49 protein-coding genes, 2 tRNA genes and 1 pseudogene (1 of these 52 running past the window's edge) are annotated in these 57,671 nt (G+C 69.5%); 44 read left to right on the top strand and 8 right to left on the bottom strand.

The window, feature by feature from the left end:
* From ACFHYQ_RS00260 to ACFHYQ_RS00170, 19 genes are all read left to right on the top strand, one after another.
* Nucleotides 1-1,157 carry the 3' portion of a bifunctional folylpolyglutamate synthase/dihydrofolate synthase gene (locus ACFHYQ_RS00260; RefSeq protein ID WP_394298996.1) on the top strand. 163 nt of this gene lie to the left of the window's left edge, so only the last 1,157 of its 1,320 coding nucleotides appear in the window; its start codon lies off the left edge, out of view; the stop codon is at nt 1,155-1,157.
* A gap of 55 nt (nt 1,158-1,212) precedes the next feature.
* The gene (locus tag ACFHYQ_RS00255) at nt 1,213-1,560 is read left to right on the top strand and encodes a DUF4233 domain-containing protein (protein WP_394298995.1); all 348 of its coding nucleotides are present in this window, start codon (nt 1,213-1,215) and stop codon (nt 1,558-1,560) included.
* A gap of 11 nt (nt 1,561-1,571) precedes the next feature.
* On the top strand, nt 1,572-3,221 hold the full coding sequence (locus ACFHYQ_RS00250) for a hypothetical protein (RefSeq protein WP_394298994.1): 1,650 nt from the start codon (nt 1,572-1,574) through the stop codon (nt 3,219-3,221).
* A gap of 163 nt (nt 3,222-3,384) precedes the next feature.
* Nucleotides 3,385-3,795 carry a nucleoside-diphosphate kinase gene (gene ndk, locus ACFHYQ_RS00245; protein ID WP_204015934.1) on the top strand — a complete coding sequence of 137 codons (411 nt, stop codon included), beginning with the start codon at nt 3,385-3,387 and terminating at the stop codon, nt 3,793-3,795.
* A gap of 212 nt (nt 3,796-4,007) precedes the next feature.
* Complete coding sequence (locus ACFHYQ_RS00240) at nt 4,008-5,039, top strand: rod shape-determining protein (protein WP_394298993.1); 1,032 nt, start codon at nt 4,008-4,010, stop codon at nt 5,037-5,039.
* Nucleotides 5,040-5,136: 97 nt separating this feature from the next.
* A complete protein-coding gene (gene mreC, locus ACFHYQ_RS00235) occupies nt 5,137-6,237 on the top strand; it encodes a rod shape-determining protein MreC (RefSeq protein WP_394298992.1) in 1,101 nt (366 codons plus the stop codon).
* A 5-nt stretch (nt 6,238-6,242) separates the two neighbouring features.
* Nucleotides 6,243-6,773, top strand: a complete 531-nt coding sequence (gene mreD, locus ACFHYQ_RS00230; protein ID WP_394298991.1) for a rod shape-determining protein MreD — start codon at nt 6,243-6,245, stop codon at nt 6,771-6,773.
* Nucleotides 6,770-8,830: a penicillin-binding protein 2 gene (gene mrdA, locus ACFHYQ_RS00225; protein WP_394298990.1), complete on the top strand. Its 2,061-nt coding sequence runs from the start codon at nt 6,770-6,772 to the stop codon at nt 8,828-8,830. The genes mreD and mrdA overlap by 4 nt, the downstream gene beginning before the upstream one ends.
* A 6-nt stretch (nt 8,831-8,836) precedes the next feature.
* Nucleotides 8,837-10,006 carry a rod shape-determining protein RodA gene (gene rodA, locus ACFHYQ_RS00220; RefSeq protein ID WP_394298989.1) on the top strand — a complete coding sequence of 390 codons (1,170 nt, stop codon included), beginning with the start codon at nt 8,837-8,839 and terminating at the stop codon, nt 10,004-10,006.
* 37 nt (nt 10,007-10,043) lie between these two features.
* Nucleotides 10,044-11,966, top strand: coding sequence for a TIGR03960 family B12-binding radical SAM protein (locus ACFHYQ_RS00215; RefSeq protein WP_394298988.1), 1,923 nt, complete (start codon nt 10,044-10,046; stop codon nt 11,964-11,966).
* A gap of 127 nt (nt 11,967-12,093) precedes the next feature.
* Nucleotides 12,094-12,825, top strand: a complete 732-nt coding sequence (locus ACFHYQ_RS00210; protein WP_394298998.1) for a TIGR03936 family radical SAM-associated protein — start codon at nt 12,094-12,096, stop codon at nt 12,823-12,825.
* Nucleotides 12,826-12,929: 104 nt separating this feature from the next.
* Nucleotides 12,930-15,842, top strand: a complete 2,913-nt coding sequence (locus tag ACFHYQ_RS00205; protein ID WP_394298987.1) for an Rne/Rng family ribonuclease — start codon at nt 12,930-12,932, stop codon at nt 15,840-15,842.
* Between the two features lie 196 nt (nt 15,843-16,038).
* Complete coding sequence (rplU, locus tag ACFHYQ_RS00200; protein ID WP_204015925.1) at nt 16,039-16,353, top strand: 50S ribosomal protein L21; 315 nt, start codon at nt 16,039-16,041, stop codon at nt 16,351-16,353.
* A 90-nt stretch (nt 16,354-16,443) separates the two neighbouring features.
* A complete protein-coding gene (gene rpmA, locus ACFHYQ_RS00195) occupies nt 16,444-16,701 on the top strand; it encodes a 50S ribosomal protein L27 (protein WP_055481469.1) in 258 nt (85 codons plus the stop codon).
* A gap of 97 nt (nt 16,702-16,798) precedes the next feature.
* Entirely contained in the window at nt 16,799-18,148 is a 1,350-nt protein-coding gene (obgE, locus tag ACFHYQ_RS00190) for a GTPase ObgE (RefSeq protein WP_394298986.1), read from the top strand.
* 49 nt (nt 18,149-18,197) lie between these two features.
* Nucleotides 18,198-19,334, top strand: coding sequence for a glutamate 5-kinase (gene proB / locus ACFHYQ_RS00185; RefSeq protein WP_394298985.1), 1,137 nt, complete (start codon nt 18,198-18,200; stop codon nt 19,332-19,334).
* A gap of 41 nt (nt 19,335-19,375) precedes the next feature.
* Nucleotides 19,376-20,665 carry a glutamate-5-semialdehyde dehydrogenase gene (locus ACFHYQ_RS00180; RefSeq protein WP_394298984.1) on the top strand — a complete coding sequence of 430 codons (1,290 nt, stop codon included), beginning with the start codon at nt 19,376-19,378 and terminating at the stop codon, nt 20,663-20,665.
* A 75-nt stretch (nt 20,666-20,740) separates the two neighbouring features.
* Nucleotides 20,741-22,504, top strand: coding sequence for a serine/threonine protein kinase (locus ACFHYQ_RS00175; protein ID WP_394298983.1), 1,764 nt, complete (start codon nt 20,741-20,743; stop codon nt 22,502-22,504).
* A gap of 641 nt (nt 22,505-23,145) precedes the next feature.
* A complete protein-coding gene (locus tag ACFHYQ_RS00170; protein ID WP_394298982.1) occupies nt 23,146-23,625 on the top strand; it encodes a hypothetical protein in 480 nt (159 codons plus the stop codon).
* Between the two features lie 5 nt (nt 23,626-23,630).
* Here the strand turns inward: ACFHYQ_RS00170 and ACFHYQ_RS00165 are convergent, their stop codons facing one another.
* From ACFHYQ_RS00165 to ACFHYQ_RS00155, 3 genes are all read right to left on the bottom strand, one after another.
* Entirely contained in the window at nt 23,631-25,610 is a 1,980-nt protein-coding gene (locus ACFHYQ_RS00165; RefSeq protein ID WP_394298981.1) for a hypothetical protein, read from the bottom strand.
* A gap of 89 nt (nt 25,611-25,699) precedes the next feature.
* A complete protein-coding gene (locus ACFHYQ_RS00160) occupies nt 25,700-26,005 on the bottom strand; it encodes a hypothetical protein (RefSeq protein ID WP_394298980.1) in 306 nt (101 codons plus the stop codon).
* A gap of 600 nt (nt 26,006-26,605) precedes the next feature.
* Nucleotides 26,606-27,616 (bottom strand): M48 family metallopeptidase, encoded by a 1,011-nt coding sequence (locus ACFHYQ_RS00155; protein ID WP_394298979.1) that lies wholly within the window; start codon nt 27,614-27,616, stop codon nt 26,606-26,608.
* 128 nt (nt 27,617-27,744) lie between these two features.
* On the opposite strand from ACFHYQ_RS00155, the gene nadD reads away from it, so the two are divergent.
* From nadD to ACFHYQ_RS00035, 24 genes and pseudogenes are all read left to right on the top strand, one after another.
* Nucleotides 27,745-28,356, top strand: a complete 612-nt coding sequence (gene nadD, locus ACFHYQ_RS00150; protein ID WP_394298978.1) for a nicotinate-nucleotide adenylyltransferase — start codon at nt 27,745-27,747, stop codon at nt 28,354-28,356.
* Between the two features lie 415 nt (nt 28,357-28,771).
* Complete coding sequence (locus tag ACFHYQ_RS00145) at nt 28,772-29,632, top strand: CDP-diacylglycerol diphosphatase (protein ID WP_394298977.1); 861 nt, start codon at nt 28,772-28,774, stop codon at nt 29,630-29,632.
* A 92-nt stretch (nt 29,633-29,724) separates the two neighbouring features.
* A complete protein-coding gene (locus ACFHYQ_RS00140) occupies nt 29,725-30,747 on the top strand; it encodes a hypothetical protein (protein ID WP_394298976.1) in 1,023 nt (340 codons plus the stop codon).
* A 265-nt stretch (nt 30,748-31,012) separates the two neighbouring features.
* Entirely contained in the window at nt 31,013-31,525 is a 513-nt protein-coding gene (locus tag ACFHYQ_RS00135; RefSeq protein ID WP_394298975.1) for a helix-turn-helix domain-containing protein, read from the top strand.
* A gap of 132 nt (nt 31,526-31,657) precedes the next feature.
* A complete protein-coding gene (gene rsfS, locus ACFHYQ_RS00130) occupies nt 31,658-32,056 on the top strand; it encodes a ribosome silencing factor (RefSeq protein WP_204015915.1) in 399 nt (132 codons plus the stop codon).
* A 40-nt stretch (nt 32,057-32,096) separates the two neighbouring features.
* A complete protein-coding gene (locus ACFHYQ_RS00125) occupies nt 32,097-32,735 on the top strand; it encodes a histidine phosphatase family protein (protein ID WP_394298974.1) in 639 nt (212 codons plus the stop codon).
* A gap of 161 nt (nt 32,736-32,896) precedes the next feature.
* Nucleotides 32,897-33,250, top strand: coding sequence for a hypothetical protein (locus ACFHYQ_RS00120; RefSeq protein WP_394298973.1), 354 nt, complete (start codon nt 32,897-32,899; stop codon nt 33,248-33,250).
* Entirely contained in the window at nt 33,247-33,654 is a 408-nt protein-coding gene (locus tag ACFHYQ_RS00115; protein WP_394298972.1) for a hypothetical protein, read from the top strand. The genes ACFHYQ_RS00120 and ACFHYQ_RS00115 overlap by 4 nt, the downstream gene beginning before the upstream one ends.
* 149 nt (nt 33,655-33,803) lie before the next feature.
* Nucleotides 33,804-34,910: pseudogene (locus ACFHYQ_RS00110) on the top strand (MFS transporter); the annotation flags it as partial.
* Between the two features lie 34 nt (nt 34,911-34,944).
* Entirely contained in the window at nt 34,945-35,796 is an 852-nt protein-coding gene (locus tag ACFHYQ_RS00105; RefSeq protein ID WP_394298997.1) for an SRPBCC family protein, read from the top strand.
* Between the two features lie 387 nt (nt 35,797-36,183).
* Nucleotides 36,184-37,392 carry an MFS transporter gene (locus ACFHYQ_RS00100; protein WP_394298971.1) on the top strand — a complete coding sequence of 403 codons (1,209 nt, stop codon included), beginning with the start codon at nt 36,184-36,186 and terminating at the stop codon, nt 37,390-37,392.
* Nucleotides 37,393-37,452: 60 nt separating this feature from the next.
* The gene (locus ACFHYQ_RS00095) at nt 37,453-41,118 is read left to right on the top strand and encodes a nitrate reductase subunit alpha (RefSeq protein ID WP_394298970.1); all 3,666 of its coding nucleotides are present in this window, start codon (nt 37,453-37,455) and stop codon (nt 41,116-41,118) included.
* Nucleotides 41,118-42,773, top strand: a complete 1,656-nt coding sequence (gene narH / locus ACFHYQ_RS00090) for a nitrate reductase subunit beta (RefSeq protein ID WP_394298969.1) — start codon at nt 41,118-41,120, stop codon at nt 42,771-42,773. The genes ACFHYQ_RS00095 and narH overlap by 1 nt, the downstream gene beginning before the upstream one ends.
* Nucleotides 42,770-43,435, top strand: coding sequence for a nitrate reductase molybdenum cofactor assembly chaperone (gene narJ / locus ACFHYQ_RS00085; protein WP_394298968.1), 666 nt, complete (start codon nt 42,770-42,772; stop codon nt 43,433-43,435). The genes narH and narJ overlap by 4 nt, the downstream gene beginning before the upstream one ends.
* Nucleotides 43,432-44,166, top strand: a complete 735-nt coding sequence (narI, locus tag ACFHYQ_RS00080; RefSeq protein WP_394298967.1) for a respiratory nitrate reductase subunit gamma — start codon at nt 43,432-43,434, stop codon at nt 44,164-44,166. The genes narJ and narI overlap by 4 nt, the downstream gene beginning before the upstream one ends.
* Before the next feature lie 182 nt (nt 44,167-44,348).
* A tRNA-Ala gene (locus ACFHYQ_RS00075) sits at nt 44,349-44,421 on the top strand.
* Nucleotides 44,422-44,788: 367 nt separating this feature from the next.
* Nucleotides 44,789-45,454 (top strand): class I SAM-dependent methyltransferase, encoded by a 666-nt coding sequence (locus ACFHYQ_RS00070; RefSeq protein ID WP_394298966.1) that lies wholly within the window; start codon nt 44,789-44,791, stop codon nt 45,452-45,454.
* 15 nt (nt 45,455-45,469) lie between these two features.
* A complete protein-coding gene (locus ACFHYQ_RS00065; RefSeq protein ID WP_394298965.1) occupies nt 45,470-46,960 on the top strand; it encodes an ATP-binding SpoIIE family protein phosphatase in 1,491 nt (496 codons plus the stop codon).
* Nucleotides 46,961-47,030: 70 nt separating this feature from the next.
* Nucleotides 47,031-47,103 (top strand) — tRNA-Ala (locus ACFHYQ_RS00060).
* A gap of 61 nt (nt 47,104-47,164) precedes the next feature.
* Nucleotides 47,165-47,464, top strand: a complete 300-nt coding sequence (locus ACFHYQ_RS00055; protein WP_394298964.1) for an MFS transporter — start codon at nt 47,165-47,167, stop codon at nt 47,462-47,464.
* A gap of 47 nt (nt 47,465-47,511) precedes the next feature.
* Nucleotides 47,512-48,546, top strand: a complete 1,035-nt coding sequence (locus ACFHYQ_RS00050) for a hypothetical protein (RefSeq protein WP_394298963.1) — start codon at nt 47,512-47,514, stop codon at nt 48,544-48,546.
* Nucleotides 48,547-48,576: 30 nt separating this feature from the next.
* Complete coding sequence (locus ACFHYQ_RS00045; protein ID WP_394298962.1) at nt 48,577-49,164, top strand: Maf family protein; 588 nt, start codon at nt 48,577-48,579, stop codon at nt 49,162-49,164.
* A 10-nt stretch (nt 49,165-49,174) separates the two neighbouring features.
* The gene (locus ACFHYQ_RS00040) at nt 49,175-50,032 is read left to right on the top strand and encodes an EI24 domain-containing protein (RefSeq protein ID WP_394298961.1); all 858 of its coding nucleotides are present in this window, start codon (nt 49,175-49,177) and stop codon (nt 50,030-50,032) included.
* A gap of 95 nt (nt 50,033-50,127) precedes the next feature.
* A complete protein-coding gene (locus ACFHYQ_RS00035; protein ID WP_394298960.1) occupies nt 50,128-51,192 on the top strand; it encodes a DUF4192 domain-containing protein in 1,065 nt (354 codons plus the stop codon).
* A gap of 26 nt (nt 51,193-51,218) precedes the next feature.
* On the opposite strand, the gene ACFHYQ_RS00030 is transcribed toward ACFHYQ_RS00035, so the two are convergent.
* Entirely contained in the window at nt 51,219-51,569 is a 351-nt protein-coding gene (locus ACFHYQ_RS00030) for a hypothetical protein (RefSeq protein ID WP_204015896.1), read from the bottom strand.
* A 169-nt stretch (nt 51,570-51,738) separates the two neighbouring features.
* Between ACFHYQ_RS00030 and ACFHYQ_RS00025 the strand changes: the two genes are divergently transcribed.
* Complete coding sequence (locus ACFHYQ_RS00025; protein WP_394298959.1) at nt 51,739-52,320, top strand: DUF1707 and DUF4870 domain-containing protein; 582 nt, start codon at nt 51,739-51,741, stop codon at nt 52,318-52,320.
* A gap of 20 nt (nt 52,321-52,340) precedes the next feature.
* Here ACFHYQ_RS00025 and ACFHYQ_RS00020 read toward each other — a convergent pair whose 3' ends face one another.
* From ACFHYQ_RS00020 to ACFHYQ_RS00005, 4 genes are all read right to left on the bottom strand, one after another.
* The gene (locus ACFHYQ_RS00020; RefSeq protein ID WP_394298958.1) at nt 52,341-53,867 is read right to left on the bottom strand and encodes an ATP-dependent DNA ligase; all 1,527 of its coding nucleotides are present in this window, start codon (nt 53,865-53,867) and stop codon (nt 52,341-52,343) included.
* A gap of 49 nt (nt 53,868-53,916) precedes the next feature.
* The gene (locus ACFHYQ_RS00015) at nt 53,917-55,383 is read right to left on the bottom strand and encodes a glycosyltransferase family 39 protein (protein WP_394298957.1); all 1,467 of its coding nucleotides are present in this window, start codon (nt 55,381-55,383) and stop codon (nt 53,917-53,919) included.
* A gap of 109 nt (nt 55,384-55,492) precedes the next feature.
* Entirely contained in the window at nt 55,493-55,867 is a 375-nt protein-coding gene (locus ACFHYQ_RS00010; RefSeq protein WP_394298956.1) for an FKBP-type peptidyl-prolyl cis-trans isomerase, read from the bottom strand.
* 211 nt (nt 55,868-56,078) lie between these two features.
* Nucleotides 56,079-57,518, bottom strand: a complete 1,440-nt coding sequence (locus tag ACFHYQ_RS00005; protein WP_394298955.1) for a GuaB1 family IMP dehydrogenase-related protein — start codon at nt 57,516-57,518, stop codon at nt 56,079-56,081.
* Between the last annotated feature and the right edge of the window lie 153 nt (nt 57,519-57,671).

Genomic DNA, 57,671 nt, shown 5'->3' with positions numbered 1-57,671 from the left:
GTACCGCGCGAATGATCGAAGGGCTGCTGAGGGAACGTAACCTGCGTGTCGGCCGTTACACGAGCCCTCATCTCACCTCGGTCCGCGAACGTATCTCAGTGGATGGGGAGCCCCTGTCGGAGGGTCGTTTCACCGAGGTGTACCGGGATGTCGCGCCGTACCTCGAAATGATCGACAGCAAGGTCGGTCGGTTGAGTTTCTTCGAGACTCTCACTGCGATGGCATTTGCGGCGTTCGCGGACGCCCCCGTCGACGTCGCGGTGATCGAGACGGGTATGGGCGGAGTCTGGGACGCCACCAATGTGGCGGACGGCACGATCGCCGTCATCACCCCGATTTCGTTGGATCACACCGACTATCTCGGCCCGGACGTCGCGACGATCTCCAAGGAGAAGGCCGGCATCATCAAACCGGGCGCGACCGCCGTACTCGCGCAGCAACCGCTTCCGGCCGCCGAGGTTCTGATGAGACGGGTGGCGGATGTGGGAGGGGTCGTCGCCAGAGAGGGACTGGAGTTCGGCGTGCTCCATCGAGAGCTCGCGATGGGGGGCCAGATGCTCCAGCTCAAGGGGCTCAAGGGGGTGTATGAGGAGGTCTTCTTGCCGCTGTACGGCGCGCATCAGGCGGGAAACGCCGCGTCGGCGCTGGCCGCGGTCGAGGCGCTGACGGGGGGTGATGATCCTCTGGGTAATGAGGTCGTCCGGCAGGCGTTCGCGCAGGTGACGAGCCCGGGCCGGCTCGAGGTCGTCAGACGAGGACCGACGGTGGTTCTGGACGCCGCGCACAATCCCGGTGGCATGGAAGCCACCGTCGAGGCGCTGACCGAGGCGTTCGGCTTCACGCGGCTCGTCGTCGTGGTGGCCGCCATGGGCGACAAGGATGTCAACTCGATCCTTGAACTACTGGAACCGATAGCGGAGGAGGTCGTGGTCACCAGGAACTCCTCTCCCCGTTCCATGCGGCCAGATGAGCTGGGCCTGCGTGCGCAGAGCATTTTCGGACCGGATCGTGTCCATGTGGCCGAACGGCTCGATGACGCGATCGACGTTGCCGTCACCCTGGCAGATCAGGGCGATGAGCTGGGATCCGGGGTGCTCATCACCGGTTCTGTGGTGACCGTCGGCGAGGCCCGCATTCTGCTCGGGGCCGAGCGGTGAGGTCATCAGGCGGGGCGAGGCCGAAGTCCCAAACGAACGACACGGGAAGAGCGAGATGAACGATCTGTTCGAGGTGACCCCGGGCAAGCGCCGGCTGTGCGCGAGCGTGCTCGGGATGGAGGCGATCGTCGTCGCGCTGTCCACTCCGGTCGCGATCAAGATCAATCATGTTTCCGCGCCGGTCGCGGTGACGGTCGGGATCGGGCTCGCGGTCCTGTGCGTCGTGGTGACGGGCATGCTCAAGCGGTCGTTCGCGTACATCGCGGGCACAGTCCTCCAGATCTTGGCGATTGCGACCGGATTTCTCGTTCCGGTCATGTTCTTCCTCGGAGTGATCTTCGCTCTTCTCTGGATTACGGCCATCTTCGTCGCTCACCGTGTCGAGGGCGCGACGAAGCGCTAAAGTCGGCAAGCATGGCCGTCCCTCCCGTTTCGCAGGCCCGGACCGCCGCGGCGGTTCGCGCCGTGCGCGTTCCCCTGCTTCTGGACGTCGTCGCCGGGCTGCTCATCGTGGTCGCCCTGCCCCTCGCCGTCGTCGCGATCCCGAACACGATCTCGGTCGTCGCAGCGCTGCTGCCTCCCGGCGTCTCGCACGTCGACATGATGCGGGCGCATGGCCTGGCGCTGCCGGCCATGCTGCTGACCGTGCCCCTCGCGGCGCTGGCGGTACGCCGGTTCCGTGCCGCACCGATTCTCGTCGCCGGTCTCGCGCTGCTCGCGGTGGCCGACGCCGCCGGCGGGTACGCGAACTCGACCGCACTGGTCGGCGTGCTGCGTGTGCTCCACGGACTCGGGGCCGGGGCACTCATCCCGGCGACTCTCGTTGTTGTCTGGGAGCGGCCACGCAGGAACGTCCTGCTGCCGCTCTGGGTGGGGATGCTCACTGTCAGTCTGCTGTCGGCCCAGGCGCTCGCGCTCCACCCGCTCGCCGACCTTGCCGGTCCGGACTCCTGGCGGGTTACGCTGCAGCCGTACCCGCTGCCGACCGGGGTCGCCCTCGTGCTGGCCGCCGCCTACCTGGTCCTGTGGCTTATCGAGGGTGCGGGCGACGGTGGCTCGTCGTACGGCGAGACGGGAGTCGCGGAGTCGGCTGGGGTGGGCGCCTCCCCGGTGGGCTCGGTGGGTGCGTCCCCGGCGGAACGCAGGCAGCTCATGCTGGCGGTGGTGCCCGCCGCGGGTGTCGCCACGCTCGGGATCTTCCTCACCTTCGACTGGCCCCCGATCCTGGTCACCGTCGTCGCGGCCGTCGCGGCCGCCGCCGTCCTGGCGATGCTGGGGCTCGGGGCGGTCGGCACGTTCGATGGGCCGGGCGGGCGCACGCTGGCCTTCGTCAACGTGGCGATCGGTCTGGTCGTGCTGCCGACCGCGGCGCAGACCACCTACCTCGAGCTGGGCGGGCTCGGCGGCCCAGGACTGAAGGGACTGTGGCTGCCGTTCCTCATCGCCGCTTTCATCACTCTGGCTGCGGCCGTCATCGTGGGCAGGCTTCCGGAGCGGAAGGTCACGACGTTCCCGGCGGTGGGGATGGTGGCCATGGTGGCCGGTCTCTGCGCCATCTGGTGGATCGTGCCCGAGCCGTCGGGATGGCCGCTCGTGGTGCCGTTCACACTGCTCGCGGCCGGCTCGGCGGTGGCGCTGGTGAGCGCGTTCCGGCTGGCCGGAATCGGATCGGCGCTGCTCGGCCTGTCCATGTGCTTTCCCGCGGTGCTTGCCGGTTTCCTGCTCGGCACCGGCATTCAAGTCCTGATGCTGCACCTGATCAGCCAGTCCGGGCCGGCCACCGGAGAGGCGGTCGCGAACGGCTTCGTCGACGCGCTGCATACGTGGGCGCTGGTCGGTGGTGGCGTGGTCGTCGGAATCATCTTGCTCGCACAGTTCCTGGCTCGTCGTGCCTCCGTGCTTCCCGAGGCCTCTCCGGCCGCCGGTACGGCTTCCGCCGCGACCGCGGACTCCGCCGGTGAGCGGAGATTCGGCGGGCAGGACACCCAGGTGATGATCCCGGCGCCGACTCCGTCACCCGAAGGCGAGAAAGGCACGGCCGGACACGCCGACGGGGACCGGTAAGCTGCCGTTGCGGTTGGAACCCTGGGGGTGATCCGGGTACCGGGACGGTCTCACCCGTCTGCGCGGTCTTCACTGGAACGCGGAGACTTCGGGCGCACGGGGATCCCCGGGTGGAAACCGCCACCGAGCAGCCTCGCTGTCCCATTCGACAAGGAGAGAAACCGTGTCTGAGCGTACGCTTGTCCTGATCAAGCCGGACGGGGTCCGTCGCGGCCTCATTGGCGATGTCATCGGCCGGATCGAGCGCAAGGGCCTGAAGATCGTGGCGATGGACCTGCGCACGCTCGACGCCGAGACCGCCAAGGCCCACTACGCAGAGCACTCCGAGCGCCCGTTCTTCGGCGAGTTGGTCGAGTTCATCACCTCCGCACCACTGGTGGCGCTGGTGGTGGAGGGCCCCCGCGCGATCGAGGCGTTCCGTGCGCTGGCCGGCGCCACCGACCCGGTCAAGTCGCCTCCCGGCACCATCCGAGGCGACCACGCCCTGGAGATCGGCGAGAACGTCGTGCATGGCTCGGACTCGCCCGAGTCCGCCGCCCGTGAAGTCAAGATCTTTTTTCCTGACCGTTTCTGAGGCTCGCTCTGTCGCACCGCAGGCTCCGGGACAAACCCGGGGCCTGCGGTGTTTTCCCAGGTGGTGACCATTATCTGGCCGGGGTGGCGGCGATTTTCCCCGGGCCTGATGGCTCGATGTGCCGCGTAATGGACACATCGCGTTACGATTCGAGTGCGATGCGTTATCCCGCCAACCACCCGCTAACCACCTGAAGGAAGGCTTCCTTCCGCATGGGCAGCAAGCTGACATTCCTGGGCCGTGACATGGCTGTCGACCTTGGCACGGCGAACACGCTGGTTTATGTCCGAGGCCGCGGCGTCGTGCTGAACGAGCCGTCCGTTGTCGCCATCAACGTCACGACAGGAAAGATCGTGGCGGTTGGCATAGAAGCGAAGCGGATGATCGGCCGTACGCCTGGCAACATCGTCGCCATTCGCCCCCTGAGAGACGGGGTGATCGCGGACTTCGAAGTGACCGAGCGTATGTTGCGATATTTCATCCAGAAGGTGCACAAGCGTACGCGCTTCGTGCGCCCCCGCATCATTGTGGCGGTTCCCAGCGGCATCACCGCGGTCGAGCAGCGCGCGGTGAAGGAAGCGGGATACCAGGCCGGCGCCCGGCGCGTGTACATCATCGAGGAGCCGATGGCGGCCGCGATCGGTGCCGGTCTGCCCGTCCACGAACCCACCGGCAACATGGTGGTGGACATAGGGGGTGGCACCACCGAGGTCGCCATCATCTCGATGGGCGGCATAGTGACCAGCCAGTCGATCCGCGTCGCTGGAGACGAACTCGACCAGGCGGTCGTGGCCTTCGCCAAGAAGGAACACTCCCTGATGCTGGGGGATCGGACCGCGGAGGAAGTGAAGATCTCCGTAGGAGCGGCCTGCTCGTCGGGAGAGGAGATCCACGCCGAGGTCCGCGGTCGGGACCTGGTGACCGGCCTGCCCAAGACCGTGGTCATCTCGAGTGAAGAGATCCGCCGGGCGATGAGCGAACAGGTCAATGTGATCGTGGACACGGTCAAGACCACGCTGGACAAGTGCCCGCCGGAGCTCTCGGGTGACCTGATGGACCGAGGCATCGCGGTGACCGGTGGGGGCGGCCTGCTCAAGGGCATGGTCGACCGGTTGCGCGAGGAGACGGGGATGCCCGTACACCTCGCGGACAACGCGCTCGACTCGGTCGCGATGGGATCCGGCAGGTGTGTGGAGGACTTTGAAGCCCTCCAGCAGGTGCTCGTACCCGAGCCTCGCAATTAGGTCGTGCTTCAAGAGTCATGCCCAGCCCGCTTGGCGGGCGGCCCACAACGCCCGCCTGATCTTCCCGGTCCATGGACACACGACTTAAGGAGCGGTCATGAGAGACACCCGCCGCGCCCGTCTCGCGGTCGGACTTCTCCTCGCCGCCGCGCTGGTCCTGATCACCGTGGATCACCGAGTGGGGAGCGGGCCGGTCCTCGGACCGGTGCATGACGTCGCGTCCGGGATCTTCGCGAAGGCGGAGCAGGTGAGCGCGACCGTCACCAAACCGGTCAGGGACTTCGTGGGCATGCTCCGCGCCGCTCCCGAAGCCGAGCGGACCATCGTCACGTTGCGGAAGGAGAACGCCAAGCTGCATACCGAGCTGTCCACGCGGCAGCTCGACAGCACGCGGGCCGCGAAGCTGGACCGGATGCTCGGGCTGGCGGGCCTGGGCCGTTACCGGGTCGTGCCTGCGCAGGTGCTGGCCCGGCGGGCCTTTCCGGGTTTCGAAGACGCGGTTGAGATCGACGCGGGAACCGAGGACGGGGTGCGGCCGGACATGACCGTGCTCACCGGCGGGGGGCTCGTCGGCCGCGTGGTTCAAGCGGCGGCGGACAGCGCGACCGTGTTGCTGCTGACCGATCCCGCCCTCTCGGTGGGGGCCCGCCTCGAAGGCGGCAACCAGATCGGCGTTGTGAGCGGCCTGGGCGAGGCGGGCGGCGGTGACAATCTGATCAAGTTCCGGTTGCTCGACTCGACGGTGCCGCTGCCCCTGGGCGGCCGGATCGTCTCCTTCGGTTCGCAGCGCAGCAAACCGTACGTCCCGGGCGTGCCCATCGGCGTGATCCAGCGGGTGGAGTCGCTGCCGGGAGAGCTGACCAAGATCGCCTATGCCAAGCCGTTCACCGACTTCTCGTCGCTCGACGTCGTCGGGGTCGTGGTACAGGCGCCCAAGCGCGATCCGCGTGACTCGGTGCTTCCGCCGGTCCCGCGGCAGGTCAAGGTCAAGGAGCCGCGCAAGGATGAGGAGAAGCGGGCGGGCCGTGGCGAGGAGGTCGCCGCCGAGAGGCGGGCCGAGGCTGACTCCTGGGCCCAGATCGAGGAGGGAAGAGCCGGGGCCGAGCGGGCGAACGGCCATACGCGCGCGCCGGAGCGGGGCGAGCCGCCGCGTCGCCCGGCGGCCGGGGGAGCCGCGCGTAGCGACGGGAGGAACTGACCCTGATGCTCCGCAATCTGACCGCGGCACTGCTGATCTTCGCTGCCCTGGTGCTGCAGGCGAGCCTGGTGAACCGGTTGCTGGGCGCGTACGCACCGGATTTCGTGCTGCTGATCATTCTGACGCTGGCCGCGCTGCGCGGGCCGCAGGCCGGCGCGGTGATCGGCTTCTCCGGTGGCCTCGCCTACGACCTGCTGCCGCCGGCCAGTCACACGCTCGGGCAGTACGCGCTGCTGCTGTGTGCGCTCGGGTACGCCGCCGGCCGGGTGGGCGGGCAGTCGCCGATGCTCACGGTGGCGGTCTGCGCCGTCGTCGCACCCGGTCTGGCAGCGGGGATCGGCGCGCTGCTGGGCCACCCCGGGGTCACCTGGACCGTCCTGCGCTCGGCCTGGCCACGGGCCGCGCTGTGTGACCTCGTGGCCGTCCCCGCCGTGGTGTGGCTGTTGAGCGACCGGTACCGGCTGCGAAGACGTCGTGGCAGGGCCGGGTCGACGGGGATGGGCTCGACGACGAGTTGGGGACGGGGGACGGCATGACACGGTTGCGTGGGCGACTGTTGGTCCTGCAGGTGCTCGTGATCGCGATGATCGTGGTGCTCGTCGTAAGGCTGTGGCAGGTGCAGGTCATGCAGGGAGAGCGGTTCGGCACGGTCGCGACCGAGACCCGGACCAGGGAGGTGCGCGTGCCGGCCCTGCGCGGCTCGATTCTCGACTCGTCGGGGCACCCGCTGGTCCGCAACCGCACCAGCCTCGTGGTGTCGGTCGACCGGGGCCGGCTCGAGCGTATGCATGACGGAGGCGCCGCGGTGCTGAGGCGGCTGTCGACCGTGCTGGGCGTCCCGTACGACGAGCTCAAGCAGCAGATCCGGGCCTGCGGGCCGGGCGTCTCGCGGCCCTGCTGGCCGGGCTCGCCGTACACGCCGATCCCGGTGGCCGAGCACGTGAAGACCCGGCAGGCGCTGCAGATCCTGGAACGCCAGGAGGACTTCCCCGGTGTGACGGCCGAGATCCAGGCGAGGCGAGACTACCCGCACGGCAAGGAGGCCGCCGCGCTGCTCGGCTACCTCCAGCCGGTCACCGAGCAGGAGTTGGAGCGGCGCGAGGGGCTCAAGGCGAGCTTTTCGGGTGTCGACCTGGTCGGGCAGGGCGGGCTGGAGGCGATCTACGACGCGGCGATGCGCGGCAAACCGGGCCTGCGGCGGGTCCAGGTGGACCGGATGGGCAAGGTCATCAGGGTCGACCAGCAGGCGAACTCGGTGCCGGGCGACATCCTGGTCACCAGCATCGACGAGCGGGTCCAGTCGATCGTGGAGAAGTCGCTCGACCAGGCGATGAAGGAGACGCCGAAGTCGAACGGAGGAGCGGCCGTCGTGCTGGACGTCAAGACGGGGCGGGTCATCGCGATGGCCAGCAGGCCGACCTATGACCCGTCGATCTGGGTGGGCGGTATCAAGGAGAAGGACTACCGGTGGCTGCTGTCGGACAAGTCGGGCAAGCCACTGGTGTCGCGGGCGATCAACGGCACGTTCGCCCCCGGATCCACCTTCAAGATCAGCTCAGCCTCGGCGATGATCGCGGACGGCTCTCCGCTGAACGGCACCTACGAGTGCCCGAGTTCCTACACCGCGGCCGGGCAGACGTACGCCAACGCGGGCGGCATGTCTCTCGGGTCCATCTCCCTGCACACGGCGTTGGTGAAGTCCTGTGACACGGTCTTCTACAAGGCGGGGTTCGAGCAGTGGAAGGCCGATGGCGGCTTGAAGCCCAAGGGCACTCCCAAGGAGCCGATGACCCACATGGCCAAGGCGTACGGCTTCGGCCGGCGCACCGGCATCGACCTGCCGGGTGAGAGCCCGGGCCTGGTCCCGGGCCGGCAGTGGAAGAAGGACCTGTGGGCCTCTATGAAGGACACCATGTGCCGGCGGGCCAAGACCGGCTATCCGGAGATGAAGGACGCGGCCAAGGCCGCGTATGCCAAGCGCCTCGCGCACGAGAACTGCGTGGAGGGCAACATCTGGCACGCCTACGAGGCGATCAACTTCTCCATCGGCCAAGGCGCCTTGCTGGTGACCCCGCTCCAGCTCGCCCGGGCCTACGCCGCGCTCGTCGGCGACGGCAACGTGCGCAGCCCCCGGATCGGCTGGGCCCTGGTCCGGCCGGACGGCACGCTGGTCAAGGAGATCCCGGTGCCGGTGGAGGGCCATCTGCCGATCAGCGACCATGTGCGCGACTACATCCGCAAGGCGCTGGCCGAGGTGCCCGTGGACGGAACGGCGGCGGCCGTCTTCCGAGGGTTCGACTTCAACGTCGTGAAGGTCGGCGGCAAGACCGGCACGGCGGAGGTCTTCGGCAAGGACGACACGTCGTGGTTCGCGTCGTTCGCCCCTGCGGACAACCCGCAGTTCGTGGCCGTGGTGATGGTGGCCCAGGGCGGATTCGGTGCGTCGACCGCGGCGCCGGCCGTACGCCGCATCTGGGAAGGGATCTACGGCGTCGGCAAGAGCGACGACGGCAAGCCGATCAAGCCCGCGCTTCCGGGCGGCAAGCCCCCGGCGCGGCTGCCGGTGATCAGAGACGGGGTGGCGGCCCAGTGATGCGAGATGACTGACGCGCTGCGGGTTCGAAGGCGATCATTCGTACGGCGGGTCGTCGGCCAGGGAGCGCCTCTGCGGCGGATGGACGGCATCCTTCTCGGCGCGGTCGTCGCACTCAGCGTCATCGGCACGCTCCTGGTCTGGTCGTCCACCCGGAACTGGAACTCGGCCGAGCCGACCGCGCTGGCCAAGAAGCATGTGCTCAACCTGTGCATCGGCCTCGCGCTCTACAGCGCCGTCGCAGTGTCCGACTATCGCGTGCTGCGTCGTTACGCGCCCCTGATGTACGGGATCGTGACCGTGGGGCTGCTGCTGGTCCTCACCCCGATGGGCGCGACGATCAACGGCCACCGCTCGTGGATCGCCGTTGGGGGCGGCTTCGCCGTACAACCGGACGAGGTGGCCAAACCGGTCCTGGTGCTGCTGCTGGCGATGTTGCTGGCACGGGCCGGAGACAAGAAGAAGGACCGGCCGCGCTATCTGTATGTGGCGCTGTGCCTCGCCGTCTGGGGGGGAACGGCGGTCCTGGTCATGATGGAGCCCGACCTCGGCACCACGACGGTGTTGACGGCGATCACGGGCGGCATGATCGTGTACGCAGGTGTTCACAAGCGCTTGATCGCAGCCGGAGTGATGCTGGCGGTCGCGGGCGCGGCGGCCGTGTGGTTCCTCGGGCTGCTCAAGCCGTACCAGGTGGCGCGGTTCACCGCGCTGATGGACCCGTCGACCGACCCGCGCGGGATCGGCTACAACAGCAGGCAGGCGCTGATCGCGATCGGCTCGGGGGAGCTGTTCGGCAAGGGTCTGTTCCACGGGGGGCAGACGACCGGCCGTTTCGTGCCGGAGCAGCACACCGACTTCATCTTCACCGTGGCCGGCGAGGAACTGGGCTTCGTCGGGGCGGTGGTGGTGGTGCTGCTGCTCGGGGTGGTGCTGCTGCGATGCCTGCGGATCGCACGGCTGTGCGAGGACCGGTTCGCCGCGCTGGTGGCCGGAGGCATCGTCACCTGGATGGGGTTCCAGACGCTGGTCAACGTCGGCATGACCATCGGGATCATGCCGATCACCGGGGTGCCGCTGCCGTTCGTCTCGTACGGCGGCACCGCGACGTTCTCCAACATGATGGCGGTGGGCGTTCTGCAGGCGATCCACATCAAGGACCGGGTGTTCGGATGACGGCTGGGACCCCCGCCGGAGCCGATACCCTGAACGTATGTCTGTCGAGTCGTTGTTTCCTCGCCTGGAACCGCTGTTGCACAAGGTGCAGAAGCCGATCCAGTACGTCGGGGGTGAGTTGAACTCGACGGTCAAGGACTGGGACGAGGCGACGGTCCGGTGGGCGCTGATGTACCCGGACGCCTACGAGGTCGGCCTGCCCAACCAGGGGGTGCAGATCCTCTATGAGATCCTCAACGAGCTGCCCGAGACGCTGGCCGAGCGGACGTACGCGGTCTGGCCGGACCTCGAGGCGCTCATGCGGGCCGAGAGGGTCCCCCAGTTCACCGTCGACGGCCACCGGCCGGTGCGGGCGTTCGACGTCCTCGGGGTGTCGTTCGCCACGGAGCTCGGATACACCAACATGCTCACCGCGCTGGACCTGGCGGGCATCCCGCTCCGCGCGGCGGAGCGCACCGACGAGGACCCGATCGTTCTGGCCGGAGGCCACGCCGCGTTCAACCCCGAGCCCATCGCGGACTTCCTCGACGCCGCCGTGCTCGGCGACGGAGAGCAGATCGTCATCGCGATCAGCGAGGTGCTTCGCGAGTGGAAGGAAGAGGGCTCGCCCGGGGGCCGTGACGAGGTGCTCATGCGCCTCGCCTCCAGCGGAGGGGTGTACGTCCCGAAGTTCTACGACGTCGAGTATCACCCGGACGGCCGCGTCAAGCGGGTCGTGCCGAACCGCCCCGGCGTTCCTTCACGGGTGTTCAAGCACACGGTCATGGACCTGGACGAGTGGCCGTACCCGAAGAAACCGCTGGTTCCGCTCGCCGAGACCGTCCACGAGCGGTTCAGCGTGGAGATCTTCCGCGGTTGCACCCGCGGCTGCCGATTCTGCCAGGCCGGGATGATCACCCGCCCGGTGCGGGAGCGTTCGATCACCACGATCGGCGACATGGTCGAGGTGGGCATCAAGGAGTCCGGCTTCAGTGAGGTCGGCCTGCTCTCGCTGTCCAGCGCCGACCATTCGGAGATCACCGACGTCACCAAGGGCCTCGCCGACCGCTACGAGGGCAGTCAGATCGGCCTGTCCCTGCCGTCCACGCGGGTGGACGCCTTCAACATCGACCTCGCCAACGAGCTGTCCAGGAACGGGCGTCGTTCGGGGCTCACCTTCGCCCCGGAGGGCGGCTCCGAGCGGATGCGCAAGGTGATCAACAAGATGGTCACCGAGGAGGATCTGATCCGCACCGTCACCACGGCGTACGGCCAGGGCTGGCGGCAGGTGAAGCTCTACTTCATGTGCGGGCTGCCCACCGAGGAGGACGTCGACGTCCTCGCCATCGCCGACCTGGCCAAGCGGGTCATCAAGGCGGGGCGGGAGGCGACCGGGTCCAAGGACATCCGCTGCACGGTCTCCATCGGCGGGTTCGTGCCCAAGCCGCACACGCCGTTCCAGTGGGCCGCCCAGTGCGACCACGAGACGGTCGACCGACGCCTGCGCGAACTCCGCGACGCCATGCGCGCCGACAAGGAGTACGGCAAGGCGATCGGCTACCGCTACCACGACGGGAAACCGTCGATCGTGGAAGGCCTGCTGTCGCGCGGCGACCGCCGTGTCGGCGCGGTCATCCGCACCGTGTGGGAGGACGGCGGCCGGTTCGACGGCTGGAGCGAGCACTTCTCCTACGACCGCTGGATGGCGGCGGCCGAGCGGGCGCTGGCCGGCGAGCCGGTGGACGTCGCCTGGTACACCACCCGGGAGCGGGACGAGCACGAGGTCCTCCCGTGGGACCATCTCGACGCCGGCCTCGACCGCGAGTGGCTCTGGCAGGACTGGCAGGACGCCCTGGGCGACATCGAGGTCGAGGACTGCCGCTGGACGCCCTGCTACGACTGCGGTGTCTGCCCCACGATGGGGACGGAGATCCAGATCGGCCCGACCGGGAAGAAGCTGCTGCCCCTCACCGTCCTGTGATCCTGGGTCGTGATCGTGATGGGCGGGCACTGCTGGGGCGCGGCTATTCTGGAAGACGATTGACCGAAACCGGAAGGATGGCGGAACCCTGAAACCCGTACCCGATGGGCCACCGCCCGAGCCCGTGGTGCAGCGCCTCAGGGTGCGTTACGCCAAACGGGGGCGTCTGCGCTTCACCAGCCATCGTGACATCTCCCGCGCCGTCGAAAGGGCGGTGCGGCGGGCCGGTGTGCCGGTGGCCTACAGCGCGGGATTCAGCCCCCATCCGAAGATCTCCTACGCCGGCGCCGCTCCAACGGGAGTGGCGAGTGAGGCCGAATACCTCGAGATCGGCGTGAGTCGGCCGTGCGACCCGCGGCGGCTCCGCGCCGAACTCGACGCGTCGCTGCCTCCGGGCCTCGATGTCCTGGACGTGGTCGAGGCGCACACCGGGAACCTCGCGGACCGGCTCGAGGGCTCGGTGTGGGAACTGCGGCTTCCCGGTGCCGATCCCGCCGCCGTGGAGCATGCGGTACAGGAGTTCTCGGCGGCCGACCGGGTGGAGGTCGAACGCCTGACCAAGAAGGGGATGCGGCGGTTCGACACCCGCCAGGCGGTGTGCGCGCTGGCCGTCGCGAACGGAACGGGAACAACAGCAGGTCAGGAGACCGTTCAGCCGTGTGTCATACTTCGTATGGTTGTTCGGCACGAAACACCTGCCGTCCGGCCCGACGACGTGCTCATGGGTTTGCGCCTCGTGGCAGGCTTCGCGCCGCCGTCACCTCCTGAGGTGACCAGGCTGGCGCAGGGGCCGCTCGACGCCGCGACCGGTGAGCCCGCCGACCCGTTCGACCTCGACCGGGCAGGCGGAGACCGATAAGACTTGCCGCTGCGGCACCCCTGCGGGAGCGCGGCGGACCACGAGAGACGAGAGCCTCCGTGCGGCGCGGCGACGTGCCCGGAGGCTGACGGGAGAGCGCCCGCATGCTCGATAACGAGCCCACTGACGGGGCTGTGAGCCTTGACGGTGATACAACGACAGGCGATACGACAACTGAAGAAAGGGAGCACGATCCCGGCGTGAGCGATGCTCCGTCGGCGGATGCGGCCGAGCAACCGCGGCGCCGTGCGGCGAGCCGCCCGGCCGGGCCCCCGCCGGAGCCGGAAGACCTGCCACCGGTGGCTCCCGTCGTGATGACGGTGGCCGCCGGCGCCGCCCACGTGGTGGCGGAGCCGGCCGAAACACAGCGTCCGCGGCGGGTCGTCCGTCGCCGTGTCACCCCGGAATCGGAACCGGTCGGCGAGGCCCCGCAGCCCACGGCCGAGAGCGTTTCGGCTCCTGCCGAGGCCGTGACGGCGGAGCCGGACGACGTGGGAGCCGCACCGGAAGCCACAGCGGGAGCCACAGCGGAACCCGCACGGTCCGTACGGCGCAGCCGTACCCGCAAGCGGACCGATGTCCCCGAGGTCGCCGACGTCGCCCAGAGCGACGAGTCCGAGGCCACCGAGGAGGTCGCCGAGGAGGCGCCCGCCAGGAGCAGACGGCGCACCGGCCGGAAGAAGCCCGACGAGGAGACGACGGAGCGAACCGCCACGGAACGAGCCAGGGCGATGAGCGCCGCCGAGGCCGAGGTCGCGGCCGTGCTGCGGCTCGGCATGCCGCCGGCCGAACTCCCCCCGGAGCAGACTGACTCCGGCGAGGAGCCGCCCGCCGAGACGGCTGCCGAGGGAGAGCCGGCTGAGGGCGGGCCGACGGCTGTGCTGACCGACCCGTTCGGGCTGCACGTGCAGCGGCCGGTCGTCCCGTCGGTGTCGTTCCAGGCGACGTCGTCCCTGTTCCAGCCGCTCTTCCAGGCACCGGATCCGTTCGCTGTGCCGGCCCAGCGCCCCGCCGTGCCCGAGGAGCAGGCCGAGGCGGATGAGACCGACGAGGCGACCGGGACCGCCGAGGAGGAGACCGAGGACGAGGGCACGCCGCGCCGGCGCCGCCGGCGCCGCGGCGGTCGCGGACGCGGCGTGCGCGGCCGCGACGGCGAGGAAAGCGAGGACGCCGAGGAGGAGTCCGAGTCCGTCGCGGATTCGGATGCCGAGGCCGAGGACACGCAGGAAGAGCCGGCCGAGGACGAGGGCGGCACTGAGGCGGAGGCCGAGGAGGCCCAGGGCACCTCGCGCCGGCGCCGGCGCCGCCGGCGGCGGGGAAGCGAGGAGGCCGAGCCCACCGCCGACGACCCGCCGAACACGGTGGTCCGCATCCGGGCGCCCCGCGCCACCCGCTCCACGTCCCTCGACGAGGTCCAGGGCGTGCGCGGCTCCACCCGCCTGGAGGCGAAGAAGCAGCGTCGCCGCGAGGGCCGCGAGCTGGGTCGCCGCCGACCGCCGATTATCACAGAGTCGGAGTTCCTGGCCCGCCGCGAGTCGGTCGAGCGCGTCATGATCGTACGTCGTCACGGCGGCCGCACCCAGATCGCGGTTCTGGAGGACGGCGTGCTCGTCGAGCACTACGTCGACCGCGAGTCGAGCCAGTCCTACGTCGGCAACGTGTACCTGGGCAAGGTGCAGAACGTGCTGCCCTCGATGGAGGCGGCGTTCGTCGACATCGGCAAGGGCCGCAACGCCGTGCTGTACGCGGGCGAGGTGAACTTCGACACCGTTGGACTGGAGGGCCAGCCGAAGCGGATCGAGGCGGCGCTGAAGTCGGGCCAGTCCGTGCTCGTCCAGGTCACCAAGGATCCGATCGGGCACAAGGGCGCCCGGCTGACCTCCCAGATCAGCCTGCCCGGCCGCTACCTGGTCTATGTGCCGGACGGCTCCATGACCGGGATCTCGCGCAAGCTGCCCGACAAGGAGCGGGCCCGGCTCAAGCAGATCCTCAAGAAGGTGATGCCGGAGAACGCCGGCGTGATCGTCCGCACCGCGGCGGAGGGCGCCTCGGAGGAGGAGCTCAGCCGCGATGTGGCCCGGTTGTCGGCGCAGTGGGAGAACATCCAGCGCAAGGCCAAGTCGGCCAGTCCGCCCGAGTTGCTGTCCGGCGAGCCCGACCTGACGGTCCGGGTGGTCCGCGACATCTTCAACGAGGACTTCAGCTCGCTGGTGGTCGAGGGCGACGACGCGTGGGTGACGGTGGACGAGTATGTCCGCTACGTCGCGCCGCATCTCGCCGACCGCCTGTCGAGGTGGGAGGAGACGACCGACGTCTTCGCCGTCTACCGGGTGGACGAGCAGATCGCCAAGGCGATGGAGCGCAAGGTGTGGCTGCCCTCCGGCGGCTCGCTCGTGATCGATCGCACGGAGGCGATGACGGTCGTCGACGTCAACACGGGCAAGTTCACCGGTCAGGGCGGCAACCTCGAGGAGACGGTCACCCGCAACAACCTGGAGGCGGCCGAGGAGATCGTCCGCCAGCTCCGGCTGCGGGACATCGGCGGCATCATCGTGATCGATTTCATCGACATGGTGCTGGAGAGCAACCGCGACCTCGTGCTCCGCCGGCTGCTGGAGTGCCTGGCGCGGGACCGGACCAAGCACCAGGTGGCGGAGGTCACCTCGCTCGGCCTGGTCCAGATGACCCGTAAGCGGGTCGGCCAGGGGCTGCTGGAGGCGTTCTCGACGCCGTGCGAGTGCTGCCACGGACGTGGCATCATCGTCTCGACCGAGCCGGTCGAGGGGAAGCCTGAGCCGCGCGGCACGCAGGGCAAGATGGCGATCGAGAAGGCGGTGGCGGAGAAGCTCAACGGCTCCGCCGGCGAGGGCACGGCGGTGGCCGCGTCCGCCACGGTGCGGGATGGCGTCACCGACTCCCTGCCCGCGGTCTCCTCAGCCGCTGTCTCCTCGGATGGGGGCGACGCCTCGGCGCAGCCGCGCACGCGGCGCCGTTCCCGCAGGAAGACCGCAGACTGACGCCCGAGCAGTGCTTGGGCTCCCGGCTTTCCACCCGGTTCGACCTCGGTGCCGATAATCCGGTACTCTAGTCAACCGGCGCGTCTGGTGAGCGCGCCTGGCTTCGCGCGCCTGCCCGGATAGCCGGTCGTGTAATCGACAGCAGCTGGATGCGGGGCGCGGCATCTCAGCACTTAGCCAGAAGAAGGGTTCCGCGGTGTACGCGATCGTTCGTTGCGGCGGCAGGCAGCAGAAGGTCTCCGTCGGGGACGTCCTCGAGGTGGACAGGCTCGCCGGCGAGGTCGGTTCCTCGGTGTCGCTGCCGGCGGTGCTCGTCGTCAACGACGGCGATGTCACTACCGACGCTGCCACGCTTGCTCGGTTCCAGGTGACCGCCGAGATTCTCGGCGAGACCAAGGGCCCCAAGATCCGCATTCTGAAGTACAAGAACAAGACCGGTTACAAGAAGCGCCAGGGGCACCGCCAGCGGTACACCCAGGTCAAGGTCACCGGCATCAACCCCGGTCAGTGATTTCCGGGGGGAGGGGACGTCTCCCGCTACCCCCGAAAGACAGTGATTTCCCGGGGGACGACCCCCGATACCCCCGAAAGGGAGGGAACCATGGCACACAAGAAGGGCGCCTCGTCCACCCGGAACGGCCGTGACTCGAACGCTCAGCGCCTCGGCGTCAAGCGCTTCGGCGGGCAACTGGTGAACGCAGGCGAGATCATCGTCCGCCAGCGCGGCACCCACTTCCACCCCGGCGACAACGTCGGCCGTGGTGGCGACGACACGCTGTTCGCGCTGGCCGCCGGTCACGTTCAGTTCGGCATGAAGCGTGGTCGTCGCGCCGTGAGCATCGTCCCGGTCGCGGAGTAGATCCGCCAGGACAGCAGCACGACCTAGTGAGGCGGATCGATGATTCGGTCCGCCTCATTTGTTTGTTCATCGAGTGTTTCGAAGGGGGGTGCGGCTGATGGCCGAGTTCGTGGACACCGTCATCCTGCACATCAAGGCGGGTGACGGCGGCAACGGCTGCGCCTCCATCCACCGGGAGAAGTTCAAGCCGCTCGGCGGGCCGGACGGTGGCAACGGCGGCCGCGGCGGAGAGGTGATCCTGGAAGTGGATCCCAACACGGCCACGCTGTTGGAGTACCACCACCGTCCGCACCGCCGGGCAGGCAACGGCAAGCAGGGCATGGGCTCGAACCGGGACGGTGCCAACGGTGAGGACATCGTCCTGGCCGTCCCCAACGGCACCGTGGTGAAGGACGCCAGGACGGGTGAGGTGCTGGTCGACCTGGTCGGCGTGGGCACCCGCTACGTCGCGGCCAAGGGCGGCTTCGGCGGCCTCGGCAACGCGGCGCTCGCCAGTACCAAGCGCAAGGCCCCGGGCTTCGCGCTGCTCGGCGAGCCGGGCGACGAGGCCGAGATCATGCTGGAACTGAAGACCGTCGCCGACGTCGCGCTGGTCGGGTTCCCCAACGCCGGAAAGTCGTCCCTGATCGCCGCGCTGTCCGCGGCCCGCCCCAAGATCGCGGACTATCCGTTCACCACACTGATCCCCAACCTCGGCGTGGTCACGGCGGGGGAGACCGTGTTCACGGTCGCCGACGTGCCGGGCCTCATTCCCGGCGCGTCCCAGGGCAGGGGGCTCGGCCACGAGTTCCTGCGCCATGTCGAACGCTGCTCGACGATCGTGCACGTCCTGGACTGCGCCACGCTCGAGCCGGGCCGCGACCCGGTCACTGACTTCGACGTGATCGAGGCGGAACTCGCGGCGTACGGCTCGCTGACCGACCGGCCCCGGCTGGTCGTGCTGAACAAGGTCGACGTCCCCGACGGCCGCGATCTCGCCGACATCGTCCGGCCCATCCTCGAGGAGCGCGGCCTGCGGGTCTTCGAGATCTCCGCCGCCACCCACGAAGGCCTGCGGCCCCTGTCGTACGCCATGGGCGAGATGGTGGCGCAGGCCCGGGCACAGGCTCCGGTCGAGGAGCCGACGCGCCTGGTCATCCGGCCGAAGCAGCTCGGCGAGACCGGGTTCTCGGTGCGGCGCGTCGACGGCAACACCTTCCAGGTGACCGGGGAGAAGCCCGAGCGGTGGATCCGGCAGACCGACTTCGCCAACGACGAGGCCGTGGGCTATCTGGCCGACCGGCTGAACCGGCTCGGCGTCGAGGACGCGCTGATCGGGGCGGGGGCCGAGCCGGGAGCCGAGGTGATCATCGGGCCGATGGAGGGCGGCTACCTCTTCGACTGGCAACCGTCCCAGGGCGCCGAGGCCCACATGGGGCCGCGCGGCAGCGACAGTAGGCTCGGCTGAGATACCGAGCCGGTCAACCTGCCGACATGGGGACGAGTGAGATGGCGTGATGGGCGGAAAACAGGAGGGTCGCAGCCAGATCGGCTCCGGTCGGAGGTTGGTCGTCAAGGTGGGCTCGTCCTCCCTGACGACGCCGAACGGCATGATCGACGTGGATCGTGTGGACGCGCTCGTCGACGTGCTCGCCGCGCGAAGGCAGGCCGGCACTCAGCTCGTGCTCGTCTCGTCGGGCGCGATCGCGGCCGGGCTCGGCCCGCTCGGGCTCAGGGCGCGACCCAAGGACCTGGCCACCCAGCAGGCGGCGGCCTCGGTCGGCCAGGGCGTGCTCGTCGCCCGCTACACCTCCTCGTTCGCCAGGTACGGCCTGCGCGTCGGCCAGGTGCTGCTCACCGCCGACGACATGATGCGCAGGTCGCATCACCGCAACGCCCAGCGCACGCTGACCAAGCTGCTCGAGCTCGGCATCGTCCCGGTCGTCAACGAGAACGACACGGTGGCCACCGACGAGATCCGCTTCGGTGACAACGACCGGCTCGCCGCGCTGGTAGCCCACCTGACCCACGCCGACGGGATGGTGCTGCTGTCGGATGTGGACGCCCTCTACGACGGCGATCCGCGCCGGGCAGGTGCCACCCGGATCGCTGAGGTACGCGGGCCGGAGGACCTGGAGGGCGTCGAACTGGGCACCTCCGGCCGGGTCGGCACCGGCGGAATGATCACCAAGGTGCAGGCGGCCCGCATCGCCACCGGCGCCGGCGTGCCGGTCGTGCTGACGGCGGCCGCGCACGCGGCGCAGGCCCTCGCCGGCGCCGACGTCGGCACCTACTTCCCTCCCGGTGGCCGCCACCCCGGCACCCGGCTGCTCTGGCTCGCCCACGCCACCACCGGGCGGGGCAGGCTGCATCTGGACGAGGGCGCCGTCGAGGCCGTCGTGGCGCGGCGCATGTCGCTGCTGCCGGCCGGCGTGGTGAAGGTCGAGGGCGACTTCGCCGAGGGCGACCCGGTCGACCTGTGCGGCCCGGAGGGGGTTCCCGTCGCGCGGGGTCTCGTCAACTACGATGCCGCCGAGATCCCGGAACTGCTCGGCAGGTCGACCCGGGAGCTGGCCAGCACGCTCGGTCCAGAATATGAGCGTGAGCTGATCCACCGAGACGACATCGTCATACTGGAACCGGCCCGCGCCTGACGGGCTTGCGGCCGATCACGATCACATGGAGCGCGAGGCGAATGTCTGAGGCAGAGGACTTCCTGAAGGTGGCGCACGCGGCCCGGGAGGCCGCGACGATGCTGGCGCCGATGCCCCGCGCACCGAAGGACGCGGCGCTGCGCGTCGTCGCCGACGCCCTCGTCGCGGCCACGGACGAGATCGTCGCAGCCAACGCCGTCGACGTGGACAGGGCCAGGGAGGGCGGCACCGCCGAGGCCATGATCGACCGGCTCCGCCTCGACGCCGCCCGGATCGAGAAGATCGCCGAGGCCGTACGGCAGGTGGCCGACCTGCCCGATCCCGTCGGTGAGGTCGTGCGAGGGAGCACGCTGCCGAACGGTCTGGAGCTACGCCAGGTCCGGGTGCCGCTGGGCGTCATCGGGATCATCTACGAGGGCCGCCCGAACGTGACCGTCGACGCCGCCGCCCTGTGCCTCAAGAGCGGCAACGCCGTACTGCTGCGCGGGTCGTCCAGCGCGTACTCGTCCAATATCGCGCTCGTGAAGATCATGCAGGAGGCGCTGGCCCGGACCGATGTGCCTGCCGGGGCCGTACAGCTCGTGCCTGGCCTGACCCGCGAGTCGGTCAAGCACCTCATGCGCGCCCGCGGGCTGGTCGACGTGCTGATCCCGCGCGGCGGCGCCTCACTGATCAACAGCGTGGTGGAGGAGTCGACGGTCCCGGTGATCGAGACCGGAACCGGAAACTGCCATGTGTACGTCGACGCCGACGCCGACATCGAGACCGCCCTGGAGATCCTGGTGAACGCCAAGGCGCAGCGGCCCTCGGTATGCAACGCGGCTGAGACGTTCCTCGTGCACGCCGCCATCGCCGGCGAGTTCCTCCCGAGGGCGCTCGCCGCGCTCAAGGACGCGGGCGTGACCGTGCACGGCGACGAACGGGTGTGCGGCCACGGCGCCGACGTGGTGCCCGCCACCGAGGAGGACTTCGCCACGGAGTATCTCTCGCTCGACATCGCGGCGGCCGTCGTCGACTCGCTGGACGACGCGGTCGCGCACATCAGGCGGTACGGCTCGGCCCACACCGACGCGATCGTGACCCGTTCGCAGGGGGCGGCCAGGAGGTTCACGGCGACCGTGGACTCGGCGGCCGTCGCCGTGAACGCCTCGACGCGGTTCACCGACGGCGGGGAGTTCGGGTTCGGCGCGGAGATCGGCATCTCCACGCAGAAGTTGCACGCACGTGGTCCCATGGGCCTGCCCGAACTCACCTCCACCAAGTGGATCTACATCGGTGAGGGGCACGTCCGTGACAGTCCCCGCACGGTGACGGACTGCGCGGGCAGATAACGGATCGGGGTTTTCGGGGACGGGCGGCGCGCCTCCGGGAATTCACCACCATAGGCCGCTATGGTTGGCGCTCCTATGGCTGGACGTCTTGGGCGGGTCGGCCCGTACGCGCTCCTGGAGCGCCTGGGCCGGGGCGGTATGGGTGAGGTGTATCTCGCCGCCAACCGCAGGGGGGAACACGTCGCCCTGAAGATGCTCCGTGACCCCATCGAGAACGATCCCGACGCCCGATTACGCCTCGAACGCGAGGTCCGGGCGCTGCGGCGGGTGGAGAGCCCCTACGTCGCCCGGGTGCTCGACGCGGACCTGTCCGGTGACCGGCCATATCTGGTGATGGAGTACATCGAGGGAGACACTCTGCTCGATGCCGTACGGCGCGGGCCGCTGCCCGAGGCCGAGCTCATCCCGGTGGCCCAGGGGCTCGCCACGGCCCTCGCGATCATCCATGCGGGCGGAGTGGTGCACCGCGACGTCAAACCGGCCAACGTGCTGATCGGCGAGGACGGGCCGGTGCTGATCGACTTCGGCATCGCCCAGGTGCTCGACGCGACCAGGGTGACCATGACCGGGACCTTCCTGGGTACCCCCGGCTACAGCGCACCCGAGCTCTTCGCCGACGAGACGGTGGGTGAGCCCGCCGATATCCACGCCTGGGCGGCCACCGTCGCATTCGCCGCCACGGGACGCCCCACGTTCGGGCGGGGCACGGTCGAGTCCCAGATGTACGCCATCCTCAACGGCAAGGCCGACCTCGCGGGGGTGCCGGCCGCCCTGCTGCCGCTCGTCCGCGCGGCGCTCCACCGTGATCCCGCCCGCCGTCCCACGGCCGCGCTGCTCGCCGACCGGCTCACCCGCCTCGCCCGGGCCACCATGGAAGCGCCGAGCCGTACGGCGACGCCGACGCCGGCTCGGCGTACCAGGCCGGAGACGAGCGGCAGGCCCGCGCCGAAGGCCGACAAGCCCACGCCGAAGGCCGCTGCCAAGTCGGGGGCGAGCATGGTGAAGGGCACCGTCACCGAGGATGAGCAGCGGCCTGCGGAGGCACTGGCGGCTGAGCGGCCCGAAAAGCGCGGGAAAACAGAAAAGCCCGGGAAGGCAGACCGGCTCGAGAAGCCGGAGAAGGCCGACCAGCAGGCGGTGAAGGCCGGCAAGGCCGACGGGGACCCGGCGACGGCGCCCGTCACCAAGCCGGTCCGGAGGCGAGGCGGACCGTCAGCCGGTCGGGGTCGCCGGGCCGACCGCCGATCAGGTGAGGGGCGTACCCGATCGGCCCTGGCGGTCGAGACGCCGCCGAAGCCGGCCGATCCAGAGCCGTCGCTCGGCATCCCCACCGGCAACGTCGCGCTGGCCGCGCTGGCGGTGCTCGCCGTGCCATGCGTGGTGGCCGCGGTGATCTACCCGCTCGCCACGTTCGCGATCACGGCGACGTTCGTCGTCGTGACGCGAGCGGGCTGGATGGGCCACTGGGTCGTACGCAACCGTAAGTCGCCGCGGATGCGGGGGATGCTGCGCGTGCTGAGTTTCCCGCTGACGCTGCTCGGCGCACTCATCACGGCGGCGGCCTGGCCGGGGCTGCCGGCCGCCACCGCCGGCTTCGTCGCCCTGTGGCTCACGGCCGGGACGCACCTCGAGCCGCAATGGTGGACGATGACGATGCCCGTCACGATCGCGGGTGTGGTCTTCGGCGTCATCTGCGGCGGGATCATCGGCCGGGAGATCGAACGTGCCGCTGTCAAGATGCCGGGACTGCGCAGCGAGGGCCTGCGGGCGCTGGCCGTGCTGGGCGGCTTCGTCGCCCTGTGCGCGGCCGCCGTCCACGCCGTGGCCCTGTTCTTCTGACCACGACGCTCTCGTCCGGCCGCCGCGAGGCCACCCCTTACCAGGCGGCCTCTTCCGCAAGGTCGAATCCTACGGTTCCGCAGGCCCTCCACGAGGGCGGGCAACGATACCAAGCCGACCCGCAGCGAGCGACAGTAACCAGGAGCTCCGACAACTCCGGAGCCGCACGAGGAGATCCTGCGGGTCGCTGAGTCACGTGGTGGGCGTGATCGTCCAGATACCCCGGCCACTCGACTTGCGCGGTCGCGGTGGATGCCGGACACGGGCCGTACGACGTACGCGCGGGTGGTGGAGCACACCTGCGACGACCGCGTGCCCGTCTCATACGAGCTGTGCGCGGCCGGCGTCGCCATCGGCGACCTGTACCGCGTCCGCCTGCCGGAAGCGCCCGTGACGGCAGGCGGGCCGAGACCCATCCAGGACCGGCCCCGAGGTCTGACGGCGCGCACCTCGGGGCCTACCGCCAGGATCACGGTCAATGGCCTTGTAGTTAAAAGGATACGGAAGCAAATTCGGCGCAGAAAGTCATATAACGGTCGAATTGGAGCGGACGGTATCGCTTCCTTATGGAAGGGATGACGGAACATGAGGCTTTGGGTCAAGATTGCTATGTCTGTCAGTCGGGTGGTGGAGGTAGGGGCGTGCGCGGTGCGCGGATGGCGATGGCGGTTCTCGTGGTCGGCGGGTTGATTTCCGGCTGTGGGCCCGGCCCGACCCTGCAGGCGGCCACCGCGGAACTGCAGAAAGACATGCAACGCCTGGAGACCGATGACGTCTTCAAGAACCCGCTCAAGAAGCTGAAGATCGTGGAGCGCCCGGACAAGGACCTACCTTGTGACAAGGGCAAGTTCGAGCGGGTACTACGCGCCACGGCCGACCTTGAGCGCAAGGGCCCGAGCTTGGACAATCATCTTGATCACGCGCAGCGGTTGATGGAGATCACGTTATCTGAGGTCCTCCATTACAAGATGACCTACGACCTGACCCAGATGGACTGGGAGGACGCCCGGTTGATCGATGGGAGGAAGGACACCCCCGGTATCACGGTCAAGGTGATCGTGGTGCCGGAGTCGCCCACCTGGCGGCTGGTCGCGAAGACCGACTGTCTGCCTCGGTCGTAGACCTGTCAGTCCCAGACGCGGATGAGCTCCTTGGCCTGATCGTTGGTTATGAAGCGCGAGGCATCCTCGACTTTGTCGTCGAAGGCCTTGTTTCCGTCCATCCATCGCTCGTAGGGGGTCAGCTTCGCCCGGAGGATCTCTTCCCAGCTCTTTCCGGTGCGGGTCGCCTCCTGCTTGGCCTCGGCCATCAGCTCGTCGAAGCTCCTGATACGGCCTGTTTTAGGACTGATCAGCTCGGCCGGTGGCTTGCTCGCCGGGTAACCGGCGTTGTGTAGCAACTCTGCCACGTCGTACTTCTGACGCAGGGTGAAGTTCGCCCGGGCCTCGGTGAGTGCCTGGACGCGGGTTTCGATGCTGTCAGCCCCCATGTCGAGGAGCGCGCTCCCGCCGTAGGCGTTCGCGAGCGTCCAGCCCATGCTCACAGCGGTGTTCGCTATGGGGATCTCGCCGAGGCCCAGGGCCATGGTGTTCTTCGTGAGGTCCCGGATCAGCTTGTCCGTGGCGTCCTTCGCGCCGCGTACCTCCAACGCAGCCTTGAACTCCAGCCCGCCGAGGTCGCCGAACATTCTCGTTGCATCACGGAAGTGGCCGTCGTCTTTTTGGGCGTCGAGGCGGGCGGCGGTGGTCAGGGTGTCGTAGCGGAATTGGGCTGCGGTCTTGTCGAAGTCGTCGGTGAGGCGTTCCTCTCCCGTGAACGTCTGCAGGAAGCGGTAGGTGTCGCCGGGGCTCAGGTAGAAGCCGGGGGTGACACCCGGGATCGGCACCCACTCATCGGGCACCGCCATGCCCGATGTCCGATAGGCGGCTTTGTCGAAGCGGGCGCCGGAGGCGAGTTCGTGGATGTAGGACTTGGCGAGCACGGACATCGAGTCCCTGGCCCGGCTGGGCAGGTCCTTGCCGAAGGAGCCGGCCGCCAACATCGCGTCCATGGTGAACGCCGCGGCCTGCGGTGAGTGCTTGCCCGGCTTCTCGGTCGTCGCCTCACTGCCGGCCTCCATCACGCGGCCGAAGGCGTCGGCGACGTCGTCGCCCGTGCCCGATCGTTTGGCGTAGTCCAGGAACAGCTTCATCTTGTCGACCTGGCTGAGCTTGACCTCCTCGCCGCCCAGCTGCGCGAACGCCGCCCGCGCGGCCTCGCCGTCCCCGGCCAGCACCTCAAGCGCGAGGGCGACCACATCGGAGGAGTAGCCGTACGTCTTCGTCTCGTGCGGACCCGCGCCGCGCCAGTCCCGCTTGGGGTTCTTGACGAACTCATCCAGCGCGAGTGCGCGGGCCGCGGCCACGCGGTAGGCCGTGGGCGCTTTCGCCCCCGCCAGCAGCGCGAGCCGGTCCCACGCCCGGGCCGGACTGGCGGGCTTGTTCAGCAGGTCGGCTTTCACCTTCTCCCATGCGGGAATGCGGCCGGGTGCGCGCAGCGCCGCGCCCAGCACCGCGCTGAACGCGGCCAGGTCCTCCTTGGCGGTCGGGCTGCCGGTGTTCATGAGGAGGTTGGGCAACGCGTCGCGCACCGACGTGGGCAGCGTGGCGAAGAACGCCGCGGCGGCCGCGGGATCCTTGGCCAGCCCGGCGAGCTCCTTGATGTGCTGGTGGACCAACTCACCCTTGGACTCCGCGCTGATGTCGTTGTTGGCCAGGATGCCCCCGCCCCCGAGCTTCACGTCTCCGCCGTACATCAGGGCCAGGCCGCGGCCGGTTCCGAAGCTGTCCAGCGCGTCGGGCAGGCGGGCGAAGGTGTGGTCGTCGGTACCGTTCAGCGCTTTGATCAGCTCGGCCCGCTCGGCGAGCATCGGGGCCTGACCTCTGCCCCAGTCGGCGATGGAAGCGATCTGCGCCAGCGGCGTGGTGCTTATCTCGTTGACCCGGAACAGCGCCTCGAAGTCGGAGCAGAAGGTGGTGAGCTGCTTGGCCGCCTGATGTAGATCGTCCGCCATCGCGTGCATCGCGGCCGGGTCGATGCCACAGAAATCACCGGTGGGGGATGTCATCACGGGTCCTCTTCTCCGGGGGATCTGGGGTGGGGATCTCGGGTTGGAGGGATCGGCACAGGTCCTCGCTGGGCGTCCGGGGCCTCTGGTCAGCTGCCTCTGATCTGCCGTTTGATGAGCTCGGCCTGGGAGCGGGTCACCGATGGCGGATGCCGGTGCAGCTCGCCTTCGATCGCGTGCACCATCTGCTGCACGATCCGGCCCAGGCGGTTGTGCTGGTCGCCGACCTCGTTCGTCCACTTCCCGGCGGTCGGCCCCGTCCAGACCTTGCCCGACTGCATCGAGCCGTAGACGCGCTGATAGGCCTGCCTGACCTCTTGCGATCTGTTGTGCACCTCTTTCAGGAGGTACTTCAGTTGCTCATGGCGAGGGTTGGGCACCATCTCCTCTGCCATGCCGTCCCCCGCTCCCGCTCTCCTCGTACGCGTCCCCAGTCACATTTGCTGTCAAAGGTAGACAATGCCTGGTAGCGGCGGCAACCCCGAAATATCAGGACATTTTGGCGATGGGGGCTTCCGGAATGCCTGGCGGGTTCTCGACATCGGAGGTGAAAAGTTTCTACCCAGGCATGAACTTATCCACGCCACAAGCATGCCGCCAGGTGGACAGCCAATTAATTGGAGCAGCAACCAGCGCTGGCGTAGGGCCCTTGCCGGACCGCTCTCGAAGGGATGGGGAGTAGCGGACTTTATGTCCTTTTACTCCCAGACCACCTTCAGGTCGCCCGCGCCCCGGGTCCACAGGGCCGATTGTCAGTGGCAATGCGACAGTCAATGCCGAGCAAGATCCAAGTGGGACCCCATCAACCCGGTCGCCGAATGCAACGGGTCAGGAGGACAGGGGAGCGGGCGATGTTGGGCACGTGTCGATCCGTGGCCGGGCAGCACCGGCCCGAGACGCTGACAGCAGCATGAGATGGCGAGTGCCGCCGCCGCGATTCGCTGTAGTGATCTGTTGCGATGGTGACCGGGGGTGGGGCCCCCGGATCACCGAAGTCAGTTCTCCCTACGGGCGAACCTGTTGAAGATGCGCTCGCCGGCGTTGACGGCGCCCTCGGCGACGTCGCGCAGGACGCCGATGAAGGGGTCCTGAGACTGGGCCCACGACTCGCGGTAGGAGTTGGCCGCCGCCTTGACCTCCTCGGAGATGCTGGCGTTGGCGTCGTCCTCCCTGCGGGGGTAGTCGCCTCCGATGATGCGGTCGTAGTCGCCGCCGCGGCGCCAGCGGTCCAGCTCGGCGACCCGGGTCACCGCGAAGGGGTGGGTGGTGCCGAGCATGTTGAGGACCTTCAGCAGGCCGTCGCGGACGTCGCCCGCCGTGTCGTACTCCCTGGCCTGGTCGAGGAAGGCCTCGATGTTCATCTCGTGGAGGCGCGAGCCGCCCGCCAGCTTCATGAGCGCGCGCAACGCGGCGTCGGGGTCCTGACCGGCCAGCAGGCCGCCCCGGTCGGCCGACATCTCCGCCTTGCGCTGCCACTCCTCAAGGGCGGCGACGATGACCCGCAGGCCGATGTAGCCCAGCGGAATCCACGCCACGCGGGTGGCGAGCCGGGTGAGGATGGCCAGCATCGTGCCGTACACGGCGTGGCCGGACAGGATGTGGGCGGTCTCGTGGCCGACCACGAAGCGCAGTTCCTCCTCGTCCATCAGGTCGAGCAGACCTGTCGAGACGACGATGAACGGCTCGTCGAAGCCGATCGCCATGGCGTACGCCTGCGGATCCTGCTGGACGTACACCTCGGGGATGCGGGGCATGTCCAGGATGTAGGCGCTGTCGCGGCCCATGTCGTGCAGCGCGCGGAACTGGGTGTCGGTGCAGCGCACGGCCGACGCCAGGAACATCAGACGCAGGCGGCGCTCGCTGAACAGCCCCGACATCCGCTTCAGGACCGAGTCGAAGCCGGTGAGGGAACGCATCGCCACCAGCGCGGAGCGATCAGCGGGGTGTTCGTAGGCTCGGGAGCTGATGCCCGGGAGTTGCACGCGGTTGCGGTCGGGAGTGGTCATGTTCCGCATGCTATGTCTCCCGGGAGGGGTGCGCGCAGGCGAAGACGGCGAGGTCGAGACGAGGCGAAACCTTGACCGAAAAGACCCGGTTTTCACCGGAACCTGGTATGCAGGTTATGGTCCGTTCCATGAAAAACGGGGCCCCGACCAGGCGACTGGGCATCATGGGCGGCACCTTCGACCCGATTCACCACGGTCACCTGGTGGCGGCGAGCGAGGTCGCCCACCACTTCGACCTGGATGAGGTGGTGTTCGTCCCGACCGGGCAGCCCTGGCAGAAGGCCGACAAGACGGTGTCCTCGAGCGAGGACCGTTACCTGATGACCGTGATCGCGACGGCGTCGAATCCCCGCTTCTCGGTCAGCCGGGTGGACATCGATCGTCCGGGTCCCACCTACACGATCGACACGCTGCGCGACATCTCCGCTGTCTACGGCTCCGAGGCCGACCTGTACTTCATCACCGGGGCCGACGCGCTGGCGCAGATCCTGAGCTGGCGCGATGTGGACGAGTTGTTCGCCATCTCCCATTTCGTCGGCTGCACCCGGCCCGGCCACACCCTGCAGGACCCCGGTTTACCGCCGGGCAAGGTCAGTCTGATCGAGATCCCGGCACTCGCCATCTCGTCGTCCGAATGCCGCCACCGCGTCGCCGCCGGCGAGCCGATCTGGTACCTGGTCCCAGACGGCATTGTCCAGTACATCAACAAGCGCGGCCTCTATCACGATCTGGAGCCGTGACCTTCCTGCCAGACGACGATATTTCTGCTTTTTCCGGGCTCGCTGCCGAATAATCGGTCATATTGGCGGAACAGCCTTGATGTCGTATGCCCTCGACGTGGCGCCACGATAAATTATTTCCCTCCTGGGGGCGAATGCGATGTAAGCCACAGGAGTGGAACGCCGCTGTTATTCCAACTTGCCACGGGAAGTGTTTTCGTCCTACCCACGGAAATTCAAACCAGGTGCCGGAACGGTTCAATGGCCGATCGGGTGGGGGCATCCTGATTCGAGCGCGCCGGCTCCTGGTCGACGGGGAGTGGCGTCGTGAAAGCGATATTCTCGATCCGCGAACGCTTCCGACGATTTCTGTGCACGGAAGTGTGGTCCCTGCAGAGGTCGCGACATCTTCGCGCGGAAATTATCGGGGGTATCCATGTTTGAGAACGACGAGATGAGCAGGCTGACGCGACGCCGATTCGTCCGGTTCTCCGGTCTCGCCGGCGTCGGCGCCGTCCTCGCGGGCGCCCGGTCGGCCACGGCTCACCCACTGCCCCCTGTCTGCGGGCCCGACCCCGCGCAATGTGGTAGTCCCACGAGCACGGACGCTCTCTGGGTCGCGAGCCAGCGGTGCCACATGAACAACACGTGCCTGCAGAACGCCAACGACTATGTCGTGATGCCCGGCAACAACAACGCATCGCATTACACGAACTATATTCTGGTCCCGACTCTGCGGATCAATGGGATCGAGTGCCCCTGGATCTGCGAGAGCGTCGCACCGAACTATTGGAGTGCCGCGGAGTTCTTCGCCGGCAGGAAGCCCACGGTGGTGCCTACCCCGGTGGGGCTGGGGATCAATTCGGTTCATGCTCGGATGTTCAACCAGCTGCATATTCATATGGCTACGGCGCGGCCGGTGTCTCTGAAGGACCTCACTGCCAATGAAAGCGATGCGGCCAGGACTGTGGCGGGCTGGGTCGACTCGCGTGTGTCGATCCGGGGCTTCAGCGAAAAGTTGGGGATTATTCCGCACACCTATCGAGTGCTCATCTGGCCGGGAATCAATCACGACAATCTGTTCGAAATGCTCCGGACCATGCTGCGCATTTCCCTGGGGCCCGGAGCGACGACCGCCGATGCGCAGGCGCTGATGCGGCTCCAAACACTGATCGTGATACCTCGTCCGGCCGGCGATTATTACATCGTGAACAGCGAGAACGGCCTGAGGGATCCGAAGAACCCACGGCTGACGGGATCCAACACCTGCGACCCGTTGCTGCTCCTGCATCCCTGACCGCTTCATGAGCTGCTTTCGGCAGCGTTCCAGCCCCGGACGTCGGTCGCGGCAGGCGTGATCTGCCGCGACCGGAGCCTCAAGGAGCACCTGTGGACCTCAAGCATCGAAGGCCGTCCCTCACCCTCGCCGGGGGTGCCCTCACGGCGTGCGCCCTCGCGCTCGCCGCGCCCTGCGTGGCGCTCCCGGATCCCGGCCGCGCTGCCACCGGGACCGATACCCATACCCGCTGCATCTCCACTCCGGCGGAATACCTGATGGCCTGGGAGAAGCGCCAGGTCCGATGCGTCTCGCCCGCGCTGTTCGGCACCACGCACACCCGTGGCAGCACGTCGTTGTATCCCAGCGGCTTCTGGTACGCGTGGGCGGGCTCCAACACCAACCTCGAACGCTACCTGGCGCTGCGCAGGGCCTACGGCCATCAGCCCGCGAAGGTCGGCATCGGCATCCTCTCGTACGTCGGATTTCCGGGCCTCGACACCTTCGACACTCCCACGGACCTGGCCGTCTACACCCTCCCGGAGGGCGTACAGGCCAGGGTGCCGAGCTTTGAGACGTGGTTCCGCCTGCTCGACGAGGAGTTCGGCGACACGGGGGCGTACCCTTTGCGGGCCCAGACCGACCTCGTGGTCGCGTACTCCCGGCTCGGCCCGCACCGGGATGTCGTCGACGCGTTCCAGCCCGTGACCGGCTGCAAACGGGCCGCGCTGCTCCAAGGGCGGGAGCCGTCGGCGGCCATCGGCTGCAACGCCTCCTTCCTCGGCGCGCTGCGGGCCGCCGGCCCCTCCCCGTACACCACCGGGGAGTCGAAGAAGTGTTTCGCGAACTTCGCCTCCCGCTACCGGGGGCCGAGGAACGCCGCCGCCCTGCGCGCTGTGCTGTTCCAGTGCCAGGACGCGGGATTCCTCAACACCGGCGTCGGCCTCGGCTACAACACGTATGCCAACCCGTTCGTGTGCGAGCCCGCCTACCGGCAGACGGTACGGCAGAAGTACACGGGCAGGGAGTTCATCGTGCCGAACTCGACCCTCGACCGGCTGCCCAGCCATGTCGACATCGGGTTGGACCTCGGCAGACCGTCCGAACGCCGCTTCCTGCGGACCGGCTACTGCTGAATCGCGACTGAAGCCGATCGGCAGGTCCCGCGCCGAAGTAGAACAGTACGGCGGAGGCCGCCACCGCGAGGCGATCAGGAGGGACGACGCCGCTTCATCGCCGTCGTGCCGAAACCGGAGATCACGACGGCGCCCAGGTAACGGGTCGTGTCGCGATCGGTGAGGACGGCTCGCATGACCGGGATCATCGCCGTTTTCCAACTCCCAAGTCAATGCTTGGGGGTTGGGTGTGGCCGGATGGTGTTTACTTGCCGCCATGGGGGAGGTGGATCCGAAACTCAGGGCGCTGGCGCACCCGGTACGGCTGCGCATGCTGTCGCTCATCTGGGGCGCGGCCATGTCCGCCGCCGAGCTCGCCCACGAACTGGGCGTCTCCCACGCCCTGGCCAGCCACCACCTTCGCTGTCTCGATGACGCGGGCCTGGCCGAGTTGGTCGACGTGCGTGCCCGCCGTGGTGGCAGGGAACGCCGATACCGGGCGGTGCGAGGAACGCCGCTCACCGATCAGCAGGCCGACTTCCCCCTGATCGCCGAGACCCTGGCCCAGACCTTGCGTGAGCGCGCCGGACGGCGGAAGGCCGAGGGGGACGGGGCGATCGCCGACGCCGAGCTGTGGGTCGACCCCGGGCTCTGGGAGGACGCCCGCCGCCGGATCCTCGCCGCGCTGGTGGACCTGCACCAGGGCGCGCTCGCTCCGCACACGCCGGGGGCGGTCCACATCGGGACGACCGTCGCCGCCTTTCCCCTGATGGAATCTCCCGCTGGAAATGAACGTTGAAATCCTGGTCCAGGTGATAACTCCGGATTGCCGACGCGTCCCCGGTAGGGTCAACTCCGGGAAAGACGGTTGTCCGGCTCACTCAGACTGGGCACTGTTGAAAGAGCCGTCAAGGGAGGACAGAACCGCATCGTGACAGCAACCGAGAGATCAGTCCAGCTCGTACGGATAGCGGCCGAAGCCGCCGCCGAGAAGCTGGCTGACGACATCATCGCGTACGACGTAAGCGACCAGCTCGTGATCACCGACGCGTTCCTGCTCTGCTCGGCGTCGAACGACCGCCAGGTGCGTGCCGTGGTCGACGAGATCGAGGAGCGACTGCGCGTCGAGGCCGACGCGAAGCCGGTCCGCCGCGAGGGTGAGCGGGAGGGCCGCTGGGTGCTCCTCGACTACCTCGACATCGTCATTCACGTACAGCACGAAGAGGACCGGAACTTCTACGCGCTGGAGCGCCTCTGGAAGGACTGCCCCGCCATCGGACTGCCCGAGAGCGTGAAGCGGGTGGCGGCGCAGCGCGGGGCGGCCCGATGAGGCGATCTCATGGGGCGGCGCGGCGGTCCGGGGAGGTCCGGTGAGCCGCCGGGTCGTCTGCCTGCGACACGGCCAGACGCTGTGGAACGTCGAGAAGCGCTTCCAGGGACACACCGACATTCCGCTCGACGAGACCGGAGCGGCGCAGGCCGCGCGGGCGGCGTCCCTGCTCGCGGCACTGCGGCCCACGATGATCGTCTCGTCCGATCTGCGCCGTGCGTTCGACACGGCATCCGCCGTCGCCCGGCTCACCGGCCTCGGCGTCACCGTCGACAAGGACCTCAGGGAGCGCGGCGGCGGCGAGTGGGAGGGCCTCACCCGTGACGAGATCAAGGCGGGGTGGCCGGTCGAGTTCGAGGCATGGGAGGCGCCCGGCGGCGAGGACGTCGCCGACGTCGCGGCCCGGGTCTGCGACGCGATCCTGCGCTGGTCCGCACGGGTCGACGACGACGGGCTGCTGGTCGTGGTCTCGCACGGCGCGGCCATCCGGCTGGGCATCGCCCGGCTGATGGGCCTGCCACAGGACCTGTGGTCGGCGCTGGGTAGCATCGGCAACTGCTCCTGGTCGGTGCTGGAGGAGGGCCGCACGGGCTGGCGCCTCCTGGAGCACAACGCCGGCACCCTGCCGGAACCGGTCAGCAGCGACGACAGTCCCGAGGCCGCCACAGGCGGGCACTAGGTTCTCAACACCCCAGCCCCGCCGGCGCGGGGCCTACGCGATCGGGCCGATAACCTACTGGCCATGTTCCCGACGTTCCCGACGTCCCCGACGGCTCCCGTGTCCCCGGCGGTGTTCCCTACCTTTGTCGCCGTCATCTCCCCGGCCTCGGGCGAGGTCCGATGATCGGCGCGTTCTCCGGCGGGCTGATCGGCGCCGCGCTGCTGCTCGCCCTGCTCGCCCTGATCACGGCGATCCGCGACCGGCCGATGGGCGTGGTGCTGCTGGCCGGGCTGGCCGTGCTCGAACTGGCGCTGCTCGTCCAGGCGGGCCTGGCCGTCGCCGAGGTCGGACAGGTGCGGGAGAGGGCCACCTTCATCGGTTATCTCGCGGGGACGGTCGTCATTCCGCCGGCGGCGGTGTGGTGGGGGCGGGCGGAGCGCACGCGCTGGGGCCCCGGCGTCATCGCGGTCGCCGCGTTCACCGTGGCCGTCATGACCGGGCGGCTCCTGCAGCTTTGGAACGCGACGGCATGAACCCGGGTGAGTCCGCGGATCGAGCGGTCAGGGCGGGGCCGGGCCGCGTACTGGTGGCCGTGTACGGCGTGTTCGCCCTCGCCGCCTCCGCTCGTGCCGCAGTGCAGATCGCGACGAAGTTCGCCGAGGCGCCCCTGGCGTACCTGCTGTCGGCCTTCGCCGCCGCCGTCTACATCGTGCTCACCGTGGCGCTGGCCCGCGGGGCGAGTCGGTCGGCGGTGGCCGCCTGCGTGATCGAGCTCGCCGGGGTGCTGATCGTCGGCACGCTGAGCCTGGCCGACGCCCGGGCGTTCCCGCACGCGACGGTCTGGTCCGGTTACGGCAGTGGGTACGGCTTCGTGCCGCTCGTGCTCCCGGTGATCGGCCTGGTCTGGCTGCTCCGGCGACGCCGGCCCGGGAGCTGACCGGGAGTCGATCCGCACGAATCAGTACGTCTTGCGTACTGCTGGACGGCGGCCGATCGGCGTATTGAGATACATTTGAGACCTATGTGAAACCCGATCGCGAATGTTCCGACATGCCTGCTATGATTGCCCGGTCATAGGATGATTACATGATCGGCCGAGTAGGGAGTGTCGCCGGCATGAGTGCCGTTGCTGAATTACCGGGGGAGCGTCACCGGAGCCTGGTGCCCTGGCTCATCGCCGGGGGGATCGCCCTGGCGGCGCTGAACCTGCGGACCGCCGTGACCAGCGTGGGGCCGGTCCTCGACCAGGTCGCCGCCGGACTCCGGATGTCCGCGGCGATGGCCGGGCTGCTCACGACGCTGCCGGTGCTCTGCTTCGCCGTGTTCGGCGCCATGACGCCCGCGCTGGCCCGTCGCATGGGTGAGCAGCGGCTGATCCTGGTCGCGCTCGTCCTCCTCGGCGCCGGCATGGCGGCGCGTTCGCTGGTCGACAGCGCAGGGGTGTTCCTGGCGGCCAGCGTGGTGGCGCTGGCCGGTGGCGCGATCGGCAACGTGGTGATCCCGGCGCTGATCAAGCGGCATTTCCCCCGGCGCGGCAGCGCCATGACGACCGTCTACACGACGGGCCTGGCCGCCGGAACGATGATCGCGGCCGCCGCGACGGTGCCCATCCAGCAGGCCGCCGGCGGCAGCTGGCACGTGGCCCTCGGTGCATGGGCGGTCCTGGCCGTCGTCGCCGCCATTCCGTGGCTCGCGCTGTGGCGTGGTGAGCCGCGGCGGCGAAACACCTCCGCGGTGCGCACCGCCCCCGCCGAGCTCGGCGGTCGGGGCAGGATGCTGCGGAGCAGGCTCGCCTGGGCCGTCGCCGGATACTTCGGCTCCCAGTCGATGATCGCGTACATCATGTTCGGCTGGCTCCCCCTGCTGCTGCGGGCCGGCGGGTACACCGCCGGTCAGGCGGGGCTGGTCCTGGCGGTGTTCACCGGCCTCGGGATCCCCGTCTCGATCGTGGTGCCGGTGCTGGCGACCCGTTTCCGCGACCAGCGGCCGGTGATGGCCGGTTTCGTGGTGTGCTATCTGGTCGGGTTCGCCGGGCTGCTCACCGGTCACGCGTTGTGGCTCTGGTCGATCTTCGTGGCCGTCGGCATGGGCTCCTTCCCGCTGGCGCTGTCCATGCTGGCTCTGCGTACCAGGTCGGCAGCGGCGACCGCAGGACTGTCCGCGTTCGGGCAGAGCGCCGGATATCTGATCGCGGGTGTCGGCCCGATCGCCTTCGGCGTACTCCACGATGTGGGCGGCGGCTGGGCGCTGCCGTTCGGCCTGCTGTTCGCCGCGGTGGGCGTTCAGGCGGTCACCGGCTGGTATGCGGGGGCGAACCGGGTGCTCGAAGACGAGCAGCGCGTTTCCCGTCGGAGTGGACGGTTGCGCGGTCGATTCCGGGGCAGTGGCGTCCGAGGCGACCACGGAAGGGGGAGGAATGAGCTCGATCGAGCACTCCGTCGAGGTGAACGTCCCGGTCAGGACTGTGTACGACCAGTGGACGCGGTTCGAGAGCTTCCCGGAGTTCATGGAAGGCGTGGAGTCGGTCAAACAGATCGACGACACGCGAACGCACTGGATTGTCGAGATCGCCGGCGTCCGCCGGGAGTTCGAGGCGGAGATCACCGAACAGCACCCGGACGAGAGGGTGGCCTGGCGGTCTCTCGACAGGCCGAGGCATGCGGGGGTGGTGACGTTCCACAGGCTGAGCGGCGACACGGCCCGGGTGACGCTGCAGATGGAGCACGATCCCGAGGGCCTGGCCGAGAAGGCGGGCGAACTGCTGCAGATCGTTCGCTTGCGCGTAAGGGGTGACCTGGAGCGCTTCAAGGAGTTCATGGAGAAGCACGGCGGCGAGACCGGAGGCTGGCGGGGCGAGGTCCCCGGTCCGCATCAGCGGGGCGGGGACGAGGGGGAGAGACGGCCCACGGGCTCGGGCACCGGATACGACATCGACGAACCGATGCCGCCGCAGCCGGTGCAGCCTGAATATCCGCCCACGCCCCCGCTTCCCCCGCCCGGTGCCGGTCCGGTCCCGCCGATTCCGCCGCGTGACGGGGGCCCCGCCACGCCGCCCGGCGCGCCGGGACCCGTCATTTAGAGGGAACGTCAGTGGATCTGTCCGGCTCCGCGGTGCGTACGGCGGAGCCGCCGCGCTTGGCCGCGTTTGGCCGCGCTTGGCAAGGCAGCCCGAGGCGACCTGACCTCGCCTCGGGCTGCCGTGAGGCAAGCCTAAGCCCTCCTCCTTCGTTCCCACGCCCGGGGGTGGCCTTGAGGTGGTCGACCGTGGATGATCAGCCGCGGCGGCGAGCCCTCCGACGGGTGGGATACGGCGGGCTGAATATCGAAATCGTGGAGATTCTCTGACGGTCGCGTGAACGGCGGCCCTTCGGGCAGGGAGCAAGGGACCAAGGACCCTGATGTCCCCTTCGCGCTGTCCGGCAGGCTGGAAAGCGTGAAAGCCATGCTTGCCTCCCCGGAGGGTGGAATGACAGCCGTCGCTGCCGTGCCGGAGACGAGGAAGGGCGGCCGGGCGGCCGCCCTCGCGCTCGCCACCGCGGGTTTCGCGGTGAACTTCTGGGCCTGGGCCCTGATCAGCCCGCTCGGGCCGACGTACAAGGAACTGCTCGGCCTGACCCCCTTCGAGGTGTCGGTCCTGGTGGCGATCCCGGTCATCGTCGGGTCGCTGGGCCGGATCGTGCTGGGTGCGCTGACCGACCGGTACGGCGGCCGCCTGATGTTCGGCCTGGCAAGCCTGGTCGGCGTGATCCCGGTGATCTTCCTGGCGTTCGCCGGCAGCTATTCGGCACTGCTGACCGGTGGGCTCGTGCTCGGTCTCACCGGGGCGACCTTCGCCATCGGCGTGCCGTACGTCAACGCGTGGTTCCCGCCGGAGCGCCGGGGCCTGGCTCTGGGGATCTTCGGAATGGGCAACATCGGCACCGCGATCTCAGGTTTCGCCACCCCGTGGCTGGCCGACGAGTTCGGCCGCCAGGTCCCGTTCTTCGTGGTCGCCGCGGCGCTGGTGGTCGTCGGGCTCGCCTTCCTGGCGGTCGGCCGCGACGCGCCGGGAATGCAGCGGGCGTCCGAGCCGTTCCTCACCCGGTTCACGGCCGCGGCCCGGCTGCGGATCACCCGCGAGCTGGCCGCGATGTACGCGCTGACCTTCGGCGGCTTCGTGGCGTTCGGCGTCTACCTCCCGCTCTACCTCAAGGAGGTCTACGGCCTGAGCACGGCGGACGCCGCCGCCCGCGCCGCCGGTTTCGTGGTGCTGGCCACGCTGACCCGCCCGGTCGGCGGGTGGCTGGCCGACCGGGTGGGAGGCGCCCCGGTGCTCGCCTACTCGCTCGCCGTCGCGTTCACCTGCGCGATCATCGTCTCCTTCGCCCCGGCCATGCCGCTGGCGACGGTAGGCTTCCTGGTTCTGGCCGCGGCGCTCGGCCTGGGCAACGGGGCGGTGTTCGCGCTGCTCGGGCGGAAGGTGCCCGCCGCGATGGTGGGCAGCGCCACCGGCGTGGTCGGCGCGGCGGGCGGCCTGGGCGGATTCCTGCCCCCGATCGTGATGGGGCTCATCTATCAGGCCACCGGGTCGTACTCCATCGGGCTGATGCTGCTCGCCGCTGTCACGTCCGCCGCGTTCGTCTACTGCTGGTTCATTCTCAGGCAGCGCATCGGACACGCCGGTACGGCGGCATGATCCGGGAAAATCCAGCCTGATTGGGCATAGTGAATGATCCGGCGGAGAAAGAGGACATAGATGTCGAGGATTGACGGGCCGGTCGACGACGCCCTGCTGAAGCTGGGCCGGCACCTGCGGCGCGGCCAGGTGGGCGAGGACCTGCGGACGCTTCACCAGATCGGGGGACGCCGGGGTGACGTGTTCTACCGTGACCGGTGGAGCCACGACAAGGTCGTGCGGTCCACCCACGGGGTGAACTGCACCGGCTCGTGCTCCTGGAAGGTGTACGTCAAGGACGGGATCATCACCTGGGAGGCCCAGCAGACCGACTATCCCAGCGTGGGCGGCGACCGGCCGGAGTACGAGCCCCGCGGCTGCCCGCGCGGCGCGGCGTTCTCCTGGTACACCTACTCCCCGACCAGGGTGCGCTTCCCGTACGCCAGGGGCGCGCTGGTGGAGATGTACCGCGAGGCCAAGGCCCGGCTGGGCGACCCGGTGGCGGCCTGGGCGGAGATCACTTCGGACCCGGACAAGCGCCGCCGCTACCAGTCCATCCGCGGCAAGGGCGGGCTGGTCCGGGTCACCTGGGAGGAGGCCGCGGAGATCGTCGCCGCGGCGCACGTGCACACGATCAAGACCTACGGTCCCGACCGGGTCGCCGGGTTCTCCCCGATCCCGGCCATGTCGATGGCCTCACACGCCGTCGGCGCCCGGTTCATCTCGATGATCGGCGGCACGATGCTGTCGTTCTACGACTGGTACGCCGACCTGCCGGTGGCCTCTCCGCAGGTGTTCGGCGACCAGACCGACGTGCCGGAGTCGGCCGACTGGTGGGACGCTGCCTACCTGATGCTGTGGGGTTCCAACGTCCCGGTCACCCGTACCCCGGACGCGCACTATATGGCCGAGGCGCGCTACCGCGGGCAGAAGGTCGTCGTGATGGCCCCCGACTACAACGACGCGGCCAAGTTCGCCGACGAGTGGCTCGCCCCGCATCCGGGCACCGACGGCGCCCTGGCCATGGCCATGGGACATGTGATCCTCAAGGAGTTCTTCGTTCAGCGGGAGACGCCGCACTTCGTCGACTACGTCAAGCGGTTCACCGATCTCCCCTTCCTCGTACGGCTCCGCGAGCATGACGGGGGCGGCTACGTCCCCGGCAAGTTCCTCACCGCGGCCGACCTCGGCGAGGAGGGCGAGGAGGCGGCGTTCAAGACCGTGCTGCTCGACCGGCGGACCGGCGAACCCGTCGTCCCGGGCGGCTCGCTCGGCTTCCGCTATTCGGAGGAGGGGCAGGGCCGGTGGAACCTCGACCTCGGCGACGTCGACCCCACACTCACCCTGATCGATGAGGAGGAGGCCGTACCGGTCTCGCTGCCCCGCTTCGACCCCGCTGCGGAGGCGGAGGACGGCGGGGGAGTGCTGCGCCGCGGCGTGCCGGTCCGGCGCGTGGGCGGCCACCTCGTCACCACGGTCTTCGACCTGCTGCTCGCGCAGTACGGCGTGGGCCGTGACGGGGTGCCGGGCCAGTGGCCGGCCGGATACGACGACCCGGCCGTGCCGTACACGCCGGCCTGGCAGGAGAAGATCACCTCGGTGCCGGCCGCGGCCGCGGCCAGGATCGCCCGGGAGTTCGCGCGGAACGCCGAGGAGTCCAAGGGCCGCTCGATGATCATCCTGGGGGCCGGTACCAACCACTGGTTCCACTCCGACACGATGTACCGTGCGTTTCTCGCGCTGGTGACGCTCACCGGCTGCCAGGGCGTCAACGGCGGCGGATGGGCGCACTACGTGGGGCAGGAGAAGTGCCGTCCGATCACCGGCTGGGCTCAGCTGGCGTTCGGCCTCGACTGGAAGCGCCCGCCCCGGCAGATGATCGGCACGGCGTACTTCTACCTGCACACCGACCAGTGGCGCTACGACGCCCACACCGCCGATGTGGTCGCCTCGCCGCTCGGCTCGGGCGTCTTCAACGGGAAGACGAGCGTCGACCTGCTCTCGCAGTCGGCCCGGATGGGCTGGATGCCGTCCTACCCCACGTTCAACCGCAACTCGCTGGATCTCGCCGACGCGGCCGAGGCCGCCGGCGGGCAGCCCGGGACGTACATCGCGGAGCAGGTGCGGGCGGGCGAGCTCGGCTTCGCCTGCGAGGACCCGGACGCGCCGGAGAACTGGCCGCGCGTGCTCACGGTCTGGCGGGCCAACCTGCTCGGATCGTCGGCCAAGGGCAACGAGTACTTCCTGCGTCACCTGCTCGGCACCGACTCCTCCGTACGAGCCGAGGAGCTCGGGCCCGACCAGCGGCCCAAGGACGTGACCTGGCGGGAGGAGGGGCCGCGCGGCAAGCTCGACCTGCTGCTGTCGCTGGACTTCCGCATGACGTCGACGACGCTGTTCTCCGACATCGTGCTCCCGGCGGCCACGTGGTACGAGAAGCACGACCTGTCGTCGACCGACATGCACCCGTTCGTCCACGCGTTCACCCCGGCGATCGACCCGCCGTGGCAGACCCGGACCGACTTCGCCGCGTTCCACGCGATCGCCAAGGCGTTCAGCACGCTCGCCCGCACCCACCTGGGCGTGCGCAAGGATCTCGTGGCCGCTCCGCTGCTGCACGACACGCCCGACGAGCTGGCCAACCCGCACGGGCTGGTACGCGACTGGCGGGAGACCGGCCAGACGCCGGTGCCGGGCCGCACGTTCCCCAAGGTCGTGGTGGTGGAGCGGGACTACGGCGCGATCGCCGAGCAGATGGCCGCGCTCGGGCCGCTGGCCGACCGGCTGGGCGCCACGACCAAGGGCATCACGTTCGACGTCGAGGCCGAGGTCGAACGGCTGCGCCGGATCAACGGGACCGTGCACGGGGGCGTCGCCGAGGGGCGGCCGTCCCTGGCCACCGACGTCCAGATGTGCGAGACGATCCTCGCCCTGTCCGGCACCACCAACGGTCACCTGGCCGCCCAGGGCTTCGCCACGCTCGCCCGGCGCACCGGGACCGACATGTCCGGCCTGGCCGACGAGCATCGGCAGATCACCTTCGCCGACACCCAGGCCCGCCCGGTGCCGGTGATCACCTCGCCGGAGTGGTCGGGCAGCGAGACCGACGGGCGGCGCTACTCCGCCTTCACGATCAACTTGGAGCACCGCAAGCCCTGGCACACGCTGACCGGGCGGCAGCACTTCTACCTCGACCACGACTGGATGCAGGAGGCCGGCGAGACGATGCCCGTCTACCGGCCGCCGCTGAACACGGCCGCGCTGGTCGACGCCGCGGCGGGCGCCGGCGACGGCGTCGCCGTGCGGTATCTGACCCCGCACTCCAAGTGGTCGATCCACTCCGAGTATCAGGACAACCTGCTGATGCTGACGCTGTCGCGCGGCGGCCCGACCATCTGGATGAGCCCGGCCGACGCGGCGCGGGCCGGGATCTCCGACAACGACTGGGTCGAGGCGGTCAACCGCAACGGCGTCGTCGTCGCCCGTGCCGTGGTCTCCCACCGGATGCCCGACGGCACCGTGTACATGTACCACGCCCAGGAGCGGGTCGTGGACGTGCCGAAGAGCGAGACCTCCGGCCGTCGCGGGGGCATCCACAACAGCCTCACCCGGCTGCTGCTCAAGCCCACCCACCTCATCGGCGGCTACGCCCAGCTCTCCTTCGCCTTCAACTACCTCGGCCCGACGGGCCACCAGCGCGACGAGATCACGGTGATCCGCCGCCGTTCCCAGGAGGTCGACTACTGATGACCAGGGTTATGGCGCAGCTCGCCATGGTGATGAACCTGGACAAGTGCATCGGCTGCCACACCTGCTCGGTCACCTGCAAGCAGGCCTGGACCAACCGGGCGGGCATGGAGTACGTCTGGTTCAACAACGTCGAGACCCGGCCCGGCCAGGGCTACCCCCGCACCTACCAGGACCAGGAGAAGTGGAAGGGCGGCTGGGAGCTCGGCAGGAACGGCCGGCTGCGGCTGAAGGCCGGCGGGCGGCTGCGCAAGTTGCTGACGATCTTCGCCAACCCGCTCATGCCGTCCATAAACGACTACTACGAGCCCTGGACCTACGACTACGACCGGCTGTTCTCGGCTCCGGTGAGCGAGGACACCCCGGTGGCCCGGCCCAGGTCGCTCATCACGGGCGAGCCGACGAAGATCAGGTGGAGTGCCAACTGGGACGACAACCTGGCCGGGGCTCCCGAGCTGGCTCCGGCCGACCCCGTGCTGCGCAAGGTGTCCGGCGAGGTCAAGCTGGAGTTCGAGCGGGCCTTCATGTTCTACCTGCCCCGCATCTGCGAGCACTGCCTCAACCCCTCGTGCGTGGCCTCCTGCCCGTCGGGGGCGATGTACAAGCGGTCGGAGGACGGCATCGTCCTGGTGGACCAGGACCGCTGCCGCGGCTGGCGGATGTGCGTCACGGGCTGCCCGTACAAGAAGGTGTACTTCAACCATCGGACCGGCAAGGCCGAGAAGTGCACGTTCTGCTACCCGAGGGTGGAGGTCGGCATCCCGACCGTGTGCGCGGAGACCTGCGTCGGCCGGCTGCGCTACATCGGGCTGATCCTCTACGACGCCGACCGCGTCGCCGAGGCCGCCGCGGTCAAGGACGAGAAGGCGCTGCTGGAGGCGCAGAAGAGCGTCATGCTCGACCCGCACGACCCCGAGGTGATCGCCGCGGCCCGTGAGTCCGGCATCCCGGAGGACTGGCTGGAGGCGGCGAAGCGCTCGCCGATCCACAAGCTGATCTTCGAGTACGGCGTGGCCCTGCCGCTGCACCCCGAATACCGCACGATGCCGATGGTCTGGTACATCCCACCGCTGTCGCCCGTCGTCGACGTGCTGACCAACACCGGACATGACGGAGAGAAGGCGGGCAACCTGTTCGGCGCGATCGACGCGCTGCGCATCCCCATCGGCTACCTGGCCGAGATCTTCAGCGCGGGCGACCCCGAACCGGTCCGTGCCGTGCTGCGCCGCCTGGCCGCGATGCGGTCCTACATGCGGGACGTGAACCTCGGCCGGGAGCGCGACGAGTCGATCGCGGCCGAGGTCGGCATGACCGGCGAGACGATCGAGGAGATGTACCGCCTGCTGGCCATCGCCGCCTACAACGAGCGGTACGTCATCCCCAAGGCGCACGCCGAGCAGGGCGCCAAGCTGGAGGAGCTCGCCACCGGCTGCAGCCTCGACTACGAGGGCGGCCCCGGCATGGGCGGCCCGTTCGGCGAGGCGTCCGGCGAGCCCGCCCCGGTGGCCGTGGAGAACTTCCACGCGCTGAAGGAACGCCAGGACACCGATGTGCTGGGCCGGGCCGACGAACTGCGCGGCCGGGTCAACCTGCTCAACTGGGACGGCAAGGGCATGCCCGACGGGCTGTTCCCGAACCGGAAGGAGGAGTCGTGACCGACCAGCGTGCCGTACGGAACGTGCACATGGCGGCGTCGGTGCTGCTGGGCTACCCCGACGAGCGGCTCATCGAGGCGCTGCCGGTGCTCTCCCAGACCGTGGCCGGGCTGCCGTCCGGCGGGGGCCTGGGCGAGGCCGCGGCCCACCTGGCCGCCTTCGCCGACCACGTGGCCGCAACCCCGCTGCCCGAACTGGCCGCGCACTACGTCGCGGTCTTCGATCTCAAGCGCCGCTGCTGCCCGTACCTCACGTATTACACCTACGGCGACACGCGAAAGCGCGGCATGGCGTTGCTGCGGTTCAAGCACGCCTACCGCGAGGCGGGCTTCGAGGTGACCGACGAACTGCCCGACCACCTCGCCGTGGTGTGCGAGCTGTCCGGCCGGGGCGCCACCGAGGCGGCCGGACGGCTGCTGCGGGAGCACCGCGCCGGGGTCGAGACCCTGCTGCACGCGCTGCGGGCCGAGGCCTCGCCGTACGCCGAGGTGGTCGCGGCGGTGCTGGCGACCCTGCCCGAGCCCACCGCGCGCGAGCGCGCCGCCGCCCTGCGGCTGGCCGCCGAGGGCCCGCCGGCCGAGGAAGTCGGCCTGGAACCCTTCAGCTTGGACGCAAGCCTGGAATCCGCTGGTATGGCCCCGACGCGGGGAGGATCTCGATGAACGCGCTCGATGTGACGCTGTGGGTCATCGTCCCGTACGTGTCCCTTACGGTGTTCGTGCTCGGCCATGTCTGGCGCTACCGGTACGACAAGTTCGGCTGGACCACCCGCTCGTCCCAGATGTACGAGTCGCGGCTGCTGCGGATCGGCAGCCCGCTGTTCCACTTCGGCATCCTCGTGGTGGCGCTCGGTCACATCGGCGGCCTGGTGATCCCCAAGAGCTGGACCGAGGCCGTCGGGGTGAGCGAGGAGGCCTATCACCTCTCGGCCATCGTGCTCGGCACGATCGCGGGCGTCTGCACAGTCGCGGGCATGGCGATCCTGATCTACCGCCGCCGCACCGTCGGCCCGGTGTTCACCGCCACCACCCGCAACGACAAGCTGATGTACGCCCTGCTCGCGCTGACGATCCTGCTCGGGCTGGCCGCGACCGTCATGGCCAACATCGTCGGCGGCGGTTACGACTACAGAACCACGATCTCCCCATGGTTCCGGTCGATCTTCTACCTCCAGCCGGAGGGGAGCCTGATGGCGGGCGCGCCGCTGCTGTTCAAGCTGCACGCGCTCAGCGCGCTGGTGCTGTTCGCCGTGTGGCCGTTCACCCGGCTGGTGCACATGCTGACCGCTCCGGTCGGCTATCTGACCCGTCCGTACATCGTGTACCGCAGCCGGGAGGACCGGGCGGGCTCCCGCCCGCCGCGCCGAGGCTGGGAGCCGATCGGCCGACCCTGACTCCCGCCGTGGACTCCCGCCGTGCCGTACCGGCATCCTGTCGCCGCTGAAGCACGGTACGGCACGGCGGACGAGACCGGGCCTCTCCCCGAGCCGCACGGGGAGGGGCCCGCATCGGGGCGGCGGCTCGCGCCGATTACCGTCCTCGCGCGGACTCCTATACACTGGGCTCGCGATCGCAAGGGGCTATAGCGCAGCTGGTAGCGCACCTCCATGGCATGGAGGGGGTCTGGGGTTCGAGTCCCCATAGCTCCACCGAAGTTGAAGGGCCGTCTCCTGTTGGGAGGCGGCCTTTTCGATGTCTCCCAGCCGGTTTCCCGCCGCCCCCGGCACCCGGGGCGGGTGCCTTCCTGTACGCGGACCGCAGGTCGGCACCGTTGTCGCGTTTCTGAGAGCGCTCCAACGCCGCTTACGGGCGAGGCGTCGTCGGCGACAGCAGGTCAAGGAGGTGCCCGCGGCGTGATGTGGCGGAGGGTGACACCTTGATCACGAGACTTGACAGTGATCTCTGACAGATCGAACTGGTTAAATATCAAACTAGCTGTGGAATGGCTTGACTTTGCCGGGTCATGGCCCTTATTTAAGAGAAGGTAAAGACAGCTGATCACCGTTGGCGGCGAGGATGACAATCGAATCAGGGTCGGGCGGTCTCGGTGACGAGTACCGTGCGCTCCAGGCCGAGGCGTTCAATCGCATCGGTTCGCGGTATGACGAGGCCTTCCCCTACAAGGAAGGGCAGGTCGCCGCAGGTGAGTGGATGATCAAGCAGCTCCAGCCGGGTGCCCGCGTCCTCGACGTCGGCTGCGGCACCGGCTCGCCCACGGCACGCCAGTTCGCCGAGGCCGGCTGCGAAGTGGTCGGCATCGACATCTCACCCGTGATGCTGGACCTGGCCAGGCAGCACGTCCCCGTGGGCACCTTCCTGGAGATGGACGTGCTCGACCTCAACGGCTCGCTCGGCACGTTCGACGCCGTGACGGCCTTCTTCAGCCTGCTCATGCTGCCCCGCGCCGAGATCGGCAAGGCGCTCGCGAACCTGCGCGCGGTGCTCGCGCCCGGCGGCCTGCTCTCGCTGAGCATGGTGGAATTCGACCTCGACGACGTGCCTTTCCAGTTTCTCGGGGCGCCGATCCGGGTGACCGGGTATGTGCGCGACGAGTTGCGTGCGGTCGTCGAGGGCGCCGGTTTCACTGTGCTTTCGGAGAACCACGTTTCGTACGCCCCGGCGACCACGCAGTCCCCGCCCGAAATCCAGTTGTTCCTCAATTGCCGTAGCGACGGGTTCTGAGCGGCGGGATGACCCGTGTCGTGGGACGGGGAGACCCTCACCGAGTTGGCCTATCTCGGCCGGGCCGTACAGGCCATCGGCGACAGCCCGAATCCGCAGGAGGCGGCCCGGCTGCTGTGCGAGGCGGCGGTGCCCAGGCTGGCGGACGCCGCGGCGGTCTACGTCGAGGGCGAGGCGCGGCACCGCGTCGACCCCGCGCGGCGGCTGCCGCACCGGTGGACCGGCGAGTTGCCGCATGGTCCGGAACTGCTCGATGAGCATCTGGTCGCGGTGCCGCTCCGCGCGTACGGCAAGCCGGTCGGCTCCGCCCTGCTCGCCAGGGATCGGGCGCGCCGGCCGTTCGGCGAGGGCGACATGCTCGCGGCCGGACAACTCGGCGTGCCCGCAGCGCTCACGATCTTTCATGAGCGGCTGCACCGGCAGCAGCTCGAGACCGTGGAGATCCTCCAGCGGGGGATCCGCCCCGACAGCCCGCCCGACCTGCCGGGGGTCGACATCTCCTTCCGCTACCGGCCCGCGGCCGAGCGGGTGGGCGGCGACTGGTTCGACGTGATCCCGCTGCCGGGCAGCAGGGTCGCCCTCGTCGTGGGCGACGTCATGGGCCACGGCCCGGCGGCCGCCGCTGTGATGGGCCGCCTCCGCACGGCGGTGCAGACCCTGGCCGCGCTCGATCTGCCCGCCGAGCAGGTGCTCCACTCGCTCGACGAGGTCGCGCAGCGGCTGGCCGACCAGACGATCACGACCTGCGTCTACTGCGTGTACGACCCGGTGCTGCGCCGGTGCACGATCGCCAGTGCCGGGCACCCGCCGCCCGTCCTCGTGGGGCCGGAGGGTGGGGCGGAGATGCTGTTCCCGCCCCGTTGCCCGCCGATCGGGCTCGGCCGTACGCCGTACGAGACGATGGAGATCCCGGTGGCGGACGGTAGCATGCTCGTCCTCTATACCGACGGCCTCGTGGAGGAGCGTGGCCGGGACATCGGCCAGAGCGTCGAGGAACTGCGCGGCAAGCTCGCACAACCCGGTCCGATCGAGGAGATGTGCGACCGGGTGCTGCCAACGGTCAATTCGGATGACGTCACGCTGCTGGCCATCCGGTTCCGGGGGATCCCCGGCGAGCACGTCGCGCAGTGGATGGTGGAACCCCAGGCGATGGCTCCGGCGAAGGTTCGCGGCCTGGTCCGCCGGACGCTGGCCTCCTGGGGGCTCGAATCGATGGTCCCGATGGCTCAGCTCCTCGCGTCCGAGCTCGTGACGAACGCGGTGCGACGGACCTCCCGCCCGATCACGATCAGGCTGCTGCGCACCGACGCACTGCTGTGCGAGGTGAGCGACGACGACCACCGGATGCCGGCGCTGCACGAGCCCGGGCTGCTGGACGAGTACGGCCGGGGGCTGTACCTGGTCAGCCAGCTCGCCGAACGCTGGGGGACCAGTCGGGTCGCCGGAGGCAAGACCGTCTGGTTCGCGATGCCGCTGCCCGCCGGGACCGCCTCCGTCGGGCCGTGACCCCGCGCGCGTTGGGTTGCGGTCCCGAAGTCCTATACACTGGCGTGGCACCGCGATCGCGGCGGTGCGCGGGGCTATAGCGCAGCTGGTAGCGCACCTCCATGGCATGGAGGGGGTCTGGGGTTCGAGTCCCCATAGCTCCACCGGTTTCAAGCAGGCGTACGGAAGATCTGGCGACGTAGGCGAGCGCCACAGCCGCCAGGATTGACCGCCGCGAGAGCGTTGCATCGCGCCTGGATCGTGGCCGCCGCCTTCGTCGCCGTCATCGGAGCGGCGGGCTTCCGCGCCACCCCGAGCGTCTTGATCAACCCGCTGCGGGACGAGTTCGGCTGGAGCCGGGGCACGTTCTCGCTCGTGATCTCGGTGAACCTCATGCTGTACGGGCTGTGCGCTCCGTTCGCCGCGGCGCTCATGGACCGGTTCGGCATGCGGCGGGTGGTCTCGGGCGGCGCTGCCGGTCCGGTGATCCGTACCGCAGCGGAGGCGGGCGTTCCCGAAGTGTGACAGGGATCGTGCCCGGACATACCGGCATATGCCGTACGCTCCCGAACGTGGCACCTGGGGACTATGGGAATAAGGCTGTTCCCACATACATCGCGGCCGAGGCGGAGACGACACCTCTACCGAAGATCACGGTCCCAGAGGCGCCGCCGCCGCCGAATTCCGGCAGAGCCCTCGGCGACCTGCCGATGCGCGTGGTCTACCGGGTGATCGCGGGTGCCGTCGCCGTCGTCGTGGTGGGCACGGTCGCCACCGTCGTGCTGCTCAACCGGGACGACGCCGCTCCCCGAGCCCAGGCCGCGGATATCCCGGTGGGGGTCCAGCCCACCGCGATGCCGACTACCGGGGAGAGCCCAGGCGAGAGCACTGGGCTGACCTCTGGGCCGACCTCTGGGCCGACCGCCGAAGCCCTCGCTGCCACGGCAGGTCCGGATGGCGCGACGCCGAGCCCCGAGTCGAGTCAGTCGAGTTCCGCGGCGTCCGACTCGCCGTCGGGCGCGCGCAGCGCGATGGACGCCGCGCTGTCCGACCCGAGGGTGCCGACGTTGACGACGAGCACCCGTAAGCTGCGTGCGCTGCCGGGCCGAACCACCACCACCCGGGGACTGGTCAAGGACCAGCGCTCCGGCGTGGCCTTCCCACGGTTCGCCAAGGTCTGGAAGGCCGCCAGGGGCAACCCGTTCGCCTCACGTCAGATGCTGCCCGCGGCCAAGGGGTCGCAGTTCCGCGGGATGCTGGTCTCCTGCCCCGTTCCCATCCCGGTGCAGGAGAGCCTGCGCGACACCGCCTTCCTCGCGGCGCGCTGGACGCTCAACCACCAACCCTCCGGGGCGACGATCACCTGGTCGGCCTCCCAGCCGCTCAAGGTCAGCAAGCGGGACGGCTGGCTGCTGGGATATCGGGTGAACTACACGATCAAGGGCAAGAAACGGACGTCGTCGGCGGCGCTCGCGCTCCTCGACGTCCCCGGCAGGAAGCCCGGCCTCGTGTTCATCTCGATCCCCGACAGCCAGGAGAAGTACTGGAAGGACATCTACAAGGTGATGTCCTCCCTCCACGTGCTGCCGCAGGAGAACGAGGACTGAGACGGGACTCCGGGCGGGTAGGCTTCCGGTGTGACCGAGCTCGTGCTTGCCTCCGCATCACCCGCCCGACTCGGCGTACTGCGCGCGGCCGGGCTCGACCCCAAGGTGATCGTCAGCGGGGTGGACGAGGACGCCGTCACCGCCGGCTCTCCCGAGGAACTCTGCCTCGCCCTTGCCGAAGCCAAAGCCGGCGCCGTGTCCCGGACCCTCAACGAGGGTCTCGTCATCGGCTGCGACTCCGTGCTCGAACTCGACGGCGTCGCGTACGGCAAGCCCGGCTCGCCGGAGGAGGCGGTACGCCGCTGGCGGATGATGCGGGGGAGGACCGGCAGGCTGCTGACCGGACACTGCGTCAAGGACGTGACGGGAGGCGGCACGGCCAAGGCGGTGGGATCGACCGTCGTGCGATTCGGCACCCCGACCGACGACGAGATCGCCGCGTACGTCGCCAGCGGGGAGCCGCTGCGCGTCGCCGGGGCGTTCACCCTCGACGGCCTCGGCGGCTGGTTCATCGACGGCATCGACGGCGATCACGGCAACGTGCTCGGGATCTCGCTGCCCCTGCTCGGCCGCCTGTTCGCCGAACTCGGAGTGCCCGTCACGAGCCTTTGGCGGTAGCCTGCCCGGCGTGAACGGGAATGATCGTGACAGCGCCGGTGGGACCGGCCGGCCTGCTACTGGGCGGCCTGCCAATGGGCGGGGCGGTCCGGGTGGTTTCGCCGACGGCGTCGGCTACTGCTTCAAGGGGCTCGGCTGGGTCGCCAGGCACCCGGGATGGTGGCTGTTCGGGCTGATCCCGGCCTTGATCGCGCTCGTTCTCTACGTCGTCGCACTGGTATGGCTCGGCACGCACGCCGGTGACATCGCCGCCTGGGCCACGCCGTTCGCCGACGGCTGGGGCTGGCGCGACGTGTTCCGGGTCCTCGTCGGCGTCGTCGTCTTCGTGGCCGGCCTCGGCCTCGCCGTACTGACCTTCACCGCGGTCGCGCTGGCCATCGGGGAGCCCTTCTACGAGAAGCTGTCGGAGAAGGTGGAGGAGGATCTCGGCGGGATGCCCGACGGGCCGGAACAGCCGTTCTGGCGGTCGTTCTTCCGGTCCATCCGCGACAGCGTCATCACGCTTGGATACGTCCTGATGTTCACGATCCCGCTGTTCGTGCTCGGGTTCGTGCCGGTGATCGGTCAGACCGTCGTGCCGGTGCTCGGGGCCATCGTCTCGGGCTTCTTCCTCACCGTGGAGCTCACCGCGCTGGCGATGGAACGCCGGGGTCTCGCACGCCGGGAGCGGTTCGCCCTGCTCCGGTCGAACAAGGCGGTGTCGCTCGGCTTCGGCGTCCCCATCTTCCTGGCTTTCCTCGTGCCGCTCGTCAGCGTGATCATCATGCCGGCCGCCGTGGCCGGCGCCGCCATGCTCGTCCGCCTGCACCTGGCACGACCTGGGCCGGGGTTCTCTCCCGGAGATGAGTTTTCCCCAGAGCATGGGTGATTGTGGCCGATCTGTTCGGTTGGGTAGCCCGCGTTCTCCCCAGAGCGGCGTTCGGCGGGGAGGCGGGGGAAGCGGGTGGGGCACGCTTTGGCCCCATGACCGCTATGCCGAAGCTCGTGCTCTCCACCCCGGCGGACATCCTCGCCGCCGTGCCGTACCTCATCGGGTTCCATCCCGCCGACAGCCTCGTCGTCACCGGCTTCGACGGGAAGGCGCTGCGGCTGAGCACGCGGTGGGACCTGCCACCCCGGCCGGGGGACCTCGACCGGATCATCCCGCTGCTGCGGCGGGAACAGGTCACGGTGGCCCTCCTGGTCGGGTACGGCCCGGGCCACCTCGTGACTCCCGCCGTCGATCAGGTCATGCGACTGCTCGCCGGGGCAGGCATCGGCCTGGCCGAGGCTTTGCGGGCCGACGAGGGCCGCTACTGGTCGTACGCCTGTGTCGACACCGCCTGCTGCCCGGCCGAGGGTACGCCGTACGACCCCGCGTTCAGCCGGGTGGCCGCCGAGGCCGTCATGCACGGGCTGGTCGCGCTGCCAGACCGCGGCAGCCTGCGGCGCTCGCTCGAGCCGTCCGGTGGACCGGCGATGCGGGAGGTCGCCGGGCGCGTCGCGACCGAGCTGCGAGCCAGGCTGGCCGGGACAGGCGTGCCCACCGACGGGTTCGCCGCCCGGTTCGTCGCCGACGGCCTGGCCCGGGTCCGCGCCGCGATCGAACGGTACACCTCCGGCGGCCGGCTGGACGACGACGAGGCGGCCCGCCTGGGCTTCGATCTCACGGTCATCCGCATACGCGACGAGGCGTGGGCGCTGCTCGACGACCGTGACTCCCACATCGCCCTGTGGCGGGACCTCACCCGGAGGCTGGAGCCGCGATACGTCGCGCCCTCCGCCTCACTGCTGGCCGCCGCGGCCTGGCGTGAGGGAGACTGCGCGCTGGCGAGCATGGCCGTGGACCGGGCGCTGGCCGCCGACCCCGGCTACTCCATGGCGATCCTGCTGCGGCAGGCCCTGGCGCATCTGCTGCCACCCGCCGCGCTGCGCGACCGCATGCCCACTCCAGAGGAGATCGACATCGAGATGGGTCCGCCGAACTCGCGATGGCTGATGCCGTTACGCGCCCTGCTGGGAGAGGAGCCGACCGCGCTGGCGGGCTGAGCCGCCGCTCTGAAGGCCGGCGCGTGCTACGCGAGTTCGTCGCTCTCGGCCTGGCGGCGCCGTTCGTTGTAGGCGCGCATCCGCGCGGGATAGCCGGTGAGCTGCACGTCGTAGACCGGCAGCGCGAGATCCCGGGCGACCTTGCCGATCACCGCGGGCGACCCGACGCGGCGGCGGGTCCATTCCCCGTCGTGCGCCACGGCGACCGCCGTGGTCTCGGTCGCGAAGGTCTCCGGCTCGACGTAGAACTCGACGCCGCGCCGCGTCTTGGCGAACTCGATGAGCGCCTCGATGTCCTCATCGGTCGCCGCGCGGTCGAACTTGGCCACGCGTGGCCCGCGCCGTCGCCTGAGGCCATAGCGATCTCGCCATCCCATAGCGCTTTTATACCGCTTCGCGATCACGAACGCGTTAAGTTCGTCTCCCGTGGACTTCTCGGGGCCAGGTCCGGGATTTCCCTGATGCCTGCCCCGTCCCGCCGCCCCGAAGATGGATGCAGACTTGATGTAGGGCCATTGACGGCCACTGACGGAAGGCGATGCTTTGATGCCGGCGGCAGCGACACCACGATGGCAGGGGCGCGGGCCCGTGCCGCACCCTCAGCTACGCGTGACCGACGCGGACCGCGATCAGGTGGTCGAGCACGTGAAGGCGGCCTTCGCCGCGGGCAGACTCGACAAGATCGAGATGGATGAACGGCTGGATCGTGCCATGACCGCGCGCACACATGCGGACCTCACGCCGATAATGGCCGATCTTTACGGCACGCGTCCCGCCTATGTGCCGCCCCCGTCGGCGTACACGGGGCCGAATGATGAATCCCGCGACCGCCTCCTCGGCGCCGGGGCGCATCTGCTGTCGCTGGCCGGCCTGTTCGTGATCGGTCCGCTGGTCATCATGCTGGCGGCGGGCAGCGGTTCGCCCTATGTCAGGAGACACGCGGTGGAGGCGCTGAACTTCCACCTCACCCTGTTCGGCGCGACGATCCTGCTGCCGTTCACCATCATCGGCATCCCCCTGATACCGGTCTACTGGATCCTGTGGTTCGTGCTGTCCATCGTCGCCGGGGTGTCGGCCCTGTCAGGAGGTGAGTTCCGCTACCCCCTGACAATCCGTCTCGTGAAATGAACCTGTGAAATGAGCACCGCTCAGGGCAGGAGCGCGCGGACCGTCTCGACCGTGTCGGCCTCATCGGGCCGCTTGTCCGGCCGGTAGCGCAGCACGCGGGCGAACCGCAGTGCCATCCCGCCCGGATAGCGGCTCGAGCGCTGGACGCCGTCAAAGGCGATCTCCACGACGAGTTCGGGTTTGACCATGACCACCCAGTCGTCGGCGGGGCCCTCGGCCAGCCGCAGGAACTGCTCGGTCTGCCAGCTCAGCAGTTCGTCGGTCAGGCCCTTGAAGGTCTTGCCGAGCATCACGAAGCCGCCGGTCTCGGGATCGAGAGCGCCCAGATGGAGATTGGACAGCCGGCCCTGGCGTCGGCCGCCGCCCCATTCGGCGGCCAGCACCACGAGGTCCAGGGCGTGCCGCGGCTTCACCTTGACCCAACCGGCTCCGCGCCGGCCAGCGGCGTACGACGTGCACGGCGACTTCACCACAACGCCCTCGTGACCGCGCCGCAGCGCGTCGGCGAAGAACTCCTCACCCGCGTCGGCGTCGGCGGTGACGAGGCGCGGGGTGACCATCTCGGCCGGCACGGCGGCCTCCAGAGCGGCGTGCCGCTCCTCGTCCGGCAGGTCGAGCAGGTCGGCCCCCCCGACACGCAGCGCGTCGAAGAAGAAGACGCTGAGCGGCACGGTCTTTCGGAGCGCGTCGACCCCGATCTTGCCGGCGACCCGGCCTGAGGTGACCTGGAACGGCTCCGGGCGGCCGTCGGGCCGTAGCGCGATCACCTCGCCGTCGAGCACCAGGTCGGTGTCGGGCAGCGCGGCGACCGCCTCGACCACTTCGGGGACCTGAGAGGTGATGTCGTCGAGGGCGCGGGTGAACACGGTCACCTGGTCGCCTCGCCGGTGGGTCTGCACCCGCACGCCGTCGAGCTTCCACTCGATCGCGGCCGGGCCGCCGATCTTCTCCAGCGCGGCGGTGACGCTCGGCGCGCTCTGCGCGAGCATCGGCGCGACCGGGCGGCCGACCTCGAGGTGGAACGCGCGCAGCGCCGACACGCCGCCGCCCAGCGCGGTCGCTCCCACCGCCGGCAGCCAGCCTCGCAGGGTCAGCGCGCGGCGGACCTCGGCCGCGGGCACGTCCGCCGCCTTGGCGATCGCCTCGACCATCACACCGCCCTGCGCCCCCTGGCGGAGCTCACCCGTCAGCAGCCGTTTCAGGAACGCCTGCTCCTGCCGGGTCACCGCGGCGAAGAGTTCATTGAGCAGGTCCCGGCGCGCGGCCTGCGAGCCGGGGCCGGACCGGGACCCGATCCGTTCGAGCAGCGCGTCTACCTGGGCGAGGGTCGCCGTCGCGACCTGACGAGGCTCGGGCAGATCACGCAGGCGGCGCCAGCCGACGCCGATCTGGCGCTGCCGCAGCTCGCCGGACAGATAGGCGATCGCGATCTCGGCCTCGTCCGGCCCGACCCGGCCCAGCAACTCGGCCAGGTGCCCGATCTTGGCCGTGCGCGCTCGGTCCGCGGCGACGGCCGCCGACGTGCGGGCGAGATCGATCAGCAACACAAAGTAATCCTGCCTCACGACCGCCCGATCCGGCCATGGCGGGTGGGTGTCAGCTGTAGTGGCGCATGGCCGGCCACAGCTCATGCCATGGCCGGAGGGGATCACGGCAGATGGTGATCGGCCTGCCCTGTTCCTCGCCCGGCATCCCGTTCAGGTTCGCCGCGACCGAGCAGCGGGCGAACCCATCGGTCGGATTGAAGCCGACCACGACCACGGTCCGGGCGCTCTCCGGCGGCGGACCCCACCACCACAGCTCGTTGTGCGGGCTGTGGACGGGCGGCAGCCCGAACTCGCCCGCCCACCGGTCGAGCGCCCCCGCCTGTCCGTAGTTCGAGGCCAGCAGCACCGCGTCCGCCCGCTCCGACGCTGGAAGTTCGCTCACCACCCGGCCGACCTGCCGCGCGAGATCGCGCATCCCGACGGACTCGCGGGCCACCTCGTTCATCGCGGCGACCGGGGTGCCGCCGAGCGAGGCGGCCGGGATGACGGGCAGCGCCGTCACGACCGCGATCACCGCGCTGATGGCCAATGCGGTCACCAGCGTTCGCCGCCAACGCCAGTCGGCGGCGACGACGCAGCCGGCCGCGAACAGATAGAGCAGGAACCCCGCCGTGTAGTCGGGGCGGCCGCCGGAGTACAGCGTGAGCGCGCAGCCCAGCGGGTACGCGATCGCGAACGCCCGTGTCGTGCGGCCGCGCCACAGCCTGAGCCAGCCCGCGACGCAGATCACCGCCTGGGGCGGGCCGAGCAGCACGAGCTGCAGCGGCACGAAAGCGATCCGGTTGTCCGTGCCCTCGTCGATTCGCAGGGCATCGGCCATCTGGAGCTGCGGCCAGTCGTGCGTCGCCTGATAGACGAGATTGGGCGAGGCGATCACGATCGCCAGCAGTGCGCCGATCCACAGCCGCCGGTCCCGCAGGACCTCGCGCGGGCCGGCCGCCAGGATGCCCACGCCGACACCGCCCAGCAGCAGCACGATCAGGTCGCGGTTGTACGTGGCCGCACCCGCGATCACGCCCACCGCGAGCCAGTACCGCCCGTCGCCCCGCACGAGCACGCGCGCCAGGCACAGCGCGGCCGCGGCCCACACCAGCATGTCCGGGGTGAGCGTCAGCAGCGAGTGCCCGGCGATCAGAGGGAAGACCCCGGTGGCGGTGCCGGCGGCGGCCAGGAGCTGTGCCGTACGGCTCCCGCCGAACTCGCGGGCGATGAGAGCGACGAGCACGACGATGATCCCGGCCGCCAGGGCCGGGAAGATCCGCAGGGCGACGACGGTGTCGCCGAAGACCGCCGTGGACACCCGCGCGATCATCGGGGTGAGCGGTGGCGTGTCGAAGTACCCCAGCTGGGGGTGCTCGCCCAGCAGCCGGAAGTACAGCTCGTCGCGGTGGTAGCCGTACCAGGGACTGACGGCGAGCAGCACCGCGACGACGATCATCGCGATCACCGCGATCGGACGTCTGGCGAACGGGGGGAGTTGACGGGTGGCGGGGGCGAGGTCGGCGGCCATGGTCATCGGACCATCATCGACGTCAGGAGCCCGCCCGCGCCAGACCGGGTCCCGCCATGCCGGAGCCCGTCTGCTGGGCTTCGATCGGACCGGGTTCGATCGGGCCCGCGGGCTGTCAGCCGACGCCGAGCAGATCGACGACGAAGATGAGCGTCTCGCCCGGCTTGATGACGTTGCCCGCGCCGCGGTTGCCGTACCCGAGGTGCGGGGGGATCGTGAGGCGGCGCCGCCCGCCGACCTTCATGCCGACCACGCCGCGGTCCCACCCGGCGATGACGCGGCCGCCGCCCAGCGGGAACTGGAACGGCTGGCCCCGGTTCCATGACGCGTCGAACTCCTCGCCGGTGGAGAAGGCGACTCCGACGTAGTGCACGGTGACGTTCTGCCCCGCCTGGGCCTCGGGTCCGTCTCCCTCGACGAGGTCGACGATCTCCAGGTCGGCGGGCGGTTCGCCCTCGGGGAAGTCGATCTCGGGCTTCTCCGCTGTCACGTGCGTCTCCTGTCCTCTCGCGCCGGGGGCTTCCGGCGGAGATCGACTCTACCGGTCGGACCCGCCCCGCCGCGCCGTGTCGAGGGTCGCGCCCCGCGCGGTTTCCGCGCCCTTGGCGGCGGCCAGGGCGCCTCCAACGGGTAGTGCGGTCGTTGCCTGACCGCACTACCGTCAGGGGATGGCCATGCCTGTCCCGGCCGCGAGGGCGGGGTCACCAACTCTGGTGGAGCGGCATGCCCTCGCTGTATCCGGAGGCGCTCTGCACGCCCACGACGGCCCGCCCGTGGAACTCCTCCAGGTCGGCCGCGCCGGCATAGGTGCAGGACGACCGCAGGCCCGCGACGATGGCGTCGATCTGGTCCTCGACGCTCGGCCGCACCGGATCCAGGTACATCCGCGACGTCGAGATGCCCTCCTCGAACAGCGCCTTGCGCGCCCGCTCGAACGGCGAGTCCTCGGCGGTGCGCAGCCGTACGGCACGGGCCGAGGCCATGCCGTAGTTCTCCTTGTAGGCGCGGCCGTCGGGCGCGATCCGGGTGTCTCCCGGCGACTCGTACGTCCCGGCGAACCACGAGCCGATCATCACGTTGGACGCGCCGGCCGCGAGCGCGAGCGCGACGTCGCGCGGATGGCGCACGCCGCCGTCGGCCCACACGTGGCGGCCCAGTGCGCGGGCCTGCGCGGCGCACTCCAGCACGGCGGAGAACTGCGGCCGGCCCACGCCGGTCATCATCCGGGTGGTGCACATCGCGCCCGGCCCGACGCCGACCTTGATGATGTCGGCCCCCGCTTCGACCAGGTCGCGCACGCCCTCGGCCGTGACGACGTTGCCCGCCGCGACCGGTACGTCCGGGCCGAGCGCGCGGACCGCCCGGAGGGCGGAGATCATCTTCTCCTGGTGGCCGTGGGCCGTGTCGACCACGAGCACGTCCACGCCCGCCTCCAGCAGTTCCTTGGCCCTGGCGGCGACGTCGCCGTTCACGCCGACGGCGGCGCCGATGCGCAGCCGGCCCTCCGCGTCGACCGCCGGCCGGTACAACGTGGAGCGCAGCGCTCCCGTACGGGTGAGGATGCCGACCACGCTGCCGTCCTCGTCGACGACCGGGGCGAGGCGGTGGCGGCCCTCGTGCAGCGCGGCGAACGCGGCCTGCGGGTCGATCCCGCGCGGCAGCGTCTGCGGCGAGGCCGACATGATCTGGGAGAGCTGGGTGAACATGTCCACCCCCTGACAGTCGGCCTCGGTGACGACACCGACCGGGCGGTTCTGCCAGTCCACCACGATCACCGCGCCGTGCGCCCGCTTGGGCAGCAGGCTCAGCGCCTCGCCGACCGTGTGGTGGGCCGTCAGCGTGATCGGGGTGTCATGGACCAGGTCGCGGGCCTTCACCCATTGGACGACCTCGGCCACCACGTCGATCGGGATGTCCTGGGGGATGATGGCGATGCCGCCGCGGCGGGCCACGGTCTCCGCCATGCGGCGTCCGGCCACCGCGGTCATGTTGGCCACCACGACGGGGAGCGTGGTGCCGGTGCCGTCGTTCGTCGAGAGATCTACGGCAAGCCGTGACCCGATCGCCGATCGGGACGGCACCATGAAGACATCGCTGTACGTGAGATCGTAGGGCGGCGTCACATCATTTAGGAATCGCACGTCTGTCCAGCCTATGTGGTGAGCGGTCGTAATCCGGCATTCCCGGCCCGGGACGAGGGGAGGCCCGGACACCGGATACATTGACCTCGCTTGAGAGACATCCCAGGAGCTTGAATGTCAAGCTGCAAGCTTTTCGACACGATGCGACCAAGC

The organism is Sphaerimonospora cavernae, from assembly GCF_042435035.1.
GTDB classification, from domain to species: Bacteria; Actinomycetota; Actinomycetes; order Streptosporangiales; family Streptosporangiaceae; genus Sphaerimonospora; species Sphaerimonospora cavernae.
The sequence above is the reverse complement of the archived record's forward strand: the minus strand, read 5'-3'. Positions and strand labels throughout refer to the sequence as shown.

Bases quoted from the DNA above. Each gene is read 5' to 3' on its own strand.
- ACFHYQ_RS00095 (WP_394298970.1), top strand. From the start codon at position 37,453: ATGTCGAGGATTGACGGGCCGGTCGACGACGCCCTGCTGAAGCTGGGC.
- nadD (WP_394298978.1), top strand. From the start codon at position 27,745: ATGAAAAACGGGGCCCCGACCAGGCGACTGGGCATCATGGGCGGCACC.
- ACFHYQ_RS00105 (WP_394298997.1), top strand. From the start codon at position 34,945: ATGTGGGCGGCGGCTGGGCGCTGCCGTTCGGCCTGCTGTTCGCCGCGG.
- ACFHYQ_RS00030 (WP_204015896.1), bottom strand. From the start codon at position 51,569: ATGGGATGGCGAGATCGCTATGGCCTCAGGCGACGGCGCGGGCCACGC.
- rodA (WP_394298989.1), top strand. From the start codon at position 8,837: ATGACTGACGCGCTGCGGGTTCGAAGGCGATCATTCGTACGGCGGGTC.
- ACFHYQ_RS00255 (WP_394298995.1), top strand. From the start codon at position 1,213: ATGAACGATCTGTTCGAGGTGACCCCGGGCAAGCGCCGGCTGTGCGCG.
- ACFHYQ_RS00240 (WP_394298993.1), top strand. From the start codon at position 4,008: ATGGGCAGCAAGCTGACATTCCTGGGCCGTGACATGGCTGTCGACCTT.
- ACFHYQ_RS00160 (WP_394298980.1), bottom strand. From the start codon at position 26,005: ATGGCAGAGGAGATGGTGCCCAACCCTCGCCATGAGCAACTGAAGTAC.
- ACFHYQ_RS00250 (WP_394298994.1), top strand. From the start codon at position 1,572: ATGGCCGTCCCTCCCGTTTCGCAGGCCCGGACCGCCGCGGCGGTTCGC.
- ACFHYQ_RS00165 (WP_394298981.1), bottom strand. From the start codon at position 25,610: ATGACATCCCCCACCGGTGATTTCTGTGGCATCGACCCGGCCGCGATG.
- ACFHYQ_RS00205 (WP_394298987.1), top strand. From the start codon at position 12,930: ATGCTCGATAACGAGCCCACTGACGGGGCTGTGAGCCTTGACGGTGAT.
- narI (WP_394298967.1), top strand. From the start codon at position 43,432: ATGAACGCGCTCGATGTGACGCTGTGGGTCATCGTCCCGTACGTGTCC.
- ACFHYQ_RS00070 (WP_394298966.1), top strand. From the start codon at position 44,789: ATGACAATCGAATCAGGGTCGGGCGGTCTCGGTGACGAGTACCGTGCG.
- ACFHYQ_RS00155 (WP_394298979.1), bottom strand. From the start codon at position 27,616: ATGACCACTCCCGACCGCAACCGCGTGCAACTCCCGGGCATCAGCTCC.
- ACFHYQ_RS00215 (WP_394298988.1), top strand. From the start codon at position 10,044: ATGTCTGTCGAGTCGTTGTTTCCTCGCCTGGAACCGCTGTTGCACAAG.
- ACFHYQ_RS00175 (WP_394298983.1), top strand. From the start codon at position 20,741: ATGGCTGGACGTCTTGGGCGGGTCGGCCCGTACGCGCTCCTGGAGCGC.
- ACFHYQ_RS00015 (WP_394298957.1), bottom strand. From the start codon at position 55,383: ATGACCATGGCCGCCGACCTCGCCCCCGCCACCCGTCAACTCCCCCCG.
- ACFHYQ_RS00025 (WP_394298959.1), top strand. From the start codon at position 51,739: ATGCCGGCGGCAGCGACACCACGATGGCAGGGGCGCGGGCCCGTGCCG.
- rpmA (WP_055481469.1), top strand. From the start codon at position 16,444: ATGGCACACAAGAAGGGCGCCTCGTCCACCCGGAACGGCCGTGACTCG.
- proB (WP_394298985.1), top strand. From the start codon at position 18,198: ATGGGCGGAAAACAGGAGGGTCGCAGCCAGATCGGCTCCGGTCGGAGG.
- mreD (WP_394298991.1), top strand. From the start codon at position 6,243: ATGCTCCGCAATCTGACCGCGGCACTGCTGATCTTCGCTGCCCTGGTG.
- ACFHYQ_RS00180 (WP_394298984.1), top strand. From the start codon at position 19,376: ATGTCTGAGGCAGAGGACTTCCTGAAGGTGGCGCACGCGGCCCGGGAG.
- ACFHYQ_RS00100 (WP_394298971.1), top strand. From the start codon at position 36,184: ATGACAGCCGTCGCTGCCGTGCCGGAGACGAGGAAGGGCGGCCGGGCG.
- ACFHYQ_RS00120 (WP_394298973.1), top strand. From the start codon at position 32,897: ATGATCGGCGCGTTCTCCGGCGGGCTGATCGGCGCCGCGCTGCTGCTC.
- obgE (WP_394298986.1), top strand. From the start codon at position 16,799: ATGGCCGAGTTCGTGGACACCGTCATCCTGCACATCAAGGCGGGTGAC.
- narH (WP_394298969.1), top strand. From the start codon at position 41,118: ATGACCAGGGTTATGGCGCAGCTCGCCATGGTGATGAACCTGGACAAG.
- ACFHYQ_RS00145 (WP_394298977.1), top strand. From the start codon at position 28,772: ATGTTTGAGAACGACGAGATGAGCAGGCTGACGCGACGCCGATTCGTC.
- ACFHYQ_RS00035 (WP_394298960.1), top strand. From the start codon at position 50,128: ATGACCGCTATGCCGAAGCTCGTGCTCTCCACCCCGGCGGACATCCTC.
- ACFHYQ_RS00115 (WP_394298972.1), top strand. From the start codon at position 33,247: ATGAACCCGGGTGAGTCCGCGGATCGAGCGGTCAGGGCGGGGCCGGGC.
- mrdA (WP_394298990.1), top strand. From the start codon at position 6,770: ATGACACGGTTGCGTGGGCGACTGTTGGTCCTGCAGGTGCTCGTGATC.
- mreC (WP_394298992.1), top strand. From the start codon at position 5,137: ATGAGAGACACCCGCCGCGCCCGTCTCGCGGTCGGACTTCTCCTCGCC.